The sequence below is a fragment of the Nocardiopsis sp. NPDC058789 genome, assembly GCF_042745575.1.
GTDB lineage: Bacteria > Actinomycetota > Actinomycetes > Streptosporangiales > Streptosporangiaceae > Nocardiopsis > Nocardiopsis eucommiae.
Genome location: NZ_JBHYOW010000023.1, coordinates 1 through 50,420, shown reverse-complemented (window position 1 = coordinate 50,420; position 50,420 = coordinate 1). Strand labels below are relative to the sequence as shown.

Annotated in this window: 79 protein-coding genes and 1 pseudogene; 17 read left to right on the top strand and 63 right to left on the bottom strand. The window is 67.3% G+C overall.

From position 1 onward, the window contains the following. Positions 1 to 59 precede the first annotated feature (59 nt). The gene (locus ACFW3L_RS24570; RefSeq protein WP_378746886.1) at positions 60 to 305 is read right to left on the bottom strand and encodes a hypothetical protein; all 246 of its coding nucleotides are present in this window, start codon (positions 303 to 305) and stop codon (positions 60 to 62) included. Positions 306 to 424: 119 nt separating this feature from the next. Here ACFW3L_RS24570 and ACFW3L_RS24565 point away from each other — a divergent pair, with 119 nt between their 5' ends. Genes ACFW3L_RS24565 through ACFW3L_RS24545 form a run of 5 tightly spaced genes read left to right on the top strand, consistent with a single transcriptional unit; the run spans position 425 to position 1,770 of the window. Continuing rightward, a complete protein-coding gene (locus ACFW3L_RS24565; protein WP_378746883.1) occupies positions 425 to 616 on the top strand; it encodes a hypothetical protein in 192 nt (63 codons plus the stop codon). A 35-nt stretch (positions 617 to 651) separates the two neighbouring features. Further along, positions 652 to 861, top strand: a complete 210-nt coding sequence (locus tag ACFW3L_RS24560; protein WP_378746878.1) for a hypothetical protein — start codon at positions 652 to 654, stop codon at positions 859 to 861. 15 nt (positions 862 to 876) lie between these two features. Further along, positions 877 to 1,209 carry a hypothetical protein gene (locus ACFW3L_RS24555; protein WP_378746873.1) on the top strand — a complete coding sequence of 111 codons (333 nt, stop codon included), beginning with the start codon at positions 877 to 879 and terminating at the stop codon, positions 1,207 to 1,209. 52 nt (positions 1,210 to 1,261) lie between these two features. Then, positions 1,262 to 1,543, top strand: a complete 282-nt coding sequence (locus tag ACFW3L_RS24550; protein WP_378746870.1) for a hypothetical protein — start codon at positions 1,262 to 1,264, stop codon at positions 1,541 to 1,543. Continuing rightward, positions 1,540 to 1,770, top strand: a complete 231-nt coding sequence (locus ACFW3L_RS24545) for a hypothetical protein (protein ID WP_378746867.1) — start codon at positions 1,540 to 1,542, stop codon at positions 1,768 to 1,770. Before ACFW3L_RS24550 ends, ACFW3L_RS24545 begins: the two co-directional genes overlap by 4 nt. A 268-nt stretch (positions 1,771 to 2,038) precedes the next feature. Here ACFW3L_RS24545 and ACFW3L_RS24540 read toward each other — a convergent pair whose 3' ends face one another. Continuing rightward, a complete protein-coding gene (locus tag ACFW3L_RS24540) occupies positions 2,039 to 2,620 on the bottom strand; it encodes an HD family hydrolase (RefSeq protein WP_378746863.1) in 582 nt (193 codons plus the stop codon). Positions 2,621 to 2,631: 11 nt separating this feature from the next. Next, positions 2,632 to 3,696, bottom strand: a complete 1,065-nt coding sequence (locus ACFW3L_RS24535; protein WP_378746853.1) for a helix-turn-helix domain-containing protein — start codon at positions 3,694 to 3,696, stop codon at positions 2,632 to 2,634. Positions 3,697 to 3,882: 186 nt separating this feature from the next. On the opposite strand from ACFW3L_RS24535, the gene ACFW3L_RS24530 reads away from it, so the two are divergent. Together ACFW3L_RS24530 and ACFW3L_RS24525 are read left to right on the top strand one after the other, a co-directional pair. Further along, positions 3,883 to 4,257 carry a hypothetical protein gene (locus ACFW3L_RS24530; protein WP_378746847.1) on the top strand — a complete coding sequence of 125 codons (375 nt, stop codon included), beginning with the start codon at positions 3,883 to 3,885 and terminating at the stop codon, positions 4,255 to 4,257. Then, on the top strand, positions 4,254 to 4,412 hold the full coding sequence (locus ACFW3L_RS24525) for a hypothetical protein (RefSeq protein ID WP_378746845.1): 159 nt from the start codon (positions 4,254 to 4,256) through the stop codon (positions 4,410 to 4,412). The genes ACFW3L_RS24530 and ACFW3L_RS24525 overlap by 4 nt, the downstream gene beginning before the upstream one ends. 458 nt (positions 4,413 to 4,870) lie before the next feature. Here ACFW3L_RS24525 and ACFW3L_RS24520 read toward each other — a convergent pair whose 3' ends face one another. Next, positions 4,871 to 5,101: a hypothetical protein gene (locus tag ACFW3L_RS24520; protein ID WP_378746842.1), complete on the bottom strand. Its 231-nt coding sequence runs from the start codon at positions 5,099 to 5,101 to the stop codon at positions 4,871 to 4,873. A gap of 73 nt (positions 5,102 to 5,174) precedes the next feature. On the opposite strand from ACFW3L_RS24520, the gene ACFW3L_RS24515 reads away from it, so the two are divergent. Then, positions 5,175 to 5,318 (top strand): hypothetical protein, encoded by a 144-nt coding sequence (locus ACFW3L_RS24515; protein WP_378746839.1) that lies wholly within the window; start codon positions 5,175 to 5,177, stop codon positions 5,316 to 5,318. A 238-nt stretch (positions 5,319 to 5,556) separates the two neighbouring features. On the opposite strand, the gene ACFW3L_RS24510 is transcribed toward ACFW3L_RS24515, so the two are convergent. Then, positions 5,557 to 5,682, bottom strand: coding sequence for a hypothetical protein (locus ACFW3L_RS24510; protein ID WP_378746835.1), 126 nt, complete (start codon positions 5,680 to 5,682; stop codon positions 5,557 to 5,559). A gap of 205 nt (positions 5,683 to 5,887) precedes the next feature. Between ACFW3L_RS24510 and ACFW3L_RS24505 the strand changes: the two genes are divergently transcribed. Next, complete coding sequence (locus tag ACFW3L_RS24505; protein WP_378746831.1) at positions 5,888 to 6,229, top strand: hypothetical protein; 342 nt, start codon at positions 5,888 to 5,890, stop codon at positions 6,227 to 6,229. 2 nt (positions 6,230 to 6,231) lie between these two features. On the opposite strand, the gene ACFW3L_RS24500 is transcribed toward ACFW3L_RS24505, so the two are convergent. From ACFW3L_RS24500 to ACFW3L_RS24375, 26 genes are all read right to left on the bottom strand, one after another. Further along, complete coding sequence (locus ACFW3L_RS24500; protein WP_378746827.1) at positions 6,232 to 7,179, bottom strand: ATP-dependent DNA ligase; 948 nt, start codon at positions 7,177 to 7,179, stop codon at positions 6,232 to 6,234. Positions 7,180 to 7,275: 96 nt separating this feature from the next. Next, a complete protein-coding gene (locus ACFW3L_RS24495) occupies positions 7,276 to 7,839 on the bottom strand; it encodes a hypothetical protein (RefSeq protein ID WP_378746822.1) in 564 nt (187 codons plus the stop codon). Positions 7,840 to 7,931: 92 nt separating this feature from the next. Beyond that, entirely contained in the window at positions 7,932 to 9,515 is a 1,584-nt protein-coding gene (locus ACFW3L_RS24490; protein ID WP_378746966.1) for a glycosyltransferase, read from the bottom strand. Positions 9,516 to 9,517: 2 nt separating this feature from the next. Beyond that, a complete protein-coding gene (locus ACFW3L_RS24485; protein WP_378746817.1) occupies positions 9,518 to 10,063 on the bottom strand; it encodes a hypothetical protein in 546 nt (181 codons plus the stop codon). Beyond that, positions 10,064 to 10,282, bottom strand: coding sequence for a hypothetical protein (locus ACFW3L_RS24480; RefSeq protein ID WP_378746814.1), 219 nt, complete (start codon positions 10,280 to 10,282; stop codon positions 10,064 to 10,066). It abuts the gene before it with no gap. Between the two features lie 29 nt (positions 10,283 to 10,311). Continuing rightward, the gene (locus tag ACFW3L_RS24475) at positions 10,312 to 11,121 is read right to left on the bottom strand and encodes an N-acetylmuramoyl-L-alanine amidase (RefSeq protein ID WP_378746812.1); all 810 of its coding nucleotides are present in this window, start codon (positions 11,119 to 11,121) and stop codon (positions 10,312 to 10,314) included. Beyond that, positions 11,111 to 11,254: a hypothetical protein gene (locus ACFW3L_RS24470; protein ID WP_378746811.1), complete on the bottom strand. Its 144-nt coding sequence runs from the start codon at positions 11,252 to 11,254 to the stop codon at positions 11,111 to 11,113. The genes ACFW3L_RS24475 and ACFW3L_RS24470 overlap by 11 nt, the downstream gene beginning before the upstream one ends. A 533-nt stretch (positions 11,255 to 11,787) precedes the next feature. After that, positions 11,788 to 12,072 carry a hypothetical protein gene (locus ACFW3L_RS24465; protein WP_378746809.1) on the bottom strand — a complete coding sequence of 95 codons (285 nt, stop codon included), beginning with the start codon at positions 12,070 to 12,072 and terminating at the stop codon, positions 11,788 to 11,790. 203 nt (positions 12,073 to 12,275) lie between these two features. Further along, positions 12,276 to 14,222, bottom strand: coding sequence for a hypothetical protein (locus ACFW3L_RS24460; protein ID WP_378746805.1), 1,947 nt, complete (start codon positions 14,220 to 14,222; stop codon positions 12,276 to 12,278). A 2-nt stretch (positions 14,223 to 14,224) separates the two neighbouring features. Next, on the bottom strand, positions 14,225 to 15,460 hold the full coding sequence (locus ACFW3L_RS24455; RefSeq protein ID WP_378746800.1) for a hypothetical protein: 1,236 nt from the start codon (positions 15,458 to 15,460) through the stop codon (positions 14,225 to 14,227). Then, positions 15,457 to 16,470 (bottom strand): hypothetical protein, encoded by a 1,014-nt coding sequence (locus tag ACFW3L_RS24450; protein WP_378746796.1) that lies wholly within the window; start codon positions 16,468 to 16,470, stop codon positions 15,457 to 15,459. Before ACFW3L_RS24450 ends, ACFW3L_RS24455 begins: the two co-directional genes overlap by 4 nt. Positions 16,471 to 16,479: 9 nt before the next feature. After that, positions 16,480 to 17,367, bottom strand: coding sequence for a hypothetical protein (locus ACFW3L_RS24445; protein WP_378746791.1), 888 nt, complete (start codon positions 17,365 to 17,367; stop codon positions 16,480 to 16,482). 5 nt (positions 17,368 to 17,372) lie between these two features. Continuing rightward, positions 17,373 to 21,419 (bottom strand): tape measure protein, encoded by a 4,047-nt coding sequence (locus tag ACFW3L_RS24440; RefSeq protein WP_378746788.1) that lies wholly within the window; start codon positions 21,417 to 21,419, stop codon positions 17,373 to 17,375. 20 nt (positions 21,420 to 21,439) lie between these two features. Beyond that, positions 21,440 to 21,763 carry a hypothetical protein gene (locus ACFW3L_RS24435; RefSeq protein ID WP_378746782.1) on the bottom strand — a complete coding sequence of 108 codons (324 nt, stop codon included), beginning with the start codon at positions 21,761 to 21,763 and terminating at the stop codon, positions 21,440 to 21,442. A 20-nt stretch (positions 21,764 to 21,783) separates the two neighbouring features. Beyond that, the gene (locus ACFW3L_RS24430; protein WP_378746779.1) at positions 21,784 to 22,098 is read right to left on the bottom strand and encodes a hypothetical protein; all 315 of its coding nucleotides are present in this window, start codon (positions 22,096 to 22,098) and stop codon (positions 21,784 to 21,786) included. After that, positions 22,095 to 22,325, bottom strand: a complete 231-nt coding sequence (locus ACFW3L_RS24425) for a hypothetical protein (RefSeq protein ID WP_378746775.1) — start codon at positions 22,323 to 22,325, stop codon at positions 22,095 to 22,097. The genes ACFW3L_RS24430 and ACFW3L_RS24425 overlap by 4 nt, the downstream gene beginning before the upstream one ends. 87 nt (positions 22,326 to 22,412) lie before the next feature. After that, positions 22,413 to 23,000, bottom strand: a complete 588-nt coding sequence (locus ACFW3L_RS24420) for a hypothetical protein (RefSeq protein WP_378746771.1) — start codon at positions 22,998 to 23,000, stop codon at positions 22,413 to 22,415. Positions 23,001 to 23,056: 56 nt separating this feature from the next. Further along, entirely contained in the window at positions 23,057 to 23,452 is a 396-nt protein-coding gene (locus tag ACFW3L_RS24415; protein ID WP_378746766.1) for a hypothetical protein, read from the bottom strand. Beyond that, positions 23,449 to 23,745, bottom strand: coding sequence for a hypothetical protein (locus ACFW3L_RS24410; RefSeq protein ID WP_378746762.1), 297 nt, complete (start codon positions 23,743 to 23,745; stop codon positions 23,449 to 23,451). The genes ACFW3L_RS24415 and ACFW3L_RS24410 overlap by 4 nt, the downstream gene beginning before the upstream one ends. Then, complete coding sequence (locus tag ACFW3L_RS24405) at positions 23,742 to 23,972, bottom strand: hypothetical protein (protein ID WP_378746758.1); 231 nt, start codon at positions 23,970 to 23,972, stop codon at positions 23,742 to 23,744. Before ACFW3L_RS24405 ends, ACFW3L_RS24410 begins: the two co-directional genes overlap by 4 nt. 112 nt (positions 23,973 to 24,084) lie before the next feature. Beyond that, positions 24,085 to 24,504 carry a hypothetical protein gene (locus ACFW3L_RS24400; protein WP_378746753.1) on the bottom strand — a complete coding sequence of 140 codons (420 nt, stop codon included), beginning with the start codon at positions 24,502 to 24,504 and terminating at the stop codon, positions 24,085 to 24,087. Then, the gene (locus tag ACFW3L_RS24395) at positions 24,504 to 25,388 is read right to left on the bottom strand and encodes a phage major capsid protein (protein ID WP_378746749.1); all 885 of its coding nucleotides are present in this window, start codon (positions 25,386 to 25,388) and stop codon (positions 24,504 to 24,506) included. The genes ACFW3L_RS24400 and ACFW3L_RS24395 overlap by 1 nt, the downstream gene beginning before the upstream one ends. Before the next feature lie 22 nt (positions 25,389 to 25,410). Continuing rightward, entirely contained in the window at positions 25,411 to 25,923 is a 513-nt protein-coding gene (locus ACFW3L_RS24390) for a hypothetical protein (protein ID WP_378746743.1), read from the bottom strand. Positions 25,924 to 26,042: 119 nt separating this feature from the next. Beyond that, positions 26,043 to 26,762 carry a hypothetical protein gene (locus ACFW3L_RS24385; RefSeq protein WP_378746737.1) on the bottom strand — a complete coding sequence of 240 codons (720 nt, stop codon included), beginning with the start codon at positions 26,760 to 26,762 and terminating at the stop codon, positions 26,043 to 26,045. Beyond that, entirely contained in the window at positions 26,743 to 28,182 is a 1,440-nt protein-coding gene (locus tag ACFW3L_RS24380; RefSeq protein ID WP_378746729.1) for a phage portal protein, read from the bottom strand. Before ACFW3L_RS24380 ends, ACFW3L_RS24385 begins: the two co-directional genes overlap by 20 nt. Continuing rightward, entirely contained in the window at positions 28,179 to 29,792 is a 1,614-nt protein-coding gene (locus ACFW3L_RS24375; RefSeq protein ID WP_378746721.1) for a terminase, read from the bottom strand. The genes ACFW3L_RS24380 and ACFW3L_RS24375 overlap by 4 nt, the downstream gene beginning before the upstream one ends. A 670-nt stretch (positions 29,793 to 30,462) precedes the next feature. On the opposite strand from ACFW3L_RS24375, the gene ACFW3L_RS24370 reads away from it, so the two are divergent. Next, complete coding sequence (locus tag ACFW3L_RS24370; protein ID WP_378746717.1) at positions 30,463 to 30,747, top strand: hypothetical protein; 285 nt, start codon at positions 30,463 to 30,465, stop codon at positions 30,745 to 30,747. A gap of 255 nt (positions 30,748 to 31,002) precedes the next feature. Here the strand turns inward: ACFW3L_RS24370 and ACFW3L_RS24365 are convergent, their stop codons facing one another. Beyond that, positions 31,003 to 31,152, bottom strand: a complete 150-nt coding sequence (locus ACFW3L_RS24365; RefSeq protein ID WP_378746713.1) for a hypothetical protein — start codon at positions 31,150 to 31,152, stop codon at positions 31,003 to 31,005. 77 nt (positions 31,153 to 31,229) lie between these two features. Here ACFW3L_RS24365 and ACFW3L_RS24360 point away from each other — a divergent pair, with 77 nt between their 5' ends. The 3 genes from ACFW3L_RS24360 (at position 31,230) to ACFW3L_RS24350 (ending at position 32,356) form a co-directional block, all read left to right on the top strand. Further along, the gene (locus ACFW3L_RS24360; protein ID WP_378746709.1) at positions 31,230 to 31,724 is read left to right on the top strand and encodes a hypothetical protein; all 495 of its coding nucleotides are present in this window, start codon (positions 31,230 to 31,232) and stop codon (positions 31,722 to 31,724) included. After that, the gene (locus ACFW3L_RS24355) at positions 31,724 to 31,996 is read left to right on the top strand and encodes a hypothetical protein (RefSeq protein ID WP_378746701.1); all 273 of its coding nucleotides are present in this window, start codon (positions 31,724 to 31,726) and stop codon (positions 31,994 to 31,996) included. Before ACFW3L_RS24360 ends, ACFW3L_RS24355 begins: the two co-directional genes overlap by 1 nt. A 144-nt stretch (positions 31,997 to 32,140) precedes the next feature. Then, positions 32,141 to 32,356 (top strand): hypothetical protein, encoded by a 216-nt coding sequence (locus tag ACFW3L_RS24350; protein WP_378746699.1) that lies wholly within the window; start codon positions 32,141 to 32,143, stop codon positions 32,354 to 32,356. Positions 32,357 to 32,452: 96 nt separating this feature from the next. On the opposite strand, the gene ACFW3L_RS24345 is transcribed toward ACFW3L_RS24350, so the two are convergent. The 15 genes and pseudogenes from ACFW3L_RS24345 to ACFW3L_RS24275 all read right to left on the bottom strand — a co-directional run bounded on the left by ACFW3L_RS24345 (position 32,453) and on the right by ACFW3L_RS24275 (position 40,036). Then, on the bottom strand, positions 32,453 to 33,016 hold the full coding sequence (locus ACFW3L_RS24345; RefSeq protein WP_378746696.1) for a hypothetical protein: 564 nt from the start codon (positions 33,014 to 33,016) through the stop codon (positions 32,453 to 32,455). Next, positions 33,013 to 33,831 (bottom strand): hypothetical protein, encoded by an 819-nt coding sequence (locus tag ACFW3L_RS24340; RefSeq protein WP_378746692.1) that lies wholly within the window; start codon positions 33,829 to 33,831, stop codon positions 33,013 to 33,015. Before ACFW3L_RS24340 ends, ACFW3L_RS24345 begins: the two co-directional genes overlap by 4 nt. Positions 33,832 to 33,998: 167 nt before the next feature. Then, entirely contained in the window at positions 33,999 to 34,301 is a 303-nt protein-coding gene (locus tag ACFW3L_RS24335) for a hypothetical protein (protein WP_378746688.1), read from the bottom strand. Between the two features lie 56 nt (positions 34,302 to 34,357). Beyond that, entirely contained in the window at positions 34,358 to 34,831 is a 474-nt protein-coding gene (locus tag ACFW3L_RS24330) for a single-stranded DNA-binding protein (protein WP_378746685.1), read from the bottom strand. 2 nt (positions 34,832 to 34,833) lie between these two features. Then, positions 34,834 to 35,100, bottom strand: a complete 267-nt coding sequence (locus tag ACFW3L_RS24325; protein WP_378746682.1) for a hypothetical protein — start codon at positions 35,098 to 35,100, stop codon at positions 34,834 to 34,836. Continuing rightward, entirely contained in the window at positions 35,093 to 35,374 is a 282-nt protein-coding gene (locus ACFW3L_RS24320; protein WP_378746680.1) for a hypothetical protein, read from the bottom strand. The genes ACFW3L_RS24325 and ACFW3L_RS24320 overlap by 8 nt, the downstream gene beginning before the upstream one ends. Positions 35,375 to 35,529: 155 nt before the next feature. Continuing rightward, positions 35,530 to 35,682: a hypothetical protein gene (locus tag ACFW3L_RS24315; RefSeq protein WP_378746969.1), complete on the bottom strand. Its 153-nt coding sequence runs from the start codon at positions 35,680 to 35,682 to the stop codon at positions 35,530 to 35,532. Positions 35,683 to 36,096: 414 nt separating this feature from the next. Continuing rightward, positions 36,097 to 36,561, bottom strand: a pseudogene (locus ACFW3L_RS24310) (DNA cytosine methyltransferase); the annotation flags it as partial. Continuing rightward, positions 36,561 to 37,091, bottom strand: coding sequence for a WhiB family transcriptional regulator (locus tag ACFW3L_RS24305; RefSeq protein WP_378746675.1), 531 nt, complete (start codon positions 37,089 to 37,091; stop codon positions 36,561 to 36,563). The gene ACFW3L_RS24305 and the pseudogene ACFW3L_RS24310, both read right to left, overlap by 1 nt. Beyond that, positions 37,088 to 37,408: a hypothetical protein gene (locus tag ACFW3L_RS24300; RefSeq protein ID WP_378746960.1), complete on the bottom strand. Its 321-nt coding sequence runs from the start codon at positions 37,406 to 37,408 to the stop codon at positions 37,088 to 37,090. Before ACFW3L_RS24300 ends, ACFW3L_RS24305 begins: the two co-directional genes overlap by 4 nt. Continuing rightward, entirely contained in the window at positions 37,408 to 38,115 is a 708-nt protein-coding gene (locus ACFW3L_RS24295; RefSeq protein WP_378746670.1) for an ATP-binding protein, read from the bottom strand. The genes ACFW3L_RS24300 and ACFW3L_RS24295 overlap by 1 nt, the downstream gene beginning before the upstream one ends. Further along, entirely contained in the window at positions 38,115 to 38,978 is an 864-nt protein-coding gene (locus ACFW3L_RS24290) for a hypothetical protein (RefSeq protein WP_378746662.1), read from the bottom strand. The genes ACFW3L_RS24295 and ACFW3L_RS24290 overlap by 1 nt, the downstream gene beginning before the upstream one ends. Positions 38,979 to 39,133: 155 nt before the next feature. Beyond that, on the bottom strand, positions 39,134 to 39,364 hold the full coding sequence (locus ACFW3L_RS24285) for a hypothetical protein (protein WP_378746657.1): 231 nt from the start codon (positions 39,362 to 39,364) through the stop codon (positions 39,134 to 39,136). Further along, positions 39,361 to 39,705: a hypothetical protein gene (locus ACFW3L_RS24280; RefSeq protein ID WP_378746654.1), complete on the bottom strand. Its 345-nt coding sequence runs from the start codon at positions 39,703 to 39,705 to the stop codon at positions 39,361 to 39,363. The genes ACFW3L_RS24285 and ACFW3L_RS24280 overlap by 4 nt, the downstream gene beginning before the upstream one ends. 16 nt (positions 39,706 to 39,721) lie before the next feature. Then, complete coding sequence (locus tag ACFW3L_RS24275; RefSeq protein ID WP_378746651.1) at positions 39,722 to 40,036, bottom strand: hypothetical protein; 315 nt, start codon at positions 40,034 to 40,036, stop codon at positions 39,722 to 39,724. A 148-nt stretch (positions 40,037 to 40,184) separates the two neighbouring features. Between ACFW3L_RS24275 and ACFW3L_RS24270 the strand changes: the two genes are divergently transcribed. Next, entirely contained in the window at positions 40,185 to 40,385 is a 201-nt protein-coding gene (locus ACFW3L_RS24270; RefSeq protein WP_378746647.1) for a hypothetical protein, read from the top strand. Between the two features lie 52 nt (positions 40,386 to 40,437). Here ACFW3L_RS24270 and ACFW3L_RS24265 read toward each other — a convergent pair whose 3' ends face one another. The 16 genes from ACFW3L_RS24265 to ACFW3L_RS24190 all read right to left on the bottom strand — a co-directional run bounded on the left by ACFW3L_RS24265 (position 40,438) and on the right by ACFW3L_RS24190 (position 47,478). After that, positions 40,438 to 40,623, bottom strand: a complete 186-nt coding sequence (locus ACFW3L_RS24265) for a hypothetical protein (RefSeq protein ID WP_378746641.1) — start codon at positions 40,621 to 40,623, stop codon at positions 40,438 to 40,440. Then, positions 40,620 to 40,976 carry a hypothetical protein gene (locus ACFW3L_RS24260; protein ID WP_378746637.1) on the bottom strand — a complete coding sequence of 119 codons (357 nt, stop codon included), beginning with the start codon at positions 40,974 to 40,976 and terminating at the stop codon, positions 40,620 to 40,622. Before ACFW3L_RS24260 ends, ACFW3L_RS24265 begins: the two co-directional genes overlap by 4 nt. Continuing rightward, positions 40,973 to 41,542, bottom strand: coding sequence for a hypothetical protein (locus ACFW3L_RS24255; protein ID WP_378746634.1), 570 nt, complete (start codon positions 41,540 to 41,542; stop codon positions 40,973 to 40,975). The genes ACFW3L_RS24260 and ACFW3L_RS24255 overlap by 4 nt, the downstream gene beginning before the upstream one ends. Before the next feature lie 54 nt (positions 41,543 to 41,596). Beyond that, positions 41,597 to 42,346 (bottom strand): hypothetical protein, encoded by a 750-nt coding sequence (locus tag ACFW3L_RS24250; protein ID WP_378746631.1) that lies wholly within the window; start codon positions 42,344 to 42,346, stop codon positions 41,597 to 41,599. A 62-nt stretch (positions 42,347 to 42,408) separates the two neighbouring features. After that, the gene (locus ACFW3L_RS24245) at positions 42,409 to 42,729 is read right to left on the bottom strand and encodes a helix-turn-helix transcriptional regulator (RefSeq protein ID WP_378746627.1); all 321 of its coding nucleotides are present in this window, start codon (positions 42,727 to 42,729) and stop codon (positions 42,409 to 42,411) included. Then, positions 42,729 to 43,055: a WhiB family transcriptional regulator gene (locus ACFW3L_RS24240; protein WP_378746623.1), complete on the bottom strand. Its 327-nt coding sequence runs from the start codon at positions 43,053 to 43,055 to the stop codon at positions 42,729 to 42,731. Before ACFW3L_RS24240 ends, ACFW3L_RS24245 begins: the two co-directional genes overlap by 1 nt. After that, entirely contained in the window at positions 43,052 to 43,432 is a 381-nt protein-coding gene (locus ACFW3L_RS24235) for a hypothetical protein (RefSeq protein ID WP_378746617.1), read from the bottom strand. Before ACFW3L_RS24235 ends, ACFW3L_RS24240 begins: the two co-directional genes overlap by 4 nt. Before the next feature lie 67 nt (positions 43,433 to 43,499). Next, the gene (locus tag ACFW3L_RS24230; protein ID WP_378746614.1) at positions 43,500 to 43,691 is read right to left on the bottom strand and encodes a hypothetical protein; all 192 of its coding nucleotides are present in this window, start codon (positions 43,689 to 43,691) and stop codon (positions 43,500 to 43,502) included. Then, positions 43,688 to 44,146, bottom strand: a complete 459-nt coding sequence (locus ACFW3L_RS24225) for a hypothetical protein (protein ID WP_378746609.1) — start codon at positions 44,144 to 44,146, stop codon at positions 43,688 to 43,690. Before ACFW3L_RS24225 ends, ACFW3L_RS24230 begins: the two co-directional genes overlap by 4 nt. A gap of 42 nt (positions 44,147 to 44,188) precedes the next feature. Next, positions 44,189 to 44,938, bottom strand: coding sequence for a hypothetical protein (locus ACFW3L_RS24220; protein WP_378746607.1), 750 nt, complete (start codon positions 44,936 to 44,938; stop codon positions 44,189 to 44,191). Further along, positions 44,935 to 45,822, bottom strand: coding sequence for a PD-(D/E)XK nuclease-like domain-containing protein (locus tag ACFW3L_RS24215; RefSeq protein WP_378746603.1), 888 nt, complete (start codon positions 45,820 to 45,822; stop codon positions 44,935 to 44,937). The genes ACFW3L_RS24220 and ACFW3L_RS24215 overlap by 4 nt, the downstream gene beginning before the upstream one ends. Further along, the gene (locus ACFW3L_RS24210) at positions 45,819 to 46,265 is read right to left on the bottom strand and encodes a helix-turn-helix transcriptional regulator (protein WP_378746599.1); all 447 of its coding nucleotides are present in this window, start codon (positions 46,263 to 46,265) and stop codon (positions 45,819 to 45,821) included. The genes ACFW3L_RS24215 and ACFW3L_RS24210 overlap by 4 nt, the downstream gene beginning before the upstream one ends. Continuing rightward, positions 46,262 to 46,618 carry a hypothetical protein gene (locus tag ACFW3L_RS24205; protein WP_378746595.1) on the bottom strand — a complete coding sequence of 119 codons (357 nt, stop codon included), beginning with the start codon at positions 46,616 to 46,618 and terminating at the stop codon, positions 46,262 to 46,264. Before ACFW3L_RS24205 ends, ACFW3L_RS24210 begins: the two co-directional genes overlap by 4 nt. After that, on the bottom strand, positions 46,615 to 46,851 hold the full coding sequence (locus ACFW3L_RS24200) for a hypothetical protein (RefSeq protein WP_378746592.1): 237 nt from the start codon (positions 46,849 to 46,851) through the stop codon (positions 46,615 to 46,617). The genes ACFW3L_RS24205 and ACFW3L_RS24200 overlap by 4 nt, the downstream gene beginning before the upstream one ends. Positions 46,852 to 46,984: 133 nt before the next feature. Beyond that, positions 46,985 to 47,260, bottom strand: coding sequence for a helix-turn-helix domain-containing protein (locus ACFW3L_RS24195; protein ID WP_378746590.1), 276 nt, complete (start codon positions 47,258 to 47,260; stop codon positions 46,985 to 46,987). Further along, complete coding sequence (locus ACFW3L_RS24190; RefSeq protein ID WP_378746584.1) at positions 47,257 to 47,478, bottom strand: helix-turn-helix domain-containing protein; 222 nt, start codon at positions 47,476 to 47,478, stop codon at positions 47,257 to 47,259. The genes ACFW3L_RS24195 and ACFW3L_RS24190 overlap by 4 nt, the downstream gene beginning before the upstream one ends. Before the next feature lie 184 nt (positions 47,479 to 47,662). Between ACFW3L_RS24190 and ACFW3L_RS24185 the strand changes: the two genes are divergently transcribed. The 3 genes from ACFW3L_RS24185 (at position 47,663) to ACFW3L_RS24175 (ending at position 50,315) form a co-directional block, all read left to right on the top strand. Further along, positions 47,663 to 48,160 (top strand): hypothetical protein, encoded by a 498-nt coding sequence (locus ACFW3L_RS24185; protein ID WP_378746576.1) that lies wholly within the window; start codon positions 47,663 to 47,665, stop codon positions 48,158 to 48,160. Positions 48,161 to 48,548: 388 nt separating this feature from the next. Then, positions 48,549 to 48,722 carry a hypothetical protein gene (locus ACFW3L_RS24180; RefSeq protein ID WP_378746572.1) on the top strand — a complete coding sequence of 58 codons (174 nt, stop codon included), beginning with the start codon at positions 48,549 to 48,551 and terminating at the stop codon, positions 48,720 to 48,722. A gap of 159 nt (positions 48,723 to 48,881) precedes the next feature. After that, entirely contained in the window at positions 48,882 to 50,315 is a 1,434-nt protein-coding gene (locus ACFW3L_RS24175) for an Arm DNA-binding domain-containing protein (RefSeq protein ID WP_378746569.1), read from the top strand. Positions 50,316 to 50,420: the final 105 nt, after the last annotated feature.

Sequence of the window (50,420 nt, the reverse complement as noted above, 5' to 3'; positions counted from 1 at the left end):
TTACCTGCTTCGCACCAGTTCCAGAGGACCAGAAAACGGTGCGAGCAGGGGCTTCGGGGCTACCCCCTCCCCTTCTCCGCGCGCCGCCGCGCCGCCGCTTCCTTCACGGCCTCCGCAGCCTTCGGGTCGAGAATCCGGCGCACAGTCTCTCGGGTCAGGCCGGTCGCTTTCACGATGTCGGCCTGCCGCGCTCCTTCCTCCTTCGCCTGCCGGAACAGCTCGTCGCGTTCTCTCTTCGCCTTCTCGGCCTGCTCAACTGCGGTCGTGTAGGCCTCGTGGGCTTCGGTGAGTTTCCGGGGGTCCATGTCTTCATTGTGGCAGTGACTGTTGGCCTGTAGCTGTAGGCATGGCGGTGTTGACATGTCTGCCATAGTAGGCCTACAGTTGCAGACAAGCAAGAGACGACAACCCCCAAGGAGCCCCCATGAAGCCCTACGTCTACGAAGACGCCGACGGCGCCAAGCTCAAGATCGAAGACGGCTACATCACCGCGATCGTGGACGGCGGCGCAGTCGAAGCCCTCGTTGACCTCCCCGAGGTCGCGGATGACGCGATGGAGCTGGCCCGGAAGATCCTCGAAGCGTCCGGCATCGACGCCCGCATCATCACCGAGTGACCCCCTGGCCCGCCCCGCCCAACGAGGGAGCCCCCATGTCCACCTACACCCCGCGTGCTGGCGACCTCGTCCGCGACAACGACGGCGAGGTCTGGTTCATCTACGCGTCCGAGGCGTACCCCACCCACCTCTACGGCATCAACGCGTCCTACGACCCCGGGCAGACCGGACAACCCATCAAGACCGTGGCCACCCAATGGGGCCCGCTCCGCCTGGAGCACAGGCCCACCAACATCACCAGCTGAACGAAGGAGCCCCCGATGCTCGCCCACAACACCGTCAACTACATGCGCTACATCGCCCGTGACCTGCTCGGCCACGACCTCGTCGGAGCCCCGTACACCCCGCACGGCGACACCCACCCCACCGAATGGCTCATGTACGCCGGACCCAACGGCGACCTGCTGGCCCGCCACATGGAGGACTTCGGATACACGGTCACGTCGCACGGAGGCGGGACGATCGGCGTGTCCGGCACCCCCACCGCAGTCGAGCGTGTCCGCGACCTGGAGATCCGGCAGGCTCAGGCCCGAGTGGAGGAGATCCGCACCACGGACCCTGAGCGGCTCATGCAGATGGCGGAGCGATTCTGACCCTGGGGAGAAGGCCGCCCCAATCGACGCACACCTCCAAAGGAGCAACCAAATGGACCCGTTCGAGTTCTGCGCCAACCGCCGCCCCCGCAGCCGCAAAGCTGTTCAGATCACCACCGACAACCTCGACCAGGTCGCCGCCGCCGTGCTCAGCGGCTACGTCGTCAAGGAACGCACCGGAGTCGCGTTCTCCGGGAGCGGGCGAATGCGGTTCGCTCGTATCGGCGAGTGGATCGTCGCGGGCCACGAGATGGGTATCTGGGTGTACCAGCAGTACACCGACGAGGAGTACCAGGACGCCTACCGGCCTCTCACGGAGGAGGAGCTGGCGTGAAGCGCACCGTGAAAGCCCGTGACCTCGGCCCCGGTGAGGCCCTGGTCAGCCCGCCGTGGATGGTCGTCACCGACATCGAGGAGCGCGGCGGTGTGTTGCGCGTGCACGGGTGGACCACCCTGCACCCCGGCGAGGATGTGACCGTGCAGCCGCCGCCCGGAAGCGCGGAATCGGCCCGGCACGCGGCCCGTGAGATCGACACCGTCGACCGCCGCAACCAGACCTGACAGCACAGAGGCCGCCCCTGCACCAATCAGGGGCGGCCCGGAAGAAGACTACCGAGGAGACACCGTGAACACCGACCCCTGCGACAGCACCGCCTGGAACGCACTCCCCAGCACCGCCACCGAACCCCGGCGATGCCGCGAACCCCACGGGCACGACGGATGGCACACCGACGGCACCATGGCGTGGGATGGCCATGGCCACGCTGGACCAGTCCGGCCCTGAACACTTCGGGCCCCACCACACGGCGGGGCCCGTCCGCATGTCCGGCTACTTCGGGGGTTTCGAGTCCCGCGCTTCGTGCATCCACGCTAGCGGCGACCGGTCCAACGCGAGCTTCGCCAGCCTCTGCGCGCTGTCGGTCTTCAGCGCCGCGAGCGACGTGTCGATCCACGCCTGCGTGTCCGCCTGGTCCCGGTACTCCACCGCCTGGAGGAGGCATTCGAGCTTGTCGGCGTCCTTCGCGCAACGCGCCTCGGCCGACTCCCGAGCCTCGTACTCCGCTTCCGCGCCGCCGATCAGCCGGGCGAGACCTTCCGGCATCCCCGCCGTCTGATCCGCGGTGACCTCGGCATTCGAGGACGCCTTGAGGTATCGCTTCCCGATGTAGGGGATGTCCGTCAGCCGCGTCTCCTGGGTGTCGTGGAACAGAGCCAGGAACGCCGCCCGCTCCGCGCTGGCGCCTTCGAGCTCAGCGATGACAGCGGCGACGATCGCAGTCCGGTGTGAGTGGTCCGCGATCGACTCCGGGTCCGGGACCCCGGCGACCACCCACCCGGTGCGCTTGTACCGCTTGAGGAGACCCGCCTCGTACAGGTAGTCCAGTGCCCGCACGTCCTGCTGCTCACCCATGGAAGGCCTTCCTAGCGCCGTTGAACCGTCCGAAGAGCGTAGGACACCTCTTCAAGTTCGCGCTTCGACTGGGGAGAAATGGAGGCCTCCGACAGCATCCGGGCCACCGACCCGATCAGGTCGTCCGCGATCTTCTTCGTCAGCAGCCCCGGTTTGCGGATGATCAGCGCCCACAGGGTGTGGCAGACCACGTCGACGTACACGTTGTCGGGGGTGAGTCGGCCCATGAGGTGCTTGAGTAGCCGGTCGCCGTGCCAGGAGTCCACGTCGAGCTCGACCATGAAAGTGTCCGCCAGCTGTGGGTCCGTCACCTCTCCCAGCCAGTAAGCCCAGTAGTTGAGGTTCGCGATCTCGCAGGCGTCCGTGCTGATGTGAACGTCGATGAACGATGGCAGCGCCTCTTCGTCTCCCGTGCGCGCGAGCGTGTGAGCCCCCGACCGCACCACCGCCCACGACGGAGTCCACTCCACCTCCGATCCGAGACGGCGTTGCTCTGCGCGCTGCATCACCGCGAGCCACTCCACCGTCTCCGAGGACTTGTCGAACCCGGCCACGTAGTGGGCCTGGCGGCGGAGGAGTGCGCCCTCGACGGAGTCTTTCGCGGCCTGCTCCGCAGCGGCCTGGAGGTGCGACACCATGTGGCGGCGCTCGTCCGCGCCCATGTCCGGTCCAGACCCCGACGGGCCACGGCGACGGAGCGGCGCGACTTCCTTCAGCTGGTTCGGGACGTCCCCCGTGAAAGGCCACGCCACCAACTCCGTGAACGGCCTCGTGATCACCCACGTCGCCAACGGATGGTTCTCCAAGTCGATCGGCCCGTCCGCGGCCATCACGTACCCGATGAACCGGTCCGCTTCCATCCCGGTGTCCAACTGAGCGAGAAGCTTCGGTGACGCACCCAGCCGGTGAAGGAGGTGACGGAGCTTGAGGTACGCGCCTGCGGAGATGGCCATCAGCGGGCGCCGCCCCGACTCCCAGCCCTGGAGCGTCGACACGTCTACCCGGGCCTTCTCTGCGAGCTGCTCCTGGGTGAGGCCGACCGTCTGCCTGATCGTCTTGAGGACGTACCCCGACACCCTCCCCTCCCGGTCCGTGTCAACACGCGGAGACAAACCCTGACCAGCAGTCAGAGTCGAGGAAGCAGTGCGCTTGGCCATGGGGGTTCTCCGAGGGGGTGACTCGTACTCCCGGTCCGTGGTCCGGTCGCACGGCGGTCCGTAGCGTCATAACCACAGTACAGAGCAGCTGATTCGGGTGAGGCGATGACGGTGAGCGCAGTGGACACAGGGTCCGCCTACGAGCGGATCGCAGCGGACTACCCGCGCTGGCACGTCACACACGCCGGCGACCCGGGGCAGTGGGTGGCGTCCCACGACGACGTCACCGACCTCGTGGTCGCGGCGACCGTGGAGCGGCTACTCGACCGGCTGGAGATCGCTGAGCTGAAGCGGCTGACGAAGCGCTGGCGCCGGGAGTGGGTGGTGTGGCGGTCCCAGGGCGGGTCGTGGATGGCTACCGCCCGGGTTGACGATGTTGAGCCGACGCTGATGTGCGACTCCCCCGTCGAGCTGGAGGAGCGAATGAGGAACCCGAGCCTGTGGGCGCAGCGTGCGCCGGGCCCGAGGAGGCCGCTGTGACCGACAAGCTGTCTCCCCGCGAAGAGGAGTTGCACCGCCTCCAGGGTGAGCGTGTCCGGCGGGAGCTCGCGGACGAGGAGAAGTACGGGCCCGCTCCCCACTTCGGTGGTGGTCCGTTCGGATCGACCGGCCTCACTCACCCCGACGACCAGTAGAACTTCCGCACGTCCGGGCCCCGAGGCGGGCGTGCGGGACCAGGCGCCGACACGACATCCATGAGGGGGAGTGGCGGCGGGGGTCGGGAGGTGCAACTCCCGACCCCACCAAGCTTCCGGCCTTCGGGCTGGTGGTCCGGGTGGTGACCGGACCCCGGGGTGACGCCCGGCGACACCACAGGGGACAGCGCGCCCCCTCCGCCGCATTAGGTGATACGCGCAGCAGGACGGTCCGGCGGGGAAGAGCACCGCAAAGGTGAGCCGGACCGGCCCCCGCCCACAACCCAGTGGGCGGGGGTTTCCACATGTCCAGCAACAACTCCGAGACTTCGCAACCGCGTCGCGCTAGATTGGTGTCCTGCTCCCCGCTATTGCGGGGGTGGTCCACTCAACCGCGATGAGTGCTCCCCGCGCACGCGGGGATCGAGAACCCCACCTACGGGTGGGGTTTTCTCGCGTCAAGGCACCCACGACCGCCAGTGCCACACATCCGCTGGGCCGCCCGGAGCAGCCGTGTACAGCACCCTGCTCAGCGGGAGCCCCTGATCATCGTCCGGGGCGCCACTGGAGTCCTCCGGGACGAAGTCCATCCCGGGCTCCGGGTCGTCGAAGACCGCTTCACGGTCCACCGGCAGCACCCCTCCATCCATCGGCCCGCCGACGAGCTTCACGTCCACCATGTCGTCCATGCGCTGAGGATCCCACCCCACACCGACAGGCGCAGGAGGTGGCCCAGATCGGCCACGCGGGTACACCACCTGCATGGACACTCCCCTGCCCCCGGAGCCCGAAGAACCCCCGCTCACCCAAGAAGAGCACGCGTGGCTCTCAGGCCTGCTCGACGAAGTCGGGCCCGAAGGCGCCTACGAGATCGCGGAGTACCTCGGCATCGACCTGGACATCTAGCCCAACAGTGACGCGGGACCCTGAAGGACTATTGGGACAGTAGAGAGTCACCAAGTTGGGAGCTCTTACGCCCGTCTGGGAGCCAATCGAGAAGTTCTCTGGTTGTTCCGGTATTACGGAAGATAGAGTGTCGTCAACGGTTGCTCACTACAACCGACAACTCAGGCCCGCCCCCTCGAAGAGTGGGACGAGCCTGAGAATGAGTGAGTGGCTAGAGTCCGGCCAAAGTCCTAGCCACTCAGAACAACTGGATGATCGCGGTGAGGATCGCCTGTCCGGCGCCGCTTGCGGCTCCAGACACGAGACTGATCAACACGATCTCGCGCCACAGCGGGCGGTCCTCGCCGTATCCAGCATCTTCCATCGCAGCCCTCACTCTCGGAGGACCGGAGGAGTTCTTCCTCCTGGCCTCCATCAGAGGTAACGACCCAGCTCTGTTACTGGGGCGCACCCCCCGACGGAGATGGAAGCACCCAGCGGAAGGGTATCGAGGGCCAGGGCGCCGCACTCTCGGATTGAGAAAATCGCCCCAACTAATCTTGTTTGCGCATGTCAGGCACCATGGGAGTATGCGCAAGCCAGAGTGGGACGTGGAGAGGGCCCTCGACCCGTGGCTCCTCACAGCCGTCCCTGAACTCCGTGACCGGCCGCGCGCTGCCGCGAGGATCGGCTGGCGGATCGCCGTCGCGATGCTGAGGGCCCGAAGCCGAGGCGGGGAACCGGCGCCCTTGGCCTTGTCCTGGACCATCCCGTTCGAGGATGTGGAGGGACTGCTCCGCCTCGACACGATCCGGCACGTGCGTGGGCTCCAGGCCTCGTCGAAGATGACCGCGCCCGACTTCGTTCTCGAAGAACGGCTTGAGTACCTGCGGGCGGTCGGGCCGGACCTGCCTGTCGAGGTTCCGAGGTAGGGCTACGTCTCGGCGTTCAGATCCTTCGGGACGTCCTCAGGTGTCAGGTCGGGGCGCACGCGGACGTACCGGACGACGTGCCGCCACCGGCCCGCCACTTCGGCCGAGTCCGGTAACACTTCCACCACGACTTCCGGGACGACCTGCGTGTAGTGCTGGCGGCCTTCGCTCCCCCACGTCGCGGCGAGGGTGCGGGGCCAGGGGTGGTCGTCCGTCTTCACCATGTGGGGCGCGAGCTCCTCGGACTGCTCGGGGGACAGGTCCGTCGTGCGGCCCGCCACCCGCAGCTCCCCGGTCACCGAATCCACACGGCCCAGGATCAGAGCGCGGGGCGCACGGGCGTGCCCAACGACTCCGCCCACGATCGCCTCCGTGGTGACCCGGTGCTTCCACTTGCGCCACCCCCGGCTCCCGGGCCTGTACGAACGGCGGCCGTCCTTGATCATCACCCCCTCCACGCCCACCGCGGGCATCTCCTCCCACCACTGGACGGCGACCTCGGGGTTGTCGGTCTGCCAGCCGAGCGAGAGCAGCGACGGCTGCTCGACCAGGCCCATCAGACGCTCCAGTTCCCCGCGCCGGTGGGCGAGCGCCCGGTGTGTGAGGTCGCGCCCACCGACCCGGAGCAGGTCGAACACCACGAGGTGACACGGCTCGGAACGCGACAGCGCGCGGGCGCGACGGACAGAGGCGGAGTTCCGCCTCAGCAGGGCTTGGAAGTCCAACCTTCCGTCGTCCGCCCACCGGATGATCTCCCCGTCCAGGAGCACGCCCTCCGGGAGTGCCGCCAAGGCGTCAGCGATCTCCGGGAACTTCTGGCGGAGCGGCCGGTCCTGCTTGGACGACATCCTCACGGGCCCCGTCTCAGCCAGGCACCGGAAGCCGTCCCACTTGGGTTCGTAGAGCAGGCTCTCCCCCGTGGGGAGTTGATCGACGGCGGTTGCGAGCATCGGTTCCACGATCGGCCCCTACCCGGCACCAGCTCGGCAGGAGACCAACTACAGGTCTAGACACGAATGAAGCCCCGCCCTTAACCGGGCGGGGCTTCATGCAGTCTGACGTGCTTCATCAAGCAGGGCGCTCATCCGCTCAGGGCTGCGCGCTCGCGCGTACCGGAACGCCAGGGCACGCGCCGCAGCACTCCCCCACCGACGCGACATCCGCTCCTGCGGTGGATGCCACAGATGCCACAGCGGCGCCGACCCGCGCCACCCCTCCCCGGCCAGGGCCCGGAGGGCGTGCGCCCACGACTCGTCCTCCCCGGACCATCCGACGAACCGGGGATCGAGCGGTGCTTCCTCGTAGGTCTCACGTCGAAGTACGACCATGCCGCCGCCCGGCCACCCCTCATACGGGCGCTGGGTCAGATCCATGCCGACATGCGGGTCGTGCCCGTCGAGGACATCCTGCGTGGCGGCATGCGTGAGCCGCCGGACCGGGCCGTGCGGCATCGCCCACGCCACACCCGCCTGCACCTGGTCGACGGCGGTCTCCCAGCCCGGCGACCACACGTCGGCGTCCGCCACAACGAGGACGTCCCCGGAGGCGCGGCTCAACCCATCAGCGACCGCGCGCGCCTTGCACCACGGGCCCTCGTGCTCACCGACCACGACTTCGTGACCAGTCGCTGTCCAGCGGGACACCGTCCACGCAAGCGCCGCTTCACGATGCCGACACCCGGCATCCGGTGCCCACGGGATGATCACAGAGACTCGATCGCGTCCACCCACGCGCCCACCTCCTTGCGGGGGTCGAGTTCTGCGGACCGGGCGAGCGCCTTCTTCGAGGCGGTACGCCACCCGACGCCGAGGAGATCACGTAGCGCGGTTTCCCATGCGTCGATGTCGTCGACGTCGGCGAAGGTTCCGGCGTCGCCCAGGGCCTCGCGAAGGCCGGCCGTGGGGGCGGCGATGGTGGGGATTCCGGATGCCGCGGCTTCGACGGCGACCATCCCGTAGGACTCCTCCGCGCTGGGGACGAGCAGCACCTTCGTGTGAGACCAGACCTTGCCGCGCATGTCGGCGGTGTGCGACTGCCAGCGAACGTTGGGCAGACGCTTTCGGACCTGTTCGGCTTGCTGGTATCCGCCCTCAACTGCGAGGAACCCCACCTCGGGCATCCGCCGAGCAAGCTCGTAGAACACCTCGCTCCCCTTCGCGGAGATGGGGTTGATCAGCGTCACCCGACGGCCCGGACGCGTCCGGTGCCGGTCGGCGTAGACGGGCGGGTGCACGATCAGCGTTTCACTGCGGTGCCTGAGGTCCCGCGCCACGTGCTCGGAGTTCGCGACCACCAGATCCGCGCCCGCGCGCACGTCCTTGACCACCCACGGGGCGGCGGAGTGCGCGAGGAGTACGAACCGAGCGCCGGCCTTCTTGGCGAGCTTGCGCGCCAGCGGAACGCTCTTGAGATGCGACACCACCACGTCGGCATCCACCGACTCCGGGACGCCGGCGCGCACCGTGATGCCATCGACCACCGCGTCCTGTTCCTCATCGGTCGCCCACGCCTCAACCTGGTGGCCGCGCTCGGCCAGCGCCTTGAGGAGTTCGTGCAGCATGATTTCGGCGCCCGCCCGGTGAGTGGGCAGGTAGTAGTGGGCGAGCGCGACGATACGCCGCCGGGTCGGGTTGGGGGCGCCGGTCAGACGCCGCATGGCCTCCGGGGAACGGCGCGCCCGCACGTACTGCTGATGGCGTGCCCGGTTGGCCCGGTAGGAGGGAGAGCGCAGGTTAGCGGCAGGCTTGTGGTGTAGGTGGGTGATGGTCCCCTCGTGGCGGACGGTTTCGCCGAGCAGACAGTTCGCGGCCGTGTGAAAGGCGTCGTCCTCGAAGCCCCACCCCTTGAACTCCTCGTCCATGCCTCCGACAGCCCAGTAGGCGTCGACGGAGATCACCCACACCCCGCCGATCGGGCGCCGTGACTCGTCCTCCACGGGCGCGTCCATCGGGTCCACACCGCGCGCGTAGACCGCGAGGGTCCCTTCGGGGGACAGGGCACGGTAGCGGGTGTAGGGCAGGTGAAGCCGGCCGTCGCCTGCAGCGCCGTTGATCGCGTCCCGAAGCGCGCCCTCCTCGGGGAGCGTGTCGGCGTCGCACAGCACGACCACACCCGAGCCTGCGCGGCGCACCGCCTCGTTACGCACCCTCGCCCGGGAGAACTCGCCGTCGACGTCCACCACCAGGTGGTGGGCGTCGGGCAGCATCTCCCGCAGGCGCGCGGACACGTAGTCGGCGTGGATCTCCCGATCCAGCATCCCGGGCCGGAACGGCACGCACACGGTCACCTTCAACGCCGCCCCCTCGCCGCCTTTTCCGCGGACCACAGGTAGTAGCCGAGGACGTCTCCCTCACGGGCGTCGACCAGGCCCGCGCCGAGCTCCCGGCGTATCTCCCGGGAGCTCCAGTGCTCCCTATGGATCTCGAACCAGTTCCCGTTAACGTCGCCCTGGTCGTGGTGGGCGAGCGGCACCGACACGAGGATGTTGTGAGCCCAATCCCGCATCCGAGCGAGCACACCGCGCGCCTCCAGTTGGGACATGTGCTCCAAGACGTCGGCGAGGATCACCAGGTCCGGATCTCGGACGAGCGTGTACGGGTCCAGGTGGCGGATGTCGGAGACGACCACCCAGTCGTAGGCGTCGAACAATCCGTACTCGCTGATGTAGGGCGCCCACGCCTCCACGCCGATCCACCGACAGCCGTCGGGTGTCACGTCACGGGCCAGATGGACGTAGGTTCCCTCGCCGGGGCCGACGTCCACCACCACGGAGGGCGCGAGAGACTGGATGATCTCCCGCGCCCACTCCTTGCCCTCACGGTCGGAGGTAGGCACTCACGACCCCTCGCCATGCCGGAACGTGTGCGGGGCCGCGTACCCGCCGAGGAACGCCGCCACCGGCGGGAGGGCAGCCACGAGCAGGAACGCCACCGGTTCAGGGAGGGGCCCGAAAGCGCCGGGTTCCGCGAGGAACGCGGTGATGACAGCGAGCGCCACGCCAGCGGCGAGACTGCCCAGCGATGCCACGGTGACCTTCGTTTCAACCTTGGACATGGAAACCTCTTCTCTTCGGTGTCGGGGAGTCACTTCGCGACCTTATGGATGAATGCGGTCAGGATCTGTTTTCCGGCGGCTCCAGTGATTCGGTCACCGAAGTCCTGCTTGGACCCCTGCGACTTGCGGGCAGCGAGCACCGCACGCGACGTGGCGGGGCCGTAGTCGCCATCGATCCCGTGGCTTCCGACGGAGAACCCGCCGCCCACTAGGAGTTCCTGGAGGTACTTGACGCGCTCGCCCTTGTCGCCCTGCTTGAGTCCGACCATGTCTGTCTCCGCTCCTGTGGGTGAAGTGCTACCGCCGCCCGAGGAGGGAGGCGGAGTGGTGGGCGTGGTGTCGCCCGAGGGGGCGCCCGTGAAGGTGCCGTTCCGCACCAGCGCAAAGGCGCGGTCGCCGGGGCAGGACGTGGCGACGAAGTCGCGGTGGCCACGGATCCCGGCGCCCAAGCCATGGTTCTTGCGCAGCCATGCCCGCAGCTGCCGAACACCCTCGATCGCGGCGGGGGTGATGGACTCCGCTGGGCCGGTCATCAGCGTGCAGCTGGTCCAGGTGGTGTTGCCGCCCGGCTGCGCTGCCTGAGCTCGGCGTGCGCCACGGCCCTCCATGACGATGCCGTGCGGGCACACCCCGAAGGAGTAGCCGATGTCAGCCCACCCTCGTCGAGGGCCCATGTGGAACGAGCGGGTGTTCTTCCAGTAGGTGCGGCACGCACTGTGGGCCTTGGTGTGCAGGCCCAGGTTCCCGGAGTCGTAGTGGATGACGAGTCCGCTCGCGCAGGGCGCGGATCCGGCTGCGGTGGCGCCCCATCCGAAGACGCTGCGTCGCTCAAGCTTCACGGTCCACCCCTTCAACATAGGTGTCGGCCGGATCGGTGCCGGGGTCGTCTACGGGCTGGTCCTCGTCGCCTACAGGGGTCACTTCGATGTCCTCGGCGGGGTCGTGCGCGGGCACGGGGTCAGGCATGGTCATGGGCGCCTCCTGGCATGAGAAAACCCGCCACACGGGGCGGGTCATTGTGGGTCTGGTGGGAGCGTGACGACGGGCCCGGGTGGACCTGGAGGACCCGGAGGGCCGGAGGGGCCAGCAGGACCCGGAGAGCCACGTTCGCCCTGCTCTCCTGTGGGTCCCTGCGGTCCTTGCTCGCCGTCGACGCCATCAGCACCGTCGGATCCTGGTTCGCCACGGTCTCCCGAGCTCCCGTCTTCGCCGGGCGGGCCGGGGCTGCCGGTCTGTCCGTGGGGCCCTTCGGGGCCAGGGCGTCCTGGGGCTCCGGATGGTCCAGGCGGGCCTGGGTGCGGGCTCCCTGTTGGTGGTGGCACCGGAGTGCCCCCGAGTTCCTCGACCTGGCGGGACAGCTCCTCGCGGTGCTGCTCAGCGTCCGAAAGGCGTTCCCCTTGGCGGGCTACCGACCCGATGAGGATCGCGACCGCAGCAGCGATAGCGAGGAGCACGAAGACAAAAGCCGTACCGCGGACACTGGGTCTCTGCATGGCCACGGCCGCTCACCCGCCCCGAAGAATCAGCGCGAGCACCACGCCCACCACGATCGGAGACAAGAACGAAGAGACCGCTGTCCAAACCGCCCTACGGATCTGCTCCCGCAGGTCAACCACTTGCGCTTCGAGTCTGCCGATGCGCTGTTGATCGCTGGCCCTGTGCGCCTCGTACACCTCTTTGAGGACGTACATGGACAGGCGCTGATCCAGTTGCGCGATGTCGCCGCTGAGCTCCCGGTAGCCCGACTCAATCGCACGCTTGAGCTCCCACATGGTGGGCTCGTCGGGCACAGGTTCCTCCTACTCGTCATCCGCCAGTGGAGGAGGGGGGTCCTCCGGGTAGTCGCCCGGAACCCCAGGGGGCAGAAGCTCGTCAGGGTCTGTTCCCGGCGGAGGGGTGTACCCCGGAGGTTCCACAGGGACCGGCGTGAGCGGGGTGTCCGTGTGGTCCTCGTCCTGCGTCGGGGCCTGGGTCGGGTCAGTCATACAAGTCCTCACATGAGTGGTTCGACGGTGATGGAGTTGTCCAGGGCCAGGTCGAAGGTCGATGTGGTCCCTGAAGTGATGCGGTAGCACGGCGTGAGCGTGTACTCGGCGTTGCCGAGCAGGCTCACGGGCTTGGACCAATGGGACTGGCGTGTGGAGCCTGTGGCCGCTCCGATGGAACGGACGAACGCGCACCGAGACAAGTGAGCACCGAGCGTCCCAGCGCCGGTCAGGCGGAAGCCGAGCGCGAGCGAACTCGCGGCCGAAGCCGGGTTCAGACCGCACATGTTGATGGTGAAGCGCACCCGACCCGACCAGCCCGTCTTGAAAGCGAAAGGGGCGAAGACCGCCGCCGGGAAGTCGTAGAAGTCCGTGCCCGTGGAGTAGCCCGTCAACTGGGCCTGGAGCTCACCGGTGACGGGGGCGTGCCGAGGAGCGAGGAGGGTGTGCGTGCCCGCGAGCTGCACAACACCGTCCGTGGTGACGTCCGTGGACGACCCCACAAGCTCGCCCTGGATGTAAAACCGCTGAGCCGCCTGAGTGATGATCGTGGTCGGCCGAGACGTGACCGCGCCCTCCACGTGCATGTACGACCTGCGGGTTGCCCCGGGACCGTCAGCGGACATCGGTGACTGGATCGACAAGGCCGGCGCATCCGATGCCGTGCGTCGAAGCGCGTAGATCGCGCCACCCAGCGCCTCGGGCTCCCCTGCGGTGGGCGGTGGCGGCATCGCTCCGATCGCTGACCACCCTTGGCTTGCCTGGATGGAGATGTCAGAGCCGTTCCCTGCTCGCCACAGGCCCGTGGCTTGGCCATCAGAGACCATCTGCTGGGATAGGGGCGCTGAACCGTCACCCGACACCGACTGCAGGGTGAGGCCGACCAGGCCGTCCTGCGCGACCACCCCGCCGATCGGCGAAGGCGTCGCCGGGTTCGCCCACGCAGTGAATTCCGCTTGGCCGGTGGTCGCTGCGAGCTGCGCTCGCTGCCCGGTAGAGGAGATAACTCGGGTGCGGACCACCCCTGAGGCGTCTTCGATCGATCCGATGTTTCCGGGGGCCGCGCCGATCGTGAAACGTGAGCCCGTGATCTCGGAGCCCGTGACCGTTCCAGAGAAGACTGCATCTCCGCCCTGAATCGCGAAGATCAACTCGTTCGCGTCGGAGTACCCGCGAAGGCCGTCTTCGTCGATCTCCACGCGAGAGGCGCCCGGGTCGCCTGCCACCAGGCGGGAAGCGAGCACGATGGTGGCGGCGAGCTTCGCTGCGGTGACGGCGCCAGCGGTGATGTGGCCCGCCTCGATGGCTTCAGCAACGATGTGGTGGGCTTCAACCGCGAGCGCGCGGATCTTCGGTGACGTGACCGCGTCATCCGCGATCTCCGTCTCCGTGATCGAACCGGGACCGGGGACGCCACCGACCGTTTCCGGGATCCCGGAAGCCTCCACGGACGGTGCGCCTTCGACGCCACCGGTGCCGACTCCGACGAGCTGGACGTAATAGGTCGTACCGACCTCCAGCGGCACCACGGGGAACAGACCGCCTGCGCGCGGGATCGTGCCCTGGAACGTGGCCGCGCCCGGGGTGAACCCCGAGGTGGCGCTGACGTGCACTGACACGTGGTCGAAGTCAGCGGGAAGCGCCAGATCATGCGCGAGCCGCCCATCCCACTGCACCATCAAACCCACAGGGGCCGGGGCGACGATCGGATCGGATGGGGCCGGAGGTGGATCTCCGCCCTCGGGGACCACTCCCACACTGCCGTCGGGCTGGTAGCCGAGGCGAAGCCGCACGCGACCAGTCTCGGGGTCGACCACGTCGAGGCTGCCGGACTCGATTGAGGAGAACCCCAGCTGCGGGCGTCGGGACGCGCGCTTGACGGTGGCCAGCTCCGACTGGGTTTTCAGTAGCTCCTGTGTGAGCGAGTCGATGGCGCGCTTGGTGGCGGCGTCCACATCTACCTCCCGGAGTAGTCGAAGCTGTCGGATCGGGTGCACGTCACGCTGACGGTGTCGCCGTCCGGGGAGTACGTGTAGGAGAGGATCCGCACCCACATGGAGGTGGGCTGCCACCCGATGGTGGTCTGCACCAGCACGTCATCCCCGGCGCCGAAGGACCCGAGTTCGGCGTTGGGGTGATCGCGCACGATGAACGACGTGATGTCGGTGATCTGCCTCGTGCGCGCTAGGTGGTCACGTGCGATCGTCGCCAGCGACGCGGCGTTGTCGACGTCTTCAGCGTCCACGATCTGCACCCGCCGTAGACGGCCGTCTCGCTGGCTGGCGGTCGCGCGCCGTTGCTTGGATCCCTCCCCGGCTCCGTAGGCTGCGACGACGTTCGCGAAGTCATCTCCGGAGCGTTGGAGGGTGACGAGTTCCGAGATGTTCTCGCCCTCGACGAAGCGCAAGTCGCTGGCGCGTCGCCCGAGGCGCGGGTAGCCGAGCTGGAGCCGCATCACGACGGACTCACGACCGGGCCCCCATGACCACTGCTCCCGGTACTCGATCCGGGCTTGCTGGCAGATCTCGTCGACCTTCGCACCCACCTCGACGTCCTCGTGCCAGGGCAGGCTGTACTGCCAGTAGACCGTTTTCCCGGTGGCTGCGGTCGGCTTGCGGTCCTGCGAGGTCCACACCCGGTCGATCGGGATCGGTGGGTCCTCGACCTCAGCGGCGGGCGGGTTCGGCTGGTCGTCGGTGGGGAGCTTGCGGGCGTTGTGCCACGCACCCAGCCGGTACGGCGTCGCCAGGTTGTCGACGGCCACCCCGAGGTTCCCGTCCGGTTGGCCCTGGATGTGCCCCCACAGGGCACGGACCACGGTCGCCGCGTCCACGCCCTGCCCGGTGGTGCCTGCTGACGACCCGCCCCATGTCAGAGTCGAGGTCAGCGGCATCCCTGCCGCGTACCCGGAAAAGCCCACACAGTCGAGGGAAAGCACGTCTCCGGTGACCTCGGTGGACACCAGGATGCCCCCGCCTCGCAGCTGCCCGGACGCCTCCGCGACGATGATGGTGTCCCACTCCCGCAACACAAGCTGACCATCCGTTCCGACCAGCTCCGCGTAGGTGGGCTCGATGCTCGCGGTCAGGTCACCCGGACCTGACAGGGTGTGCGTGATCGACACATCCCGCAGCGGGAGCTCGCGGTGCACCCACGTCCCGGTCCACCGGAGCGCGTAGTACCGCCAGCTCACAGCTGAGCCTCAGGCGCCGGGATCTCCAGGAACTCCAGGTCGCAGGAGAAGTTCGCCCAGTTGTCCGCGACCAGGCGGCCGTTCTGACCGGCGCTACCCATGACGTACATGCGCACCTGGACCGTCAGGCCACGCCATGCGGGCGGGATCGGGATCTGGTCCTTGTTCGCGGCCGAGCACCTGTATCCGTTGGTGGCGCTGAACTGGTTGAAGTTGTACGCCGAGGAGGTGGTGTACAGCGGCCCGTCTGGACCGCCCACCAGGCCCACGAAAAGCTGCCCGATCGCGTCGTTCGCGCCGCTCGGGGTCAAGGGCTTGAGGAACACGTTCGTCCAGTCCGCGAGCACCTGCACCTGCGTCGCCCACTCGGGGATCGTCACTGTCCAGTCGTGCTGCGGCCATCGCTCGAAGTTCGGGTTCTGGATGTTCCCGGCTTCGTCCCACGACCCGTCCGTCTGGGTGCCACCACGCTGCACCCGCAAGATCCGTTGCGACTTGGGGTTCGCGGACCGGCGAAGGTCCGTGATGCGCGCGGCCGTGACCGTGCCCGTGGAAGCGGGCAGGGTGATGCGCGCGAGGGGGATCGCTGTCAGGCCTGCGGGCGGCTCGGTGGCGGTGCTGCTGACACCCTCAATGACCCGGAAGTAGTAGACAGGGTCGGTGGTGACGTCATGCGACCACGGGGTGCCGTCGATGTTGGGGTCCTCAACCTGGAGGACGACCATGTCGGACCGGCCGCTGCCCGACCCGGTCGGTGAGATGTCGATGGTGTCGGTGCCGACGTTGTATGCGAAGTAGGAGCCCTGGAACTGCTGCTCGCGGCCGAGGATCGTCGCGCCGCCCGCAGTGATGCGCACACCCCCGCCCGGCACCTCCAGCGGCAGCACCTGGAGGTGCCCGACATCCACCACTCCGTTCCCGGACGACGTACCCGACTGGTGCATCAGCCGCGCAATACGAGCCGACGACTGAGCGCCAGTGACCGCCCAAGAGTCCATTTCAAGAGCCACAATGTCCTCCTAAGGAGTGCTGTAGGCGTCGCGCCAGGTGATCACGCACCGGGACTGGCCGGACAGGTCCGTGCCCCGGTAGGCGAGCACGGTCTGGCCGACAGGGAGTTGGAACTCCGATAGGGAGGCGCCGCGGGCGGCCCCCGCGAAGCTGGCGCCGTCATCCCGGAGGATCGTGCGTGCCCACGGGCGGGTGTCGATGGTGATCGACCTGTCGAACGCCAGCGTGGTGTCCAGAGTCAGACGCCTCCCGGTCCCCACGAGCTCGATCGACGGGGTCGCTACCGGCCCGTGGAACGTGATCACCGGCCATGACGGCGAGTCGCCGGTGTTGACGACCGCGTCCTGGCGGACACCCTGAGAGCCCCACGTGAGGGGCCAGGTGACCGGCCACACGATCCCGCTACCAGCAGAAGCCACGAGGGTGAGCGTGATACTGCGTGCCCCGCCCTCGTCACCGCTGTCGCTGTAGAACAGGCCGTCGGCACACTTGAAGTCCGCGATCATCTCCACGTGGCCTTGCCGGATCATCCCGGCGTCCGGGGCCTCGAACCGCCTCGGCCGCCCGTAGACGACTACCGACCGACCTCCGGGGAGCCGCATCCGCAACGGGATGACCGTGCGTGGCCTGAGTCGGGTGCGTGCGTTTGTCCACCGCGCCCCCAGTTCCGACCAACGTGCACGCGCCTCCGTCGCGGACCACTGCCGGGCCGTGAACAACTCCCAAGTCAGCGTCCGGCCGCTGTGGGTGTCACGGCCGAACACCGTCCCGTCTTGCCCCGGGAGTTGGAGGTCCCCAGTTTCGATGTCGGGCGGGCCGACCTCGAACTCGCGGACCTCGATGCCGGTACCGCGGCCGAAGGCAACGCCGTCGAGTTCCCACTGCTGCTCACGCAAGGGCATCACCTCACCCCCGCATGCACACCGCCGCGCCGAGACCGGCGCAGCGCGTAGGAGACTCCGTCGACAAGCTCGGACACCGTCGCGGGAGGCGGTTGGACGTGGATGACGTTCCCGGTTCCGCCGCGCTCCATGGCCTCCAGGAGACGCTCCACGCGAGCCTCTTGAGCAGCCGTGCGCACTGTCTCGGGCTTGCCGGTGCCGTTGTAGACCAACTGGAGGCCCGGCTTGAGCATGCCTCCCTGGTCGTACAGCATCGGTTCGTCAGCAGTGATCGACCCAGCGACCCGGTCACCCGCGACGGGCTTGAACCCGAACTGGTGCGGGAACGAACGCGTGCCGCGGGCTCCGGAGCCGACCTGAACACCACGGCCGCCGGATTCGACGTTGACGCCCATGAGCGTTCCGGCCATGTGGCCTCCGCCGCGACCGCCGTGCTGTACACCGACCGTGAACGGGCTCTTGAGGCCCTTCTGCCAACCGGCAGGCGGAGTCCCCGCGAAGCTGTGAGTCGTGTACCGGCGTCCAGGGCGCAGGCCTCGGATCACGTTCTCGATCGCCGCCATGAACCCCGAGCAGTCCCACGACGGGTTGCCCGCGCCACCCCACTGGTACGGCAGGCCATGCTGGGTGCGAGCCCACGACGCGGCCCTCTGGAGACGCTCCGAAGCCGACCCGAGGCCCACCCACGAGTCCGCACCGCCGCCAGCGGCAGACAGCGCGGAGTTGTACGACTCGACCAGGGACGTGATCTTGTCCTTGATCTTGTCGCCGCCGGTCTTCACGATCTGGTGCGGCACCCCAGGGAAACCCTTGGTGCCGATCTCAGCCGTGATGTCCCGCGCGGGCTTGAGGACCTTGTCGATCGCGGCCTTGTAGTTGCCCGTGATCAGGTCAACGCCCGCGCCGAACAGGCCCGAAGGCGACACGAAGTCCGCGAGGGCGTCCAGCATGCGCTTCCCTGAAGGGATGCGCGGCGCGTTCGGGAAACCCACCGCGCCACCACGGGCGTAGGTCGTGCCCCCTGCGAGGGCCTGGGCTCGGATCTGCTCCACCGCACCGTGCCCGCCCGCGGACCGCACCTCTCGTGCCGTCCACACATGCTCCCCATGGGACAGCAGCGCGGGGATGGAGTCAGAAGTGCCGGTTCCCGGCCCGTACACCGAGCCGCCGGTCGCGAACGCCTTGACTTCCTTGAGCTTCGTCGCTCCGACAACCCCAGCGACCTTGTTCCACAAGGGCATGATGCCGCGGTTGTAGACCGTGTCGATGAGGAAATTGACGGGCTTCTTCGCGGAATCGCGGATGCCTTCCCAGGCTTTCCCGATCGCTTTCTTCCCAGCGTCGAAGGCGTCCCGCATCGCTTGGACGCCCTCTTTGACCTTGTCGAACGCTGGCTTGATGCCGTTGTTCCAGATCCGGTTGATGTGCCCGGAGATCCAGTCCCACACCGGCTTGATGACCTTGTCGCGGAACCACGTGAACGCGGCCCCCAGGGTCGAGCGCACGTAGAAGACCACGAGCGCGAAGATGGCTCGGGTTCGGGTCCACCATGCCCTGACGTGGCCGGCGATGAAGTTGAAGATCGCTTTGATGCGGTTCCATAGCCACGTGAAGCCGCTGGCGACCCATTTCGCGCCCGCGACGACCATGTCCCACGCGGGTTTGATGCCCTGGTTCCACAGCCACAGGGCGCCCGCAGCGATGAGGTCGATGGCGGGTTTGATGGCGCTCGCCCACAGCCACGCGAACCAGGTCGCGACGGCTTTGAGGCCGCCGATGATCCCATCCCAGGCCGGTTTCAGAGCGTTCTGCCACAGCCACAAGGCTCCGGCGGCGATGAAGTTGAATGCGGGCTTGATGGCTGCAGACCACAGCCACGTGACGATGGCGCCCATCGTCTTGAAAGCGATCACGAGCGGGGCGATCACGACCACGATGATGAGTGTCGCGATGTTCTTGAGGAGGCCCCAGATCCAATCGAAGGCGGGCTTGATGTAGTCGGTCCATAGGCCCATCGCGGCCCGACCGAGCGAGGTGAACGCATTCGAAATGCCATCGAGGACACCGCCAGCGGTGTTCTTGCTGGCGGTGAAAGCACCGACGATGGCGTCCCACGCTGGCTTGATCGCGCTGCTCCACAGCCACATGACGGCGTCGCCAACCCACCGCACGCCGGCCATGATGCCGTCGAAAGCGGGCTTCAGGCCCTTGTCCCAGATCCACAGGGCAGCGGTCTTGATGGTCTTCCACACCGAGTCGACGACCTTGCGGAAGCCTTCGAAGTTTCGGTACGCGTAGATGACGCCACCCACGAGGGCGGCGACCGCAGCGACGATCAGGCCGATCGGGTTCGCGGAAAGAGCCGTGTTCAGCGCCCACTGAGCGGCAGCCCACGTCATCGTGGCGATCCGCGCGATGCCGCTCACGGTCGCGTAGATCGTGAGGCCAGCGACCATCGACCCGATCACCGCGCCGAGGAGCTCCACCGCGCCACGGTTCTCGCGCATCCACGCGCCCATGGCGGAGAACGCGGCACCGACACGGTCGATGGCTTGGCGGGCGATCTCCAGCGAGACCGCGAGCCCGTACTTGACGGCGTCGATGAAGGGGGCGAGCGCGGGCATCGCTGAAGCGCCGAAGTCCTTGACGCCCTGGACCATGGTCTTGATGCCGTCGACGATCCCCGTGCCGCTGAGGGCGTCGCGGAGACGCCCGAGGACTCCGGGAAGGGCCGAGAACCCGGATTCGACGCTGGTGGCCAGCCCGAGCATGAGCGGCGCGGCCCGGTCGATGAGCGGGACAAGCTGCTCCGCGAACCCGTTGACCAGGGTGTTTTTTACGGTCGACCACGCACCGGAGAAGGTTTGGCCGACGTTGTCCGCGCCCTCAAGAAGGGCCGGGAACCAGGTTCCGTAGTCGCCGGACAGCGCGTCGAGGACGTCGGACAGGCCGATGGCGCCGGCCGATGCCATCGCCTGGGCTTCGGGGATGGACACCCCGAGGACGTCAGCGAGCGAGTCATAGATCGGGATGCCTGCATCCGAGATCTGGTTGAGCTCGCCCATCATGAATTTCCCGGCATTGACTCCCTTGGTCAATCCGGCCATGGCGCGCTGGAGTCCCACGGTGCCGCTGCCGGTGACCGTGGTGGCCTTCTCAAGGCGCTCCAGCACGCCGACGGCCTCTTCGCCCTGCAAGCCCATGTAGGCCAGGGAGACGGCGCCTTCGCGCATCGCGGCCATGTCCAGCCCACGGAAGCGCTCGGCCATGCCATCCATGAGGGCGGTGACCTCAGCAGCGCCACCACCGGCTGCGCCGTACAGGGCCTCGATCTGCGCCTGAGTGGTAGACGCACCGGACGCCACGCGCGCGACCTCAGCGGCGAAAGCACCCAGACCGAGACCAGCGATGAGCGCACCGACCCTCGCGACCGCACCACCAAGGGTGTTGCGGATCGTTTCACCAGCGGACTCAGCGGCGTTCGAAAAGCTCGTGCGCAGGGACGTCGCGGCCGACGTGGCCGCAGCTCCGACGGTGGACAGGGCACTACCTGCGGTGCTGCCGATCGAGCTGAGGGTGCCACCCATCCGGTAGAAGATGGAGTTCGCGGCGGACGCGGACACACCGGTCCGCTGCATGCCAGCGGCGAGCAGGCCAGCACCGTCACGACCCGCCTGGAAAGCTGTTCCAGCAGCGAGACCGATGTTGTTGAGGGCCCCACCGAGGCCGGACGCCTGCGTGTACACGCCACGGAAACCCTGCCCCAGCTGGGACGTGCCCCGGTTCGCGTTGTTCAGGGCAGGGGCCAGGCGACCCACGGTTGTGGCGACACCGCCGAAGGCGCGACCGGCGCCCGAGGTGACCGTCTCGATGGACCGCTGGAGGCGTCCCAGTCCCTTGGTGGCGCCCGCGGACACGGACGTGCCGATCTGCTCGCCCGCGCGCTGCGCCGGACGGCTGGCCGAGCCGAGCTGTTTGTTCAGCTCACCCGCGAGGCCGCGGATGGACGGGACGATGCTGAGCGTGGCGTACCCGACTGAAGCCAAGGGGGTTCACCCCCTCAGGTTCATTTGCGGAGCACGGAGCCCCTCATGCCGAGCCGGTCACGACGATCACGCGCCCGCTCGTGGGCGGCCTTGAGCTGGGCGTTCTTGACCTTCTCCGCGCGCTTCACGCGCGGGTCCTGCGGGTGTGGCTTCTCGGTGTGGATGTGCACCAGGTCGTACAGCAGGTACTCGCCAACGGTGAGCTCGTCCCCGCCCAAGGCGGCGTTGCAGGCCGACTCCACGGGCAGGTGTCGGATGCGAGCGGCCAGCTGCCACATGGACAGCTGGCCGTCCCAGTAGTCGTAGATGCTGGAGTGGTAGTAGCGGGCCAGGTCGGCCTCCACCGCGTCCGCGTGGTCGCGGATCAGTCGGAGGAGGCGTCGGATTCCCCCGCCGACCCCATCCCGTAGACCTTCGCGATTTTGTCCGCGATGTCTTCGAGGTCGGCCATGGTCGGCTTGGGGGTCATGGCCTTGACGGTGGCCCACTGCTGCGTGCCGAGGAGGCTCCGGACGGCGGTGACGACCTTGCCGTCCTCGAACGCCTCGATGACGTCGATGTCGAGGCTTCCTCCCTCCAGCTCGGGGAGGCGGAAGCGTTCACCTCGGAAGCTGATGACCTTGGGCTTGTCGGTCTTCGGGGTGGTCTTGCGGGTGGTGGTCTTCTTGGGAGCGGTCATGCTGGCGCGGTTCCTTCGCTCGTGTGGTGGGTGACGGTGATTTCCAGGTAGCCGTCAGCGACAGCGACCGTGGTGCGGGACAGCAGCGTCCCGAAGGGTGGAGGGGTGGGTGCGCGATCAGTGAGGATCGCGTTGACGGCCTCGGCACGCGCCTGTTCACGCGGCATGGACTCGGCTGCGATGCCGATCTCGCGGATCTTCGCGTCGATCTCTGACGGAGTGGGCATGTGCATGCGCGGTTCCTCCTGACGCGGTTCGAGTGAAAAGCCGGGCCGGGGCTGAACCGCGCGAACGACCCCGGCCCGGGGTCTGGGTTAGGAGCCGCTGGTGAGCGGGCCCTTGTAGACGGAGAAGAGCGTCGACTTGCCGGTGTCGGGGTCTTCCTCGGTCGGGTAGATCGCCACGGTGATCGCCCGGGAGCTGATCTCGGTCTCGGACTCCTGAGCGTCGCCGCGCTCCTCGACCTGCGCGTAGTTCTTCGAGATGACGCGCTTGACCTGCGCGTCGGCGCCGGTCCCGGAACGGGTCACGAACGCGATCTTGAACCGGGCCTGAAGGTCGGGGACGTGCACATCCCCTGAGTAGGTGCCGTCGCCCGCGAAGGACACGTCGTGGCCCGCGTAGACGAGGTCGTACACGGTCTCGTTGTCCTCGAACGCCGTGAAACTCCGGGTGAGCTTGAAGTTCGACCGGGTCGTCGCGACGAGAATGCCGCCCCACGCGAAGTGGTCGGAGCTGTCGACGTCCATGGTCTCCGAGAAGCCGTCGTCTCCATTGAGGAGACCGACGTAGTCCCAGTCCGGGCCGAAGTCATCGCCATCAGAGGGGATTTCAGCGTCGAGGCCACCGATGAGCACATCGGCATACGCCCACACAGAGGCGTTATTCGGGTTGCCAGCCATCAGCTGACCTCCTGTTTCTCCTGAGTGAAAGGTGTGGTTCGCGCGGTTCAGGAGAGCTAGCTGGGGCGTCGCCGCACCGTGACGGTGAAGGACGCGATCGGCGAGCGGGTGTCGTCGTCGATCGAGGCACGCACCCCCAGAGCAGGAGACGACGGGTACCTCAACGCAGCAGTGCGAGCCACCCGCGCGAGCTCCTTCACCCGCGTGTAGGTGGAGGCCCAAGCCACCACCCGCACCGTCGCGGTCTCCAGCAGCGCCCCGGCCTCCGACCAGGCGCGCAGCTCCGAGGAGCCGTCCTCCCGCACGGACAGGTGATCACCCGAAGGCGTCCACCCCTCCGGCAGGCCCACGCCGACGGTCGCCTGGCGGTACTGCTCTGGGAACTCCGGGAGCAGGGCGGTGAGGTAGTCGACCATGTCGCGCTCCAGATCGGAGTACTCCGGGCCGATCACCCCTCCCCCACCTCCAGCCCAAGAGCAGCGGCAGCACGCGCCATGTGGCCGTGCTTGAGTTCGCGAGGGAGTGCGTCCACAGACATGACAGTGACCCGCCCGACCGGGCGAGCATCCCGGATCCCCGAGCCGGACGCGGCCGGTTCGACCAGGACCTCCACCGGGCGTCCCGAGACGCGCACGGCAGCGCCGACCTGTTCGGACGCGAAGGTCACGGCGGTGCGCACCGGCTCGGAGCACATGACCTCGCTGACTCCCCGATGGTCCAGACGCACGCGACCAAAACCGCTCATAGCGCCTCCGCTCTACGAAGAGCCATCTGCTGGCCTGGAGCCCACGTCGAGAACGGGCTGACCCACTGGCCGATCTCGCCCTCGATCGAGTACTCGATCCCGTTGACCTCGACGCGGTCCACCGGCCGGATCGTCTCCTGGGAGGAGACGTACAGGATCAGGCCGGTGACGAGACTGATGCGCCCATAGGAGTAGTCCACGTCCGCACTGACGTCGTTCGAGGCCATGCGCGGGGCTACGGCCGAAGACGGAAGAGACACCCGCTCCCACGTGACAGGGATCGGGTCGCCGTACTGGTCACGGCCCCCGCCGACCCTGCGTAGCAGTACCACGGTGGCGTTATCCATGAGGTGACCCCCACGGGTCCGGCGGACGCGGCGTCCACGAACCCGCAGGCGTGGGGTCGATCGTGAACGCCGTCTGCCGCCTGCGTGGCTGGCCTTCGAGCATGGAGCGCTCGTCGTCGGTCAGCCACAAGTCGCCCGGCTTGTCTCCGGTGTAGGTGACGTTGAACGGGCCGACGCCCTCCTGTCGGACCCCGCGCGGGTTGCGCAGGACCCGGATGACCATCCGGCACACCACGAACACGACGGTGTCCATGGTGAGAGTGCCCTCGTCGAGACGGGACTCGATGTCGGGCACCTCGTAGCGCAGGACCGTTTCGGCGTCGTCGATCCACCGCTGGATCATGTCCTCGTCGGTGGGCGCTCCGGGGCCGACCCACCGGTCGATGACGTCCTGCGGGTCGGCCCACGACATTAGGAGCCCGAGCCGTTGGTGAGGCGCACGAACCGGTCGCTGTGGCGCACCGCGAACCCGATCTCGGCCTCACAGCGGAGCGCGAACATGTTGCGCTGCCACAGGTTGAGCGTGGTGTCGCCGTCAGTGAGGGTGGCCTGGTCCGACTCGGTGACGCTGATCCCAGCGACCACGCCGTACATGGCTGTCGACCAGTCACCAGCGAAACCGATGGTGTCGTCGTCGCGGCGGACGTGCTTGGACTTGTAGGCCGGGCGCCCCAGGAACGTGCCGATGGAGCGGCCTTCGGTCTGGAGGTTGTTGATGAACAGCGGCCGACCCATGCCGTCCTTGGCCTGGAGGGCGAGCGCCTCCCCGGAGCCGTTGAACACCCAGCTACTGAGCTCGCCGTCGGCGTCCGACACCACGGAGATCGCCTCGACCAAACCGTCGTACATGGTGGCGTCGTCGGTGTTGACGATGTCCACCGTCGGGGCTTCAGCGAGGTTGTCGAACCCGGTACCCGGCGACGGGCCGAACAGCACCGCTTCGTCGAACTTCCTCGCGATGGCGTTCGCCAGACGGGACCGCACCGCGCTGTACAGGGCCGGGATGTCACGCCGGAACTCCATGGAGAACGGCTCGATCACCGCGAGCTTGTACGGGGTCAGGGTCCGGTGGTCGAACGTCCCACGGCTGATGGGCTTCTCGTCGGTCTCCGCGACCCACTCAGCCTCAGGGTCCCCAGTGATCATCGGGATCGTCATCCCACTGGCGGGCAGGTTGATCTGCCGAGCCAGCTGCATGACGATGGACTGCTCCTGGGCATCGGCCCAGATCTCGGAGGACACCGCAGGCGGAAGGTACACACCGTCGGTCGTCCTGTTGATGTCGATACCCGCCATAGCGGCGACTCCTCAGGTTGGTCTACTTGCTGAACATGGCCGCGAACTGCTCCGCGGTAGAGCTGCCAGCGCTGGATCCTCGGCCCGCGGACGGGTCGACAAGGTTCTCCTTGCGCTCGGCTTCCTTCTTGTCTGCGAGCAGCTTCACCAGCTCACGCGCATCGGCTTCCAGCTCCTCCGCAGTGGCGCCCTGGAGGCGGTGGGCGACCGACAGCGGCAGCCCGGCAGCGGTGGCGACCTCGTAGCGCAGAAGCTTGGCGACAGCGTCGTCACGCTCCTTCTCCGCTCGCTGCTGCTTGCCGGTGGCACGCTCGACCTCGGACTTCTTCGCGTCCTCGATCTCCTCCAGCCGCTTCGCCGCGCCCGCGTTGGCCTTCGCACGCTTCTCCCACTCGCGCGACTTGGCCTTCCAGTCGATGCCCTGCTCCTGGTCGTCACGCTCAGACGCTTCCTGGTTCTGGGCGCTGGTCTCCGCGAGGGGGTCCGCTACGACGGCGGCCTCAACGGCGCTGGTCTCGGTGCTGCTCTCAGACATGTGGATCTCCCATGCGGGATAGCCCCTGCGGCCATGCGGCGAAGAGGCGGGATGGTCAGGTGGAGGTGCGAGGCCATGCGGCACACGCGAAACCCCGACTCCGTGCGGGTCGGGGAAGATCAGGTCTCAGCGAGAAGGCGACGCATCTGCTTGATGTCGCCGCCAGCGCGGTCGTAGAGGTCAAGGGCGCGTTGCACGTCCGCGTCGGGCTCCCACCCGGCGTACACCGGGGTTGCGAAGCACCGACAGTTGTCGTGGTAGCGGCTGCCTGCGGACTGGTTGCCTCGGATGCGGCCGCGCTGCCCCGAGCCGACCGAACTGGCGGCGGCCTGAGAGGAGTAGTCGTCGCGAGTGGCGAGCATCAGACAGAACGCGCACGCACCCGGACGCGCCACACGTCGATACCCGAGCGCGCGACGGTCTCGGGTGGCATTGCCCGCGATGGTGTCCCGGTCAGCGCCACGCACCAGCCGGTCCAGCGACGAAGCCAGACGAGCCAACGTCGCAGCCTCGTCCGGGGACGCCCGAAACAGGGGCCCGACAGCCCACCGGGTGGACGCCTGCACCTGCTCCACGGGCGGGGGCGCACCCGGGCGAGCCAAGTAGGAGCCGCCCGGGTTGTAGAACTCCCGGACGGCGTCGAAGTAGTCGCTGGCGCCCACCGACGCGACGTCCCCCCACCTGGCAGCAAGCCCGGGGACCAGTTCCGCCAGGGCATCGACGAGCCGGTCGATGTCCGTGCGCGGTAGAGCCCGCCACAGCCGGGTGAGGTCAGCGACAGCGAGCTCCGCAGTGCGGTCCAGCAGTTGCAGGTGCTGCCTATTCAGCGTCGTCGACATCAGCAGCACCCCGCGCGGTCAGGGCCGACACCTGTTCGTCCGGGCCCGGCTGGGACAAGAGGCCGTTGAGCATCTGCTCTGTGCGGATCTTGCGGGCCTCAGCCGCGAGTCGGTTGATGGTGGTGCGGTCGTACCCGAGCAGTTCGTAGGTGACCTCGCTGTTCGCGGGCAGGACGCCAGCTGACACGAGTTTCATGACGGCGTCGGCCTGAGCGGCGCGGGTCGGTGTGGCGGCGTCGCGCCACCGGGCCACGAGGGATCGGGCCTCGGGCGGGATGGCGCCATCGCGGACGAGCAGGGCCATGCGCATAACCTCACACCACGCGGACCCGAAGATGCGCTGACGGCGCTCGGCGCGCTTCACGAGCCGCGCTTCGGACACGCGGATGGCGTCCGCACTGGAGGGGTTGTCGGTGACAAACCCCAGGTAGGACGCGGGGATCGCGGCTTCACCAGCGACGAGGTTCGCCAGCCCGCGCACCTGCTCCAGATACGGGGCCGGGGACCCAGCCGAGAGTTGCTGCACCTGAGGAAGCTCACCGTCCTCGTCACGCGTCAGCGCGAGCACACGACCGAGGTACACCTCCCACGCCGTCTTCGCGGACCCGTCGGAGTTGACGAACGCTTCCTCAGCGACACCCATCAGAGCCAACTGCGGGGAGGAGTAGTACTCGCGGTGGATCTCCATGCCCAGCAGGGTCCGCACCGCAGAGTCGGTGTAGGACATGATCGCCCGCGAGATCTCCGAACGCCCCCACGGGCGGCCGACGCGCGGCCTGTTCACCAAGGGCACCACGAGCGGACGTCCCAGGCCGTGCTTGCGCCGGTCCACGACTCGCAGCATTCCGCCGCCGGCCGGGGCCTCCATGAAGATCGTCTGGTCCGCGAGGTAGAGCGTCGCGGCGGTGTAACGACCTGCCTCTTTGTCCCACTGGACCGACGCGGCCGAGGACAGTCGGCGTGCGCGCGTGTCCCAGACCCCTGACATGCGCGTCGGGGGCTCCACGGTCACCAACACCGGAGGTTCGCCGTCAGCCTCTACGCCAGCCGACACGGTGACGAAGCTGATGCCGTGCATCAAGGTGGGCAGGTGGGCTTGACCGGACTCGTCTTCGAGCCGGTTATCGGCCCACACCTGATCAAGTTCAAGCCCGTCAACGTCGCCGTCCGGAAGCGAGAACCCTTCCAGGTCGAGACGCTCCTCCAGAACGTCCACGGCCATACCTGGCCAACCGACAACGGTCGCTACGTCAGCGAGCTTCGGCGGAATCGCGATCCCCAGCTGGCGGACCCGCTTCGACCCTTCGTAGTACGCCTCGCGGCGTTCGTTGTACTCGCGGCGGGACTCGATCTGATCCACGATCGTGGTCAGCGTCGCCTGCTCAGGGCTGGTGAGCCCGGTCGCGGAAATCTGCGTCATCCCAGCACCACCGCCCTCGCGCTCTTGCCGTCCATGCGGCGCTTCCGGTACTTCGGGGACTCCAGCAGCACCCGACGGGCCAGGTCAGCGAGCATCGTCGCGGCGTAGCCGTCGACCTTGCGCTTGGACTCGCGGTGCTCCTTGCCGAAGCTGACCCCGTAGGCGTTCAGGCGGCGGCGGGTGTTCAGCACGTGGCGGCGCAGGGCGGGGTGGCCGGACTGCTTGAGCTTGCCGTCGACGATCGCGGCGACGAGGCGCTCGTTGGCTTCGGTGAGCTCCTTGAGGCCACCACGCATGTCCCGACCGACCGCGGACCGGGCGGACGCTTTGATCTTGAGCTTGCGACGGAAGTCCTGCGACCACTGGTCGACGTAGGACTCCCACAAGGCGACGTCAGCGAAGAACGCACGGACCTTGTACACCTCGAACGCGTTCCGGACCATGCCGTCGACGGCTTCCCGGTCGACCTCCCAGTCCTGGCCGGCCGGGCCGTCCGGTGCCTCCCAGATCCCGAGAGGCTGCACCAGGCGGTCGTTGATGCGGATCGCGACCAGCGCGGTCGCGTCATCGCGACGCCCACCGTCGAAGCCGAGCACGATGTCGTCACCGGGCTCCAGGCGGTCAGTGGTCGCGCACGCATCCCACTCGTGCACCGCCACCAACGCGTCATCGGGAGCGGTGAGCTGGTTGAGGAACATCCTGCGCGACTGCCATGGGGGGTACGTGCCCTGGTAGATCGTCGAGATGATCCAGTCGATGTCCAGCCACGTCGCGTCCCCGCGCGCCGCCAGGATGCCCTCACGAAGGGACGCTTCATCTCCGAGGTCGACCGTGGCCGGAGCCTCGATGGAGTCGTAGTACATGCCCGCGTCGACGAGCTCGCCCGCCTGGACCTTCGCCCACGCATCCCATGTCTGCTCCGCGACGGAGTCCTCGCCGGGCAGTGGGGCGTTGGTGATCTGCATGCTCCTGGCGCCACCACCGCGGGACTTGCCGATGTTGCCTGCGATCGTCATCGCCATGTCGTGGCCGGAGTTGTTCGCCAGCCAGTGCTGGGTTTCGTTCATGACGACGAACGTCGCGCGGCCGCCCTCAAGAGCACGCGGCGACGAAGTAACCGCTTCGAGGACACCGCCGGCGCGGCTGTAGATGATCTCCTTGCCCGGGTCGATCCCGAACTCCTCGATCATCCGCGGCGACATCAGGCCTGGCATCAGCCGCATGGTGTTGCGCGTCTGGGTCAAGGACACAGCAGCGATCTGCACCCACGGCGACTTGTGTGGGACCGCGATCGGCTCGCCATCTGCGTCCCACCCGCCGAAGCGGCACGGGCCGACGAACTCCACGAGCGCGAGCACAGCCAAGAAGGGGTCCTTGCCCCAGCCCTTCAGGCGGCGCACCGTCCCCGACCGTCGTTTGAAGGCGCCGCGGTCGTCGATCTCGAACCACCGGAGTACGATCCTGACCTGCTCGGGAGTGAACGTGAACGGATCGCCGGCGTCCGGCCCGTCGGGCTGGAAAACGTAGTCCGTCACCCATTCCAGAACAGACCACCCGAGAGTCCGGTTGTCCGGCGGGACCGTGTCCGGCCACGAGCGGATGGGATCCATGCCCACCCCCTCAGCCGCTCTTGGCGGCCTTCCGGTAAGCGCTCATCTTGGCGACCTTCGCCGCGGCGGCAGGGTCTACTTCGTCCTGCTGTTCCAGCTCAACGCGTGCCCGCCGTCTAGCACCTTCGGTGGTGAGGAGTTCGGTCGCGCCACTCGACCACGACTGGATCATCTGAGCGGACGGACGGCCGGACTCCAGGGTCAGCGACAGCAGGTGAGCCCACACACGGGCGGTAGCCCAGTCGCTAGCTTCATAGAACTGCGACTGACCCGACTGCCCAAGGGACTCGAACCACTCCCGAGCGATGGGATGCCACTCCTCATCAGCCTCAGGAGCGGCGCTGACGCGAGCACCCCCCGCAGCCTTAGTTGCCTCGCCGTTCTCTTTGTTTCGGCGTCTACGTTGATCTGAGCGCTTCGGGATCGGACCCGGCATCCCATTCACCCCCTTTCGCGAACCTCAGAACCCGTACAGGATTTGAGCTGCTATGCCGACCGAGGAGCTTTCCCCCCGGGGGGAGGGGCATCCCCCACCCCCTGTGACTCTCTGCGATCAGTACGGGGGTGCATCTGACTCTTTGTGTTCACCGGGGTGTGGTTCGGCGGGACGGTACCTGCGAGCCCGGTGGGCTGCCCTGGCCTGGACTCCCTCTTGGGTGGTCTTGGCCCGGTGGCACCCGACGCACAGGAGCCTGAGGTTGGAGAGGTTGTGGTCGTCCCCTGCGGTGATGTGGTCCACGTCGCGCCCGATGTTCGCGCATCGGTCGCCAAGTTCGTTCTTGTTCTCGCAGCGGGCGAAGCTTTCACCTTGCGTGGCGCGAGCGATGATCTTCTTGCGTCGCTGCTGCCAGTCACGCGGCAAGCGCTGCTTGCGATCACTGTTCGACCACGCGCTGCTGTAGCGACGAGCCACAATGATCAGCTCCTCATCCGCATGAGCGCACGCACGTCGTGATGCTGACCATGAGCGTGTCCGCGTGGACATGCGAACCGTGAGCGTCCGCCCCATGGTGGGGGGCGTGCTCACCTGTCGCCGTGCATGTGCTCGACACGTGGCTCGTGGGTGATGGGTGTGTGCACCCCTGCATGCGTGTGCCCTTGTGGGGCGAGGGGCGGGCTAGCCCAGGGGCAGGCGGTGTAGGGCGGGAGGACGCATAGAGCCTGCGGGGCGGGCCACGCCACTGGGTGAGGTGGGTGCACCCCGGGGTGGCTAGGGGGCGCCCTGCTCAATGAGGAGGGACGCCATCGCGAGCCATGAGTCAGCGAGGTTCGTGTAGGCCTTCATCTTCGCGAGGTCCATCTCCATCTCGGCTGCCCGGAGAAGGCGGGCAGCGTTGGCTATGGCGTCGTCTGTGGACATCAGTCTCCTTAGGCAACCGGCGCCCGTGTACGAGCGTCTTAGGTGAGCACCCGCGCGAACCCCCGGAAGGACTCCCCATGCCTCGTCTGACAGCAAACGGCGCCATCGTCTCCGACAACGGCGAGTGGTGGCACGGCGGCGTGAAGTGGAAGCCACTCGTGGAGAACCCCACCGCCAGGCCGGGGCTGAAGGAGTCCGCGGCCGTGACCCAGATGGCTACAGCCGCAACCGCGATCGCCGGGCGCAAGCTCGTCAAGATGGTCGCGGAGCACGGTTCGCTGGAGGCCGCCGAGCTCGCCATGGGTGAGATCGAGGCTGCGGGAGCGAAGCAGAAGATCGTCACGTACAAGAACGCCGCTGAGTTCGAGGCTGAGGCCCCGAAGATGCTGGCGAAGGGGTGGCGCGTCCAGGGGTCGAACAACGAGAACAACCACACGACGGTGGGCCGGGTAGGCGCGGGCGTCGTGGTCGGCGGCGTCCTGACGGGCGGATTCGGAGCGCTGATCGGTGGCGCCCTGGGGGCTGCTTCGAAGAAGAAGGGCTCCGTGCAGGTCATCTGGGAGCGCGACTGATGCCCTCTGAGAAGACGTTGATTGTCTGCGTGTCAGGGGCTCTCGTTGTCACTTTGGCGCTTCTGGTGTTGGTTCTGGTCCGTCCCTTGGAAGGGGGCGATGTCCAGGAGGACGAGGAGGCGTCCTCTTCGGGGCGTGCGCGTCTGCCTGCTTCTCAGGTGAATCCGTATCCGGCGCCGTCAGATCCGGAGCCTGCGGTCGAGCCGACGTACATGCAGTCGCTCTGCGAGGGGCGGGACTTCTTGGAGTACGACGACTGCAAGGAGTGGTGACGGCGTCCCGGCCGCTTCTACGCCACCCCAGACGGAGCGGCCGGGACGAGGTTGTCCAGTCTCGGGCTGTGCGCCGTGGCGCTGGTGTGTGTTCCCGGCTGGACGGTCTTTGGGTGCTTACGGGGCCGATACAAGCCCTGGTAGATGATCGAGGCCCCCTATGAGGAGGCCCTCATGGTCAAGAAGACCGAAGAGTTGCTGATCATCCGGAAGCTCATCGAGCAGGCCGATGTGGCTTGGGGAGAGGGCGACGAGGCGAAGGCCACGTTCTACTCTCAGCAGGCACACACACGTGCGTTGGCTCTGTTCGTCCACTCCAGCAAGCAGTTCACGAAGGATCTCGAAGAGTCGATTCGATGAATGACGAAGGCCCGAGAGCGACGCTCTCGGGCCTCAAGTTCTCGCAGACAGAAAGTCCACTATGAAGATAGTAGCGTTGCACCCAGCAAGTCGCAACTAGGCGATCAACTTCGCCATCACCTGGAACGCGAGGCCAAGAACTACTGCACTCGCACCCAGCATCTGGAGCCGAGCTGCGGAGATGAACTCCTTGGCGACCCTTCCTTCAATCGAGTCGATCTGGCCACTGGCTTCCTTGAAGCGCAGTTCGATTTGCTTGTCCAGCTCGGATTTACCCTCGCGGATCTTCGTCTTCTGATCAAAGATCGCTTTGGAGTACGCAGCGTTCTGGTCATAGATGTGATCAAAGCGGATGTTCGTTTCCCTGGTGAGCGCTTCCAGGCTGTCGACTGGCTCGATGGGGTTCAGGCGCGCATGTCCGTTGGCTTCCATTCTCAAAGTGAACTGCGCTGGAGAGACCGTGAGCCCAACAGGCTTCCGCCCCTCGGGCTCCTCCCTCCAGGCGCGAGCCAGGTTCGCCAATGCCTGGCGAAGAGGTTCGATCAATGCCAACGGATGGCTTGCCCAGGATCTGGCTGTGCCGAGAGCTCCGTAGATGACGACGCCAGCGCCTGCAAGCGTGACTGCCCAAGCAACGATCTCAAAGTAGAGGGGGTTCATGCCACCATTCTGGCCTCTTGCTGGCCCGCGCGGGCCAGGACAAGAGCAAGGACTTCGCTGACCTTGTAGAGCGGGACTTTGGTCATCTCACCGTGCCGGAGTGGCCCTCCATCGGGGTTGTACTTCGTGAGCTTGTTCCTTCGCGCCCAAGACCTGATCGTTGACGCTGACACGGGGTCGTTGGGGCGAGAGACGGCACGCGCCATGTCCGAGGCTCCGAGAAGCTGGCCATCTGCGTTCTGGAGCATCCACGCCCGCTGTTCGGTCACACCCCACACCGTCCCGCACTCAGAGCCGGGGCATGTTGCCGCGGGCGCGTTCTCACGGGCGTACACGTGCTCCCCGCAGGTGCACCGGCACACGAACACGGTCCGCTGCGGGCTGTCGACCACACGGAGGGCCTGGGCGACGGCGGCGGTGATCTCGTCAACGAACTCGCTCCCGTAGTCGCGCCCTCGGAGCCATCCGACGGCGGGGAACAGCCAGGACGCCATGGAGGGGAGGGTATCGGCGGGGAGTGCGGAGGCGCTGCGGCCGTCGTCGTGGATGAGGCGCACCCACGTGACGAGGGTGTTGCGCAGGACGCTGCGCGCTTCGACAGCGCGGAGGTCGAGGGGGAGCGGGGCCTCGCTCTTCTTGCCGTGCCCGCCGCCGGCTGACTCGGGCTTGCTGCCCTGCTTCGCGAGGGTGACGGTCAGGTCGGCGTCGAGCCCATCCATGATGGTGCGGAGTGCGGTGCGGGCCTGGTCGGCGCATCCGGTGCATACGTAGGCGTCGTCGCCGGTCGGTCGGCCACAGTGGCAGGTGGACGTCATGAGCACTCCCCCGGTAGGCGTATGGTGCCGATACGGGGAAGCTGAGGCTTCTACGGGGGTTGTGTGGGGCTCGCCATCGGGGGATGCGAGCCCCACACTCATGTGCGGGGTCTGTTCTGCACGCTGACCTCCTAGTTGTGTGGATTATGCCCGTGTCTGGCGACTAGTCACGACGTGCGCGCCTGCCGGATCATGTCGGCGGCGTCCATCATCCCGAGGCTTCGGCTGTCGTCTTCCACAAGGCGCGCGGCTTCACGGATCGCGACTTCGAGACCGTGCAGGTCAGCTTCGGGGTTCGCATAGGGGCTGTACCCGCAGTCCTCGCACACGGTCCACTCCCCTATCCGACGAGGCCCGGTGGAGACGAGCACGAGGATGGGCGCGCGGTGCAGGGCGGTCTTGAGGCAGGTCGGGCACCACCCGGTGGTGATGTCACCGACGAACGGGGTCGCCTGCTCGGTGTCGCTCACGTGTCCTCCAAGGAGTTGGTGGGGCGGACCGTGGCCCGCCCCGGACAGTCATCGGGCTAGAACGGAGGGGCGTCGTCACCGAACCCCGGTCGTCCTCCCTGCCCCCACGGGTCGCCAGCGGGCGCGGAACCCTGCTGCTGCGGCTGGCCGAAGCTGCCGTTCGCCGCGTAGCCGCCGGACTGCTGGCGGGGCGGTGTGAGCGCACGCCCGATGTCCCGGACGATCACCTCGTCAGCTGACCTCTTCGCCCCGGACTGCTGGTCTTCCCACTGATCGGTCTTGACGTCGCCGCGCACGGTCACAAGGTCACCCTTCTGGAGTCCGGCTTCCGCGATGGCTTCGGCGGTGCGAGCGAACGCGGTGCCACGCCCCCACCACACGTCCGCGTCTTCCCACTGCTGGGTGTCCTTGTTGAGCTTGCGGCTGTTCGACACGAGGCGGAGCTTCGCGATCGCGGTCCCGGACTGGGAGTAGCGGATCTCAGGCGCGTCGACGAGGCGCGCGGTCACGGTGATGCTGGGCAGAGCCATGGTCAGTTCTCCTTGGCGGTGGGTTCGGGCAGGGTGTGGCCAGCGCGGCGGAGGTCCTCGATGAGATCGTCCCAGTCGAGGCCGCCGTAGGTCGTGTCGCGGTGGATGTGGTCAGCGACGATCTGGAGGATGCGGCCGTTCTCCTGGCGCAGCTCGTCGTTTGTGCGCCCGGCGTCTTCGAGGTATGCCTCGACGCGGCGCCGCGCCTTGACCGCGATGGCGAGCTCTGCGTGCAGAGCGTCGATCTGCCGCTCCGTGTCGTCAGACATCCGAGGTCCCCTCGCGCTTCTTGTAACTCCGGAGGATGCGGGCGGCGTCGTCCCCGGCGTGTATCCCAGCGAGCGCCCACTCGGCACGGTCAACGGACTCGATGCCCTGCGCGCCGCCTTCGAGCGCCCGGTTCCACCCGGTGCGGTACGCGTCGTAGATGCCACGCCGGATGATGTCCGCGAGTTCGGTGTCGTCGCCGGTGCGGCGCATGACCGCGTCGTAGGCGATCTGGGCGCACTCGCTGAGGGTGCGCGGGGGTGCGATGTCTGACATGTCCCCTCCTGGGGTCGTAGTGAGCGTCAGACGCTCATGGTTCTTGAGTGTGGGTGACGCCACCGACAAACCACGTTCGGGCGGCAGCGTCGATCTGGTGGGCGTATGAGATGATTGGGGGCGCGCCCCGCCAGGTACCAGCTGGCGGGGCGCGCTCATGCGGCCTCGGTGGCGGTTGCGCGCTCCAAGAGCAGACGCAGAGCCACCGCGCCCTGCTGCCGCACGACCCCGTTCCCGAGGGCCTTCAGCTGCTGGTTCCTCGTGAGCCCGATCTCCGGAGCGGTCACATGGCCGGCGGGGAGGCCCATCAGCCATTCCACGAAGGCGGGACTCAGTCGGGGCTGTCCAGTTCGTCCGGGCTCAGTGGGAACAGGGGCAGAACGTCCAACGGCTCGCCCCCACCTGTGGATCGCGCCGGCGTAGGGGCCCCAATCCGGACCGCCGCTGAGGGCAACGTCAGGTCGCCGCTGCTCCCCCGCTGGTTCGGGCCGCCCTTGGTGCCGTCCGACGCCCTGGGCGTCGGCAGCAGGTGCTCCACCTCGTCCGCGAGCGTCGGACCGTGCCCGCCGGCCTTTCGCTTGACCGGGTGCTGCGAACCGCCGTTCATCGCCAACTGCGACGTGGGAGTCTTCAGCAGCCGGTCCTCTACGACGTTCGGCAGCCCGTCCGAAAATCCGCGGCCCTTCGAGTCGCGGGCCCGTGGCGTCGGCAGGCCAGGCGAGGATGAAGATCCTCTCCCGCCGGTGCGGGGCTCCGACGTCGGAAGCTCGAACGCACCGCCAAGATCCCACGAACCCGACTTCGGCCAGGTCGGCGGCGACTCGGTCGAGGCCCCGAGAAGTGAGGGCTGAGACGTTCTCCAGGAAGACGAGTCCGGGTCGTAGTACGCGAACTGCCTCCACCACATTGGTCCAGATGCCACTGCGCTCTCCTTCGATCCCGGCACGCTTGCCGGCGTTGCTGATGTCCTGGCACGGGAACCCCGCAGTGAGCACGTCCACCGCGGGCACGTTCGACCAGTCGGTCTGGGTGATGTCGCCCAGGTTCGGGACATCGGGGTGGTGGTGGGCGAGGATCCTGCTCGCGCCCGGGTCGGGGTCCGCGACCCACGCGAGGTCGCCGCCGAGGACCTCCTGGACGGCCTGGTCGAGCCCGCCGTAACCGGAGCAGAGGGAGCCGATGCGCATCACGCCACCCCCAGCTCAGTCGCGAACTCCACCAGCAGCGCCGCACGATGCTCGGCAGGGAGCCCACGCAGCACGTGCTTAACCCCCGCACGGTCCCCGTCAGCGACCGCGGTCCGCAGCGCCGTGCCGAAGCACCTCACGGACTCCGCAAGGAAGCGCTGCTCCCCCAACGCCTTGACTGCGGCCTGGTCCTGGACCATGTGCCGCGCCGCCTGACGACGGGCCGGGTCCGCAGTCTCACCCACGTGGCCGTCCCACAGGTCCCGGTACGCGGAGGCGACCTTCGGGCGTCGGGAACGGAGATCGGCGCGGTCGCGGACAGCTGCGATGTGCGCCCGCTCCTCGGTGGTCGCACGTCCGGCGATCCGCCCGTAGGCGCCGGTGGGGTCCGCGAGTGCCGCGTCAAGGCAGGCATCCACGATCGGGCAGTGCTTGCACACAGCCAGGGCTTTCCGTCGCCCGGTCACCGTCTTGGCGCGGAACATGGTCGGGTCGAGGTCGCGGCACGCGGCGCGTTCGTCGTCGATCACGCCGCCACCTGCCCTTGGGCGCTGCGGGACAGCGCTTCCTCGTAGATGGAGACCAGTGCCGCACGGCGCGGGCTGTTGTTCGGCTGCCCCTGCCACATGGCGGGCGGGATGTAGCCCGTCCACTGCGACGGGAACTTGTAGTTGAGCGGGTGCTCCATGAGCCTGTCCGCGAGGTCCTGGTGCGCGAACACGATCCGCTGACGGTCCTTGTTGGTGGTCACGTCGATCTCCACGCCCCGCTTCGACGCGTGAATGGCCAGCTGCTGCATGACCTTGACGTCCTGCGGGATACCGGGCTCCCCCCGGCCACGAAACATCACGCCGCACGCCCCTGACGGCGGCGATCGTCACCCTTGAGCACCACGGTCCGGCACATCTCGATCAACCTCGACGCGACCCGCTCACCGATCTTCGCCCCCAGCTCCTTCGGCGGGACGTTGCTCGTGAAGATGGTCGGCAACTGCCGGTCGTACCGGTAGTTCACGAGCCGCATGTTGACCTCCTCCACCCACTCCGAGGTCTTCGCGGCCCCCAGGTCGTCAGCGAAGAGCAGCGGCGTGTGGGCGTAGGACTCGAACACCTCCTCGGAGTCGACCTGGTGGCGGGGGCGCATCTTCGCGTAGATGTCCGCGATCGGCGCCGCGGACGGGGACGCGTTCACCCCGAGGATCGACAGGCGACGGATCGCCCCGTATCCCTGGAAGGTCTTGCCGGTCCCTGTCGGCCCGAGGAGCAGCAGCGACGGGCCGGTGGACACCTTGCGGACCCCCGACACCCGCGCCGGAGAGGCGCCCTCGACGAGTTCGTCAATCCACGCGAGCACCTGCGGGTCGGTGGCGTCAGCCCGCTTGTACCGCAACGGGATGGCCTGGTCTGTGGTGGCGAGGATGCCCAAGGTTTCCTTGATGGCGTGGAAGGAGTCCGCGCCCTGGTTCTCGTGGGCGGACCAGTCAGTGATGAGCGGGGTGATGTGAGGGAAGGCATCTCGGTAGGAGGCGATGGCTTCGAGTCGGCTGTCGTGCATCAGAGAAGCTCCTCGTCGTAGACGTCTTGGTTGGTCGGGTTCTGGTATGGCTGGTAGCCACCAGAGACAGCGCGGAGTTCAGGGCGCGGGCTGGTGCGGTCGATGGCGATGCGGAGGGTGTTCGCGGTCAGCGGGTAGGTGCCGCTGGCAACGTCCTTTAGGCCACGCTCGATCTGCTCGTCGGTGTAGTCAGCGGCGACGGCCTTCTTGATCACCGAGCGGATCGCTTCCCAGTTGCCCATGCGGTTGACGGCGTCGTAGTAGACGGTCGCGAGGGCGTTGACGCGCTTGTTCTGGGAGCGCTTGAGGGCCTGCGGGGAGAGGTTCTGTTCGGGGGGCTCGGGGACCTCGAAGAGGGACTGTGGTGAGGTCTCCTGGATGCCTTCCCTTATAGGGGCGGCGGAACTGGTGACCCCCGGGGGTCCTGTATTCGGGCCTTCTGGTGACACCCGGGGGTCACTTGTTTCCTCGGAAACATGTGACAGACGGGGGTCACATGTTTCCTGGGAAAGGGGCCTTGAATCCGTCACATGTTTCCTGGGAAAGATGTGCTCCCCGGGGGTCATCTGTTCTCCGTTCGGGATGAGCGCCTGGAAAACGCTCCCGGCCTTGCGGTTGCCGCGTGAGATCTGCTCGATGACACCGGCGTCGATGGCGTTCGTGTACCGGCCAGAGACTCTCCGAGGGGCACGGGAGAGAAGGGCCGCGACATCGTCGCGGGTGGCTTCGACGCGGCCGTTCTCGTCCATGGCTTCAGAGAGAGCGAGCATGAGTACGCGGGTGCTGTCGGTGATGCGCGCGGTTGCGTAGATGAATCGGACCCAGTCCCCGCGGAAGGTGCCGGTTTCGGCTGCGTGGGCCATGGTGGGCGCCCCCTGGTGTTCGGCTCGGATGGGTCGTTGGTCGGTGTTGGTGCCCGCCCGTGGGTTGCGCACGGGGACCGGCTGGATCCGGCGGGCTGCGGCGATACGGTGGTCGCGGGCCCCGGGTGCTTGTTCCATCCGGGGCCCGCCTTGTGTCAGGGCTGGTAACCGTGGCGGAGGCCAGCGGCGGTGACGCGGCGACTGTTGCAGGCGCGGGTGGTGTGGTGCGGGATCCCGCTGGCGGCTTCGGCGTCCGCAATGAGGCCGGGGGCGTGCCGGGTGGCCCACTGGTCGAGGGACACGACGGGGATGGTGTCGAGGAGCGCGTCGGCCTTCGCTTCCGCGAGTGCGTCAAGGGCGGCGGCGAGGTGAGCGTGGGGGTTCATCGGGTCTCCTTGGGCTTGCGGTCGTTGAGTGCGGTGAGGGTGTCGCGGACGGCGGGTCCGGTGCGGCGGCGTCCGCTCTGCCACTCCCAGTGGGTGTGCATGGGGTCCTCGTCGGGGTGCCAGTGGATGACGGTCACGCGGTCTTCGTTTTCGAGAACCTTCAGCTCCCACTTCTCCCCCGCCCCTTGGAGGGCTTCGACAAGGCGGCGGGCGTGGGTGGGGATGGGGTAGTCGGGGGCGGGCATGTCGCCCGGGACGGCATCGCGGACTCGGGGCGGCATGGTGAGCCCGCCTGCCCACTGGCGGCCTCCCGGCTCTCGGGTGAGCGTGTAGATGGCCACGGATCCTCCTTCGGGGTCAGCGCAGCACGTTGCGGACGTTGTAGGTGTCGGCTTCGCTGGGGTGCGAGTACGCGGTCAGCAGGTCGAGGACCTCGCTGAGGGCGGCCTGGCGGTGGTTCTCCGCGTCGTAGTCGGCGTGGAACAGACCGGCGTCGTCCTTGATGCCGATGACGCGGCCGCGCAGTTCGCAGATGATCGCGGCGGCGGTGGCGTCGGGCAGCTGCTTGTGGTCGAGGTCCCAGTTGGTGGGGGTCCAGCCGTCTTCGATGGCCCAGGTCATCTGAGTGCGGGCAACGTCGGCGGCGGTAGCGAGGCGGGTGTTGGCGCTCACGGGTTCTCCTTCGTTGGGGCGGTTGCACTTGGCGATGGCTCGACTATATGGAACATGATGTTCCATCGTCAAGCCGCTCTCAACATGGACTTAGTGGTCTTCTGATGTAACACTTAGTTCCATGATGATCAGTGGAACACTAGTTGCCATGGACAAGCAGTCACTCGCGCACGTCGCCACCCGGTTCCGGGATTCTGAGAAGCGCACCGAGATCCTGAGGGAAGAGCTCGCCTCAGCCATCCGCGCCGCGAACGCCGACGAGGTGCCGCAGAAGGACATCGCCGAGGTCACGGGGTACACGCGACAGCAGGTACGTCGCATCGTGTTGTCGGAGCCGCAGGAGGCTTGATGTCTGACGACCTGAGCCCGCCCGAACACCCGGGCGGGCTTTTCGGCGTGTCTCATGGCCACTGGCCGTCGGTGGGCGCGTACCGGACGAGCGTCGCCGCGTAGTCCTGGCCCTGCTCCCGGAGCATCACCGCGAGCTCGCGGGCGAACTGCGTGCGGACCGCCTGGTCGTGGACTTGCTCGGGGTCGGCCTGGTCGGTGGTGGCGGGCGCCGTGAACAGGTCGTAGTCGTGGATCACGCCGCCACCCGCCCCTCGATGAGCTCCCGGGCCGCGTCCCGCCCGGCCGGAGTCAGCTCCCACACTTGGATGGGCTTGCCGTGGGTGGACTCCGCCGTGCTGGGGACCGTGATCGGGTGCCCTTGGACGGTGGCCTTGCGGATGAGCGCCCCGTGCTTCTTCGTGGGGAGCTGGCGAATGGTGAGGCCGACGGCGCCTTGGGCGACCTCGGGCAGGTAGTCGCGGAAGTCGTTCGCGGACACCCGGCCGTCGCGGAGCCACGCGGTTCCGAGGACGGCTTGGCGGATGAGGGCGGCGTCCCACTCGGTGACGCGGGCGGCCATCGCAGTGAGGTAGCGGTGAGCGGGGGTCATCGCACGTACCCCCACTCCTCACGGAGCACGGACATGACGTGCCGTGCGTCCTCCAGGGCGTTGTGCTGGCCGGACTCCTGATCGGGGATGTGCAGGTGGTTCGTGGCGGCCTCGTGCTGGAGGTCGCGGGTCCACATCGGCAGACCCTCGGGGAGGTCGACCATGGACCCGTACAGCCAGCAGTGAACGACGTGGTCGTAGGCCCCGTAGCTGGCCCACAGCTCCGGGGCGCTGTCACCCGCGAGCAGGAACTGGCGCACCTCGTCGGCGATCTGCTGGTGCGGCTTGACCCGGGGGTTGCGGAAGTCGAGACCGAAGTCCCGCCGGGGGTGGTGGTCGCGGCGGTCGCCGTGGATGCGCGGCAGTGACGGGATGACGTTGTCCATCAGCCACTTGTGCTTGCGGATGGCCTTCCAGGGGGCGTCGGCGTTCACGGCGTAGTACTCGCGGCCGTCCTCGCACACGAACGCGATGGAGATCAGCTCGATGGTGCGAACCCGGCGGCCGAACCAGCCGAGGCGCACCTCGTGCTCGATGAACTCGCAGTCGAAGGTGTAGGTGGTCATGTCCCCTCCCGGGGGTTGGGCCCGCCGCGCACACGCACGGCGGGCAGAACAGGGTCAAGCGGCGGGTTCGAGCTCACGAGCGAGAGCACGACGACGACCAGAGAGCGCCTTCGCGCCCGCGACAATCAGCGGTGACCGATCACCCTGCTCAAAGTGGGCGCGGTAACAACGCGACAACTCAGCCAGATCCATCGCCTCGACGCGACGACCCAGCTCCGCATCAAGGTCGGCTTCCGGGAGATCGATCAGGTCGTCGTCCCAGGCGAGCGACGGAAGATACCCCTTCTGGGCAGCGGTGTACTTGGCCAAAGACGACTCCCGGCTCGGACCCGCAGGCCGGTTCCACCACTCCTCGTGGAAGGCACGGATCGTCACCGCGTGGCGAGCCAGAATCCCCTTCGAGGTGCCGTTGACCACCCGGGACGCCAAACTCGTCGTCAAACCCATCTGGCGGGCCTGCCACACCACCGGATGCCCGATCGCGCACAGCGCCTGCATGCGCCGCCTCGAACCCGACGGATCGATCGAAGACCCCGTCGGACGAAGCTCCAAGGGCAACGCGAGGATGCGCCGCGAAAACAAGGACCCGATGCGTTCCAGTGGGAGGATTCCCTCCGAGGGCTTGCCGTACAGAATCGTGATGACGTGCGTGGCCCCGGACTCAGCGGAGATGTCGGTGTGCCTCCACCCGAGCTGCATGAGACGTCGGGCATGGCGGCGAGCGGGTTCGGCATCGACGAGGTCGGTGGTCGGTAGACCGAGTCGGGTGCGCCGGTACCTTTCGCGGTCGTAGGCGCGACTCACTTGGGAGCACTCCTCACAGCGGCATCCCCGCTTGTAGCAGGACACGGTCCCGTGAGCGCGACTCATGCTGCTACCCCCTTCCGGTGCAGGCCCGAGATGTGGGCCTTGGCGAGCTCGGTTGCCCGAGCCTCGATGTACGCGTCGAGGTTGAGCAGCGACTTGGAGACCAGAGCGGCTGTCTGCTCGGGCGACCCGATGTGGAGTTCGAGCCCCAGAGCGCCGGCGTAGGCGGCGACGGCGTCGACGCTGGGGCTGTGCGCCCCGGTTTCCCAGCGCTGGAGGATCCACCGGCTGTACCCGGCCTGGTCGGCGACCTGCGCTTGCGTGAGTCCGGCGGCGCGTCGGGCCTGTCGGAGCTGGGAGACGATGTCTGGTGGGTTCATCACGCGGCCCTCCCGAGCTGCGCTTTCGCGCGTCGCATCCTGTTGCGGCGGACCACGATGCGTTCCTCAGCGGTCATGCCGCCCCGCACCCCGTACTGGCGGGTGTTCGCGGGGATGAGGGCGTCTTCGAGGCATTCGGTGCGGACGGGGCACGAACAGCACCGGTCGATCGCTCGTGCTTCACGGGCTTCGCGGTCCGCGGCGCGCTCTCCGTCGGGGCCGTAGAACAGGGTGAGGTCATCGCCTCCGCACGCGGCGGATCGTCGCCAGGTTTGGTCGCCTGCGGCTTCGTAGTCGGTGCCGGGGCGGACCATGAAGCGGCTCATCGGGTGACCTCCTTGACGATCAGTTCGATGCGGGTCCCGGTCGGGTCCTTCTCTCCCGCGCGGAAGGCCACGGAGACGAGGCGGGTGGCGTCGTCGTCAGCGATGAGTTGGGCGTCGACGATGCCGTCGATCGCGGCCTTCACGGTGGGCTGGAAGTTGTGGGGGTCGAAGCGTCGGTTGGTCTTGGGGTGGATGACGGCGGTGATCTCGACGGCGGCCATGGGGGTCTGGTTGAGCGCCTTGGTGGCCCATGCGGCGGCATCGCGGATGGCCTTGGTCTTTCGGGCCTTGGTTGCCCAGTGCAGACGCTGGTTGCTGTTGAGGTAGGGCATGTGGGGGAGGTTGACGGTGACGGTCCTGCCGGTGGCGGTGTCCATGAGGTGTGCTCCTGGGGGTGTGGGTGGGGCCTCCGTGCCCCCGCAGCGGAGGCCCCGTGGGGGTGGATTAGGTGCGCTTGTCGCGCTGGTGGCGGATGCCGCCGGTTTCAGGCCAGTACCGGGTGCCCATCCGTGACCCTTCGCAGGGGGCCTCGCGGTGGCGTTTCTCCAGCTCGGACCACCAGTGCACGGGCAGCTTTTCGTCGGTGCGGACGGTCATCTGCCGACCGCACACGGGACACTGCGCCTGGGTGGTCATCCGTCGGTCCACGCGTTGTACGGGCGCGACTTGCGCAGGGCCTTGAACGCGGCCTTGAGGTCGTCGTGGTCACCGCCGAGGGCGGACACGTTCATCTGGATCTCGTCTCCGCGCTGCCCGAGCCCTCGGATGGCGGCCTGTGCGCCCCTCATGTCCGTGCGCAGGGTGTCGATCAACTGGGACTGGGCTTCGAGGGCGTCCGCCTGGTCGGAGGTGAGCTTCTCCAAGGCAGCGAGCCGGGACTCGACGTCCGTGGCGCGGGCGTCCCCCATGCGGAGGCCGTCGGAGAACCCCTGGTCGTATGCGGTGTCCCGGTCGGCGGTTAGCACTTCGACGTCCTTGCGGAGCCGGGTGATCTCCTCGGCCAACTCCTGCGGAGGCTCGTGGTCGGGGGTGAACTCCCCGGCGTCCAGTTCGCCCTGCATCTCGCGGTAGAAACGGCCAAGGTCAGCCATGGGTCTGCTCCTTCGCGGTCGCCTTGCGGGCCTGCGCGCGGCTCATGCGGCACCGCCCGCGTACTCCTCGAACAGCGCCTGGTCCTCGTCGTCGACCTCGGGCTCCTCGACCTGCTGGTCGACGCCGACCGCGTTCTTCGCGTTCCACGGGTCGTTATCCGCGACCGCCGGAGCGTCCGGAACCAGCTCCTGCACCGTCACCTTCGGTACCGCCTCCTGAGGCGCCCCGTTCTCCAGCTCCTCGCGGGCGTAGGGCATCGCGTGGAGAACGTCGGAGGCGATCAGACGGCAGATCTCACCAGTCGCCCGAGCCACCAACATCGCCGTGGGCTGCTTTTTCCACTGGTCCTTCGCCAGCAGCCCCAGCTTCTGAGCGCGCTCGATCGTCCACACAACCTCCTGCCACTCCTCGTCGCCCTTGCGACGACCCCGCATCACACACACGACCTCACCGGACTCGACGAGCTGCACTTGGTGGCCCTTGGACTGCACCAGGCCCCGCATCGCGTGGGCCCGAAGCGCGGGGGTTCCCTGGATGATGTCGATCGACCTCAGAGCGGCCATGGGCTGAAGACCCATCTCGTAACCGGCGAGAATCGCGCCGATGATGTTGCCCGGGTTGCCCTGGAGCGACCGGGGGACGAAGCTCGTCGAAGCGAGCGACTCAGCGATGCCGCGTGCCTGGCGGGCGGCGTGCGCCCAACGGACGAGCTCGTGCTCAGCGGGCGGAGCCGGAACGGCGGGGGCCTGCTCGACGTCGGTGTTCTGCTGGTACGTGTCGATCTCGGTCATGCCATGAACTCCTCGTCGTGCTGGCGCTCCGCCCACACGGGCAGGGAGAGCATCGTGATGTCGTCGGAGAAACCGGGCCACACGCCGGTCTCGCGGCAGCGGGCGTAGACCTTCAGCGCGTGGTCGTTGCGCTCCTTGCCGATCCGGCGGGCCTCGTGATCCAGCTCGACCACGGTCACCAGGTACGGGGCGGTCTTCTGCTGGAAGATGAAGACGAAGCTGGTGTCCTTGTCACCGATCCCCAGCTCACGGGCGCCACGCCGATAGAAGTCGTCCTGCTGGTGGTAGCCGTGCTCGTGGACGGCCTTCGCGATGTCAGCGGGAGCAGCGGACCGGCACGTTTTGTAGTCACCGATCACCAGCCGCTTGCCCTTGACCTGTGTGGGCAGCCAGTCGAACCGGGCACGGCAGATCACCCCGGTCGCGGGGTCCTTCCAGAACAGAGACTGTTCCGGGCGTCCGGTGCCGGGCTGAAACAGGGCTCCCGCGATGGGGTGCCGCTTCAGCTCCTCGGCCATGGTCTTGACGACCTCGTACTCCTTGGGGAGAAGAGGTGTCTTTCCTGCGGCGTAGGCGGCGGCGCGGGCGTTCTGGGCGTCCTTCTTCTTCCAGTCCGCGTACTCGACGACCTCGATCCCTCCGCCGACGCCGAGGACTTCCTCGTGGGCGGCGCGACCGAAGTCAAACACGGCCTTGTGGGGCTGGCCGTAGAGCTGCTCGTGGCGGAAGAGCGCGGGACAGCTGGGGGCGAGGAGCTTCCGGGCACCGCTGGAGGAGAGGGACCCGCCCGGGACGGGGTCGGCGTGGTAGACGGCCTCGGGCATGTCCGCGTAGATCCCGGCGCCGGTGACGGACTTGTGAGTGCGCTCGTCGATGGCGGTCACTGGTCTTCTCCCCTCGCAATTCGGGCGGCGGTTCGGTACGCGTGCCGCATCGCGTCCACGGATCGGGCTTCAGGGGATTCGCCGCCTTCCGGGAACACGTCCTCGGGGTAGGCAGCGGCCATCAGCTCGATCTGGGAGGCGATGGACTCGCGAACCCTGCGCTCGGAGAACGTCGGCTTGCCAGTCGACGCGGGAAGGCTTCCTGACGTCGTCTTGCGCAGACGCTCCGTGGGCGCACCTTTGCCTTCGGCCTGCGCCAATGCCTCATCGATCAGCTGTCGTGTGAGCTTGGTTGTCTCCACCGCATCGGTTTCGAGGTTGCGGATGGTGCCTCGGGAAAGGCCGGTCATCCTGGCCAGCTCACTCTGTGTCAGATCGAGAGTCGCGCGACGCGCCTTCACCCTTTCGCCGTATGTCATGGCGGGGGTCGGTTCGTCGTTCACTGGTCGCCTTCCTGTGCGGCTCGGTTCCAGTCCTGGCCGGTCTCGTCGATCTCGCGCACCAACTGGTCCTCGCGGTCTTCCTGCGGGCCCGCCACAGCCAGCCGGTCCAGGTCCTCGTTCACCGAGTCCGCGAACGCCGCGTCCCGCTCGTGCGCCTCCAGGTGCTGCCTGCGGAGCACGTGACCGCGCACCCCGATCCGCCCGAGCACCGCACCGATCTCCTCCGAGATCTCGTCGGCGTACACGTCCTCGTACAGACCCAGAAGCTCCACAGCCTCGGCAGCCAGACGGGTGATGCTGGCCAGCTCGGACCGGATCATCGCGGGGGTCATGTGCGTCATCGGCTCGCTCATCGCAGACCCCCGTGGGCGTCAGCGCCGAACTCGCGGACCATGAACTCTCGGGCCTCCAGCACCGTGGACGCCTGCGCGAGCGAGCTGCGGAGGGTGTCGAGCTGGGCCCGCACTTCCTCCAGCGGGCCGGACATGTCCAGGACCAGCCGGTCACCGCCGGTTCCGACCATGTCGATGTCGAGGCGGAGTTCTCCGGGGAGGGTGTCGACCAGGCGGGGTGCCATGTGCGCCACGTCTGGGATGTGTGCCTCCGTCAGCCGTGGGAGGGGAATCGGGGTATCGTGCTTCACGGCACTGCTCCTTTGTGTGGTTGTGCCATCGCCCTCGTCCGGGTGCATCCGGGCGGGGGCATCTTCATGTGCGGGGTCAGGCGGACTTGCGGCTGCGGCGGTTCGGGCCGCGTGGGGTTCGGGCCTCCAAACGCGTCACACCCTTCGGGGAAGCGGCTTGCGGAGGGCGACGGCGGCTAGCCGGAGCCTGCTCGTACTGGCGGACGATCTGGTCAACGTGCTCTGGCGTGAACCGGTAGGAGCCGCCGAGCATCGTGAACGGGATCTCGCGCCCTTCGCATCGTGCGCGGATCCACGAGGGCTTGACCTGAAGCTGTTCCGCGACCTGGTCGACGGTGAACACCCGAGTCATGCCGCGTCCCCTTCTTGCGTCCACATCTCTTGCGTGTCCTCAATGCCGAGCGCCTTGACGAGAGCCGCGAACCGGGCCGGGCCCGGATCGAAAGCACCGTTCTCGATCTGGCTGACGTAGCTCTTGGAGGCACCTATGGCGTCCGCGAGCTGTTCCACGGTGAGCCCCAGCTCGTAGCGCCTGCGGCGAGCCCGAGGGCCGTTGAAGCGTTGGCTCATGACTTCAAGGTAGTTCAGACTTGTTCAGGGCGCAAGCCCATATGCACGTTCTCTTTACAGACCTGTTCAAGGCGAAACGGCGCAGGTGTGCGGACGTCAAGAGTCATCCAGGGTTTACTTCCGGTACCTTTGAGTTACTGAACCTGTCTGTACAAGACTGCACAGAGCTGAAATGATGCGGACCATGGACACGACTGCCGAGCGCCTGGATGCGCTCATGGACCGCCGCAGGCTAGACCTGGGTCACAACTGGAAGGCGATCATTGATGACGCGGGGGTCAGCTACCAAACCCTGGGGCAGCTCAGGAAGGGCCGCCCGGTCGCCGATGTGACCGTTGCGCGCGTGGAGCAGGCTCTGCGATGGCAACCAGGGTCCATTCGGGCGATCCTCGAAGGCGGCAACCCAACGCCTGCCCCGGCGCCAGCGGTCGAGCCGCAGGGCCCTTCGAGGGCGAAGTGGGACGGGGAGATCATCGGCCCGGATGAGCCGCTTTACGACGGCGAGGAGTTGCGCTGGCGCGACGAAGCGAAGGCCCGAATCTTTCAGTTGTCTGTCCGTGGCCTGACGTTCGAGGCGGGTCTTGCTCCAGGCTCCGATCCTGCTGACGTGATCGATGACCTTCGGCGGACGCTCGCCGACCGCGTGGCCGATGTGAGCAGTGATCTACTGCGACGCCGATGAGGATTCTGTGACCGAATTTGTGACCAAGAGTGCCGATGTAGCAATGGATGCGACTCTTGGTGACCTGTTCGGTCACTCTCCGGGGTTTTGCCTACTTGGAACTACCCGTTATGGTGTGTGACCCAGGTCACATTTTGGACATGTGGCCGCACCCGAAACCGACAATGGCGTCGGCTCGGATCTAGGGGGAGATACACCGTTGAAAAGACTGCTCTACCCACCCAGCAACCCATTCCGCCCCGTCTACCTGCAACTCCGAGACGTCCTGTCACCTGACCACAGAGTCACTGACGTCCTCAGGACGGACACACACACCCTCGTCTCGATCCAGACTGGAGCCCCCAACCCCGTCGTAGTCGAAGAACTCGCGCGGTCCCTCGACCCCACCTTGGAGCTCGGCTCCTGGGTCATCCCGTTCGCCACCGAAGCGATCGACCTCCGCGCTTTCCACGCCAACCCCGTGAACTACCTCCAAGCACGGCACCCAGCCATGCTGGACATCAAGTGCTTCGACCACTACATCCCGCGCTCCATGCGGACCCCGTGGACCAAGCAGATCTAAAGCCTCACCTCGCGGCAGCCCCGACCTCTTCCCCCGGGGCGCCACAATCCCCCTCCCGCACAGAAAAGCCCCGGCCGTCACCGGGGCTCTGCTGTGTAAGCACTCCACATCGTCTCCCCCGCAAGGCAAGATGGAACCCTCACCCCAGAGGAGATGTCTGTGGCCTACGCCGAGAAGATGGAAGCCAAGCGCGGAACGACTTACCGCGCCTGCTGGTACGTCCCCGGCCGTAAGTCCGCCATAAAAAAGGGCGGGTTCGCCACCAAGAAGGAAGCCAAGCGCTACGCCGAAGAGCAAGAAACTGACGCACGGCGTCTCAGGCCACGCGCTGACTCCCACCAGCTGACCTTCCGCGAGTGGGCGCAGGAGTGGCACGCAGGCCTCGACCTAGAGCCTTCCACCATGCGCAACTACACGTCGATCCTCCAAAACCACCTCATCCCGCACTGGGGCGAGTGGAAGATGAAAGACCTGGAAAGCGCCGACCAGGCCGTCGCCGTCTGGAAGAAGAAGCTCCTAGAGGACTACGCAGACGGCACTGCCAGTGGCATCTCCAGCAAGCTCTTCACCATCCTCAGTGACGCCGTCGACCAGGGCATCATCTACCGAAACCCAGCCATCGCCAAGCGACGCCGCGGCAAGGTCGCCCCGAAACGCAAACGGCAGCGCGAGGCCCGGTACGAGCACATCGTGAACCCCACCGAGGTGTTCTTGATCGCGGAACGATGCGCGTACCTTTCGGGACGAGATGACGAGTTCGTGATGATTCTCGCGACCTACTGGCTAGGCCTGCGATGGGGTGAGCAGGTGGGACTCACCGATGAATGCGTAAGTACCACTTTCCGTCTGGATCATCAGCTTTACGAGCACCCGGGCAAGCGCTGGTACTGGAAAGAGCCCAAGTCTGGCAGTGAGCGCGATTTGGACGTGCCTCCGTTTCTCGCGGGACTCCTCGACCACCAGCTCCGGAGCGTCACCCACCCTCACGCCCATGAGGAGTGGTGCCCGTGCGGCGATGGCCTGGAAGACAAGTACCGGCACTCGCCGGGGTCGACCCTGTTCTGTGGCATCGGAGAGGGTGAGTACCACCAGAAGGCGGGTCCCTTCCGCGACCAGTACTTCTACCCTGCCGCGAGGGGGGAGTTCTACGGGGGCACCTCTCAGGCTGCCCCTGTGGCGCTGTCTGATCCGGAGGACGTCTGGTCGGTGTTGCCCACGGGGAAGGGAATCACACGCCCTTCAGCGCCTGCTGGGCAGTGGGAGGCGATCTGCCCAGACCTGACCGTGCACGGCCTTCGACACTCGCATCGGGCGTTACTGGAAGAGGTTGGCACACCGAAGGTGCTGATGGATGACCGGATGGGTCACGCGGATCCGTCGATCTCTGCCCGGTACTCGCACGTGACCCCGGCTATGCGCAGGGACCTTGTCGAGCGCCTTCAGGAGAGGTGGGAGGAGTCGGTGGCGGCCCGCTCAGCAATGAATTTGGAGTCGCCTGTACCGCTGGTCAGGGCCGTTTTGGAGGCTCACTCCAGATCCACTCCAGATTTGGAGTCTCGACGCAGTGACTCCAAGCGAGGTATGGTGGCCTAGAAGGCTTCACGAGCTGGGGTTATCCTTTCTCCGAGTGGCTCTCTTCAGACTCCAAGCAGCTCAGTTTGCTGCTTTGGTGTAGGAGTCGTGGTTGTCCACGAGGAG

Excerpts from the sequence above, each read along its gene's own strand:
- ACFW3L_RS24285 (WP_378746657.1), bottom strand. The coding sequence starts at position 39,364 with ATGAACCCCCACGCTCACCTCGCCGCCGCCCTTGACGCACTCGCGGAA.
- ACFW3L_RS24315 (WP_378746969.1), bottom strand. The coding sequence starts at position 35,682 with ATGGGCCTCCCCGCCGGCCATGTGACCGCTCCGGAGATCGGGCTCACG.
- ACFW3L_RS24355 (WP_378746701.1), top strand. The coding sequence starts at position 31,724 with ATGCCCTCTGAGAAGACGTTGATTGTCTGCGTGTCAGGGGCTCTCGTT.
- ACFW3L_RS24480 (WP_378746814.1), bottom strand. The coding sequence starts at position 10,282 with ATGTCCAAGGTTGAAACGAAGGTCACCGTGGCATCGCTGGGCAGTCTC.
- ACFW3L_RS24320 (WP_378746680.1), bottom strand. The coding sequence starts at position 35,374 with ATGTCAGACATCGCACCCCCGCGCACCCTCAGCGAGTGCGCCCAGATC.
- ACFW3L_RS24365 (WP_378746713.1), bottom strand. The coding sequence starts at position 31,152 with ATGTCCACAGACGACGCCATAGCCAACGCTGCCCGCCTTCTCCGGGCA.
- ACFW3L_RS24505 (WP_378746831.1), top strand. The coding sequence starts at position 5,888 with ATGCGCAAGCCAGAGTGGGACGTGGAGAGGGCCCTCGACCCGTGGCTC.
- ACFW3L_RS24300 (WP_378746960.1), bottom strand. The coding sequence starts at position 37,408 with ATGTTTCGTGGCCGGGGGGAGCCCGGTATCCCGCAGGACGTCAAGGTC.
- ACFW3L_RS24395 (WP_378746749.1), bottom strand. The coding sequence starts at position 25,388 with ATGGCGGGTATCGACATCAACAGGACGACCGACGGTGTGTACCTTCCG.
- ACFW3L_RS24330 (WP_378746685.1), bottom strand. The coding sequence starts at position 34,831 with ATGGCTCTGCCCAGCATCACCGTGACCGCGCGCCTCGTCGACGCGCCT.
- ACFW3L_RS24195 (WP_378746590.1), bottom strand. The coding sequence starts at position 47,260 with ATGACTCGGGTGTTCACCGTCGACCAGGTCGCGGAACAGCTTCAGGTC.
- ACFW3L_RS24425 (WP_378746775.1), bottom strand. The coding sequence starts at position 22,325 with ATGCCCACTCCGTCAGAGATCGACGCGAAGATCCGCGAGATCGGCATC.
- ACFW3L_RS24255 (WP_378746634.1), bottom strand. The coding sequence starts at position 41,542 with ATGACCACCTACACCTTCGACTGCGAGTTCATCGAGCACGAGGTGCGC.
- ACFW3L_RS24560 (WP_378746878.1), top strand. The coding sequence starts at position 652 with ATGTCCACCTACACCCCGCGTGCTGGCGACCTCGTCCGCGACAACGAC.
- ACFW3L_RS24235 (WP_378746617.1), bottom strand. The coding sequence starts at position 43,432 with ATGGACACCGCCACCGGCAGGACCGTCACCGTCAACCTCCCCCACATG.
- ACFW3L_RS24520 (WP_378746842.1), bottom strand. The coding sequence starts at position 5,101 with ATGGACGACATGGTGGACGTGAAGCTCGTCGGCGGGCCGATGGATGGA.
- ACFW3L_RS24205 (WP_378746595.1), bottom strand. The coding sequence starts at position 46,618 with ATGAGCGAGCCGATGACGCACATGACCCCCGCGATGATCCGGTCCGAG.
- ACFW3L_RS24325 (WP_378746682.1), bottom strand. The coding sequence starts at position 35,100 with ATGTCTGACGACACGGAGCGGCAGATCGACGCTCTGCACGCAGAGCTC.
- ACFW3L_RS24430 (WP_378746779.1), bottom strand. The coding sequence starts at position 22,098 with ATGACCGCTCCCAAGAAGACCACCACCCGCAAGACCACCCCGAAGACC.
- ACFW3L_RS24190 (WP_378746584.1), bottom strand. The coding sequence starts at position 47,478 with ATGAGCCAACGCTTCAACGGCCCTCGGGCTCGCCGCAGGCGCTACGAG.
- ACFW3L_RS24500 (WP_378746827.1), bottom strand. The coding sequence starts at position 7,179 with ATGCTCGCAACCGCCGTCGATCAACTCCCCACGGGGGAGAGCCTGCTC.
- ACFW3L_RS24555 (WP_378746873.1), top strand. The coding sequence starts at position 877 with ATGCTCGCCCACAACACCGTCAACTACATGCGCTACATCGCCCGTGAC.
- ACFW3L_RS24385 (WP_378746737.1), bottom strand. The coding sequence starts at position 26,762 with ATGTCGACGACGCTGAATAGGCAGCACCTGCAACTGCTGGACCGCACT.
- ACFW3L_RS24470 (WP_378746811.1), bottom strand. The coding sequence starts at position 11,254 with ATGACCATGCCTGACCCCGTGCCCGCGCACGACCCCGCCGAGGACATC.
- ACFW3L_RS24260 (WP_378746637.1), bottom strand. The coding sequence starts at position 40,976 with ATGACCCCCGCTCACCGCTACCTCACTGCGATGGCCGCCCGCGTCACC.
- ACFW3L_RS24345 (WP_378746696.1), bottom strand. The coding sequence starts at position 33,016 with ATGAACCCCCTCTACTTTGAGATCGTTGCTTGGGCAGTCACGCTTGCA.
- ACFW3L_RS24270 (WP_378746647.1), top strand. The coding sequence starts at position 40,185 with ATGGACAAGCAGTCACTCGCGCACGTCGCCACCCGGTTCCGGGATTCT.
- ACFW3L_RS24510 (WP_378746835.1), bottom strand. The coding sequence starts at position 5,682 with ATGGAAGATGCTGGATACGGCGAGGACCGCCCGCTGTGGCGCGAGATC.
- ACFW3L_RS24245 (WP_378746627.1), bottom strand. The coding sequence starts at position 42,729 with ATGAACCCACCAGACATCGTCTCCCAGCTCCGACAGGCCCGACGCGCC.
- ACFW3L_RS24340 (WP_378746692.1), bottom strand. The coding sequence starts at position 33,831 with ATGACGTCCACCTGCCACTGTGGCCGACCGACCGGCGACGACGCCTAC.
- ACFW3L_RS24375 (WP_378746721.1), bottom strand. The coding sequence starts at position 29,792 with ATGGATCCCATCCGCTCGTGGCCGGACACGGTCCCGCCGGACAACCGG.
- ACFW3L_RS24530 (WP_378746847.1), top strand. The coding sequence starts at position 3,883 with ATGACGGTGAGCGCAGTGGACACAGGGTCCGCCTACGAGCGGATCGCA.
- ACFW3L_RS24400 (WP_378746753.1), bottom strand. The coding sequence starts at position 24,504 with ATGTCGTGGGCCGACCCGCAGGACGTCATCGACCGGTGGGTCGGCCCC.
- ACFW3L_RS24230 (WP_378746614.1), bottom strand. The coding sequence starts at position 43,691 with ATGACCACCCAGGCGCAGTGTCCCGTGTGCGGTCGGCAGATGACCGTC.
- ACFW3L_RS24220 (WP_378746607.1), bottom strand. The coding sequence starts at position 44,938 with ATGACCGAGATCGACACGTACCAGCAGAACACCGACGTCGAGCAGGCC.
- ACFW3L_RS24405 (WP_378746758.1), bottom strand. The coding sequence starts at position 23,972 with ATGGCCTCGAACGACGTCAGTGCGGACGTGGACTACTCCTATGGGCGC.
- ACFW3L_RS24550 (WP_378746870.1), top strand. The coding sequence starts at position 1,262 with ATGGACCCGTTCGAGTTCTGCGCCAACCGCCGCCCCCGCAGCCGCAAA.
- ACFW3L_RS24515 (WP_378746839.1), top strand. The coding sequence starts at position 5,175 with ATGGACACTCCCCTGCCCCCGGAGCCCGAAGAACCCCCGCTCACCCAA.
- ACFW3L_RS24570 (WP_378746886.1), bottom strand. The coding sequence starts at position 305 with ATGGACCCCCGGAAACTCACCGAAGCCCACGAGGCCTACACGACCGCA.
- ACFW3L_RS24380 (WP_378746729.1), bottom strand. The coding sequence starts at position 28,182 with ATGACGCAGATTTCCGCGACCGGGCTCACCAGCCCTGAGCAGGCGACG.
- ACFW3L_RS24290 (WP_378746662.1), bottom strand. The coding sequence starts at position 38,978 with ATGGCCCACGCAGCCGAAACCGGCACCTTCCGCGGGGACTGGGTCCGA.
- ACFW3L_RS24295 (WP_378746670.1), bottom strand. The coding sequence starts at position 38,115 with ATGCACGACAGCCGACTCGAAGCCATCGCCTCCTACCGAGATGCCTTC.
- ACFW3L_RS24240 (WP_378746623.1), bottom strand. The coding sequence starts at position 43,055 with ATGAGCCGCTTCATGGTCCGCCCCGGCACCGACTACGAAGCCGCAGGC.
- ACFW3L_RS24350 (WP_378746699.1), top strand. The coding sequence starts at position 32,141 with ATGATCGAGGCCCCCTATGAGGAGGCCCTCATGGTCAAGAAGACCGAA.
- ACFW3L_RS24420 (WP_378746771.1), bottom strand. The coding sequence starts at position 23,000 with ATGGCTGGCAACCCGAATAACGCCTCTGTGTGGGCGTATGCCGATGTG.
- ACFW3L_RS24565 (WP_378746883.1), top strand. The coding sequence starts at position 425 with ATGAAGCCCTACGTCTACGAAGACGCCGACGGCGCCAAGCTCAAGATC.
- ACFW3L_RS24390 (WP_378746743.1), bottom strand. The coding sequence starts at position 25,923 with ATGTCTGAGAGCAGCACCGAGACCAGCGCCGTTGAGGCCGCCGTCGTA.
- ACFW3L_RS24185 (WP_378746576.1), top strand. The coding sequence starts at position 47,663 with ATGGACACGACTGCCGAGCGCCTGGATGCGCTCATGGACCGCCGCAGG.
- ACFW3L_RS24540 (WP_378746863.1), bottom strand. The coding sequence starts at position 2,620 with ATGGGTGAGCAGCAGGACGTGCGGGCACTGGACTACCTGTACGAGGCG.
- ACFW3L_RS24360 (WP_378746709.1), top strand. The coding sequence starts at position 31,230 with ATGCCTCGTCTGACAGCAAACGGCGCCATCGTCTCCGACAACGGCGAG.
- ACFW3L_RS24410 (WP_378746762.1), bottom strand. The coding sequence starts at position 23,745 with ATGAGCGGTTTTGGTCGCGTGCGTCTGGACCATCGGGGAGTCAGCGAG.
- ACFW3L_RS24225 (WP_378746609.1), bottom strand. The coding sequence starts at position 44,146 with ATGGCTGACCTTGGCCGTTTCTACCGCGAGATGCAGGGCGAACTGGAC.